Annotated in this window: 48 protein-coding genes (1 of these 48 running past the window's edge); 17 read left to right on the top strand and 31 right to left on the bottom strand. The window is 66.3% G+C overall.

What is annotated here, in order from left to right; all coding sequences use genetic code 11:
• The 3 genes from ACQR0W_RS27345 to ACQR0W_RS27335 form a co-directional block, all read left to right on the top strand.
• Positions 1–11, top strand: the final stretch of a protein-coding gene (locus ACQR0W_RS27345) for an acyl-CoA dehydrogenase family protein (protein ID WP_316171973.1). 1159 nt of this gene lie to the left of the window's left edge; only the last 11 of its 1170 coding nucleotides appear in the window; the start codon falls outside the window, past its left edge; the stop codon is at positions 9–11.
• Entirely contained in the window at positions 11–667 is a 657-nt protein-coding gene (locus ACQR0W_RS27340; protein WP_316171974.1) for a glutathione S-transferase family protein, read from the top strand. The genes ACQR0W_RS27345 and ACQR0W_RS27340 overlap by 1 nt, the downstream gene beginning before the upstream one ends.
• A gap of 177 nt (positions 668–844) precedes the next feature.
• On the top strand, positions 845–1636 hold the full coding sequence (locus ACQR0W_RS27335; RefSeq protein ID WP_316171975.1) for a helix-turn-helix domain-containing protein: 792 nt from the start codon (positions 845–847) through the stop codon (positions 1634–1636).
• On the opposite strand, the gene ACQR0W_RS27330 is transcribed toward ACQR0W_RS27335, so the two are convergent.
• Complete coding sequence (locus tag ACQR0W_RS27330) at positions 1606–4188, bottom strand: cation-translocating P-type ATPase (protein WP_316171976.1); 2583 nt, start codon at positions 4186–4188, stop codon at positions 1606–1608. The two genes, ACQR0W_RS27335 and ACQR0W_RS27330, sit on opposite strands and share 31 nt — an antisense overlap.
• 186 nt (positions 4189–4374) lie before the next feature.
• On the opposite strand from ACQR0W_RS27330, the gene ACQR0W_RS27325 reads away from it, so the two are divergent.
• The 4 genes from ACQR0W_RS27325 (at position 4375) to ACQR0W_RS27310 (ending at position 10686) form a co-directional block, all read left to right on the top strand.
• Positions 4375–5241 carry a 3-keto-5-aminohexanoate cleavage protein gene (locus tag ACQR0W_RS27325; RefSeq protein ID WP_315767746.1) on the top strand — a complete coding sequence of 289 codons (867 nt, stop codon included), beginning with the start codon at positions 4375–4377 and terminating at the stop codon, positions 5239–5241.
• 119 nt (positions 5242–5360) lie between these two features.
• Positions 5361–6956 (top strand): AMP-binding protein, encoded by a 1596-nt coding sequence (locus tag ACQR0W_RS27320; RefSeq protein WP_315827919.1) that lies wholly within the window; start codon positions 5361–5363, stop codon positions 6954–6956.
• A gap of 140 nt (positions 6957–7096) precedes the next feature.
• Positions 7097–8713, top strand: coding sequence for an acyl-CoA carboxylase subunit beta (locus ACQR0W_RS27315; protein WP_316186388.1), 1617 nt, complete (start codon positions 7097–7099; stop codon positions 8711–8713).
• A 17-nt stretch (positions 8714–8730) separates the two neighbouring features.
• On the top strand, positions 8731–10686 hold the full coding sequence (locus tag ACQR0W_RS27310; RefSeq protein ID WP_434840870.1) for an acetyl/propionyl/methylcrotonyl-CoA carboxylase subunit alpha: 1956 nt from the start codon (positions 8731–8733) through the stop codon (positions 10684–10686).
• 193 nt (positions 10687–10879) lie between these two features.
• Here the strand turns inward: ACQR0W_RS27310 and ACQR0W_RS27305 are convergent, their stop codons facing one another.
• The 5 genes from ACQR0W_RS27305 to ACQR0W_RS27285 all read right to left on the bottom strand — a co-directional run bounded on the left by ACQR0W_RS27305 (position 10880) and on the right by ACQR0W_RS27285 (position 15664).
• Positions 10880–11242, bottom strand: coding sequence for a response regulator (locus ACQR0W_RS27305; RefSeq protein WP_315717065.1), 363 nt, complete (start codon positions 11240–11242; stop codon positions 10880–10882).
• Positions 11229–12611: a sensor histidine kinase gene (locus tag ACQR0W_RS27300; RefSeq protein WP_316165647.1), complete on the bottom strand. Its 1383-nt coding sequence runs from the start codon at positions 12609–12611 to the stop codon at positions 11229–11231. Before ACQR0W_RS27300 ends, ACQR0W_RS27305 begins: the two co-directional genes overlap by 14 nt.
• 331 nt (positions 12612–12942) lie before the next feature.
• The gene (locus tag ACQR0W_RS27295; RefSeq protein ID WP_315717067.1) at positions 12943–13248 is read right to left on the bottom strand and encodes a c-type cytochrome; all 306 of its coding nucleotides are present in this window, start codon (positions 13246–13248) and stop codon (positions 12943–12945) included.
• Positions 13249–13260: 12 nt separating this feature from the next.
• Complete coding sequence (locus ACQR0W_RS27290) at positions 13261–14010, bottom strand: CBS domain-containing protein (protein WP_316171997.1); 750 nt, start codon at positions 14008–14010, stop codon at positions 13261–13263.
• A 91-nt stretch (positions 14011–14101) separates the two neighbouring features.
• Positions 14102–15664 carry an AMP-binding protein gene (locus ACQR0W_RS27285; protein ID WP_316186387.1) on the bottom strand — a complete coding sequence of 521 codons (1563 nt, stop codon included), beginning with the start codon at positions 15662–15664 and terminating at the stop codon, positions 14102–14104.
• A 323-nt stretch (positions 15665–15987) separates the two neighbouring features.
• Here ACQR0W_RS27285 and ACQR0W_RS27280 point away from each other — a divergent pair, with 323 nt between their 5' ends.
• The gene (locus ACQR0W_RS27280; protein WP_315717071.1) at positions 15988–17175 is read left to right on the top strand and encodes an ABC transporter substrate-binding protein; all 1188 of its coding nucleotides are present in this window, start codon (positions 15988–15990) and stop codon (positions 17173–17175) included.
• Between the two features lie 59 nt (positions 17176–17234).
• On the opposite strand, the gene ACQR0W_RS27275 is transcribed toward ACQR0W_RS27280, so the two are convergent.
• The 4 genes from ACQR0W_RS27275 to ACQR0W_RS27260 are packed head-to-tail and all read right to left on the bottom strand — an operon-like array spanning position 17235 to position 21845.
• Positions 17235–17627, bottom strand: a complete 393-nt coding sequence (locus ACQR0W_RS27275; RefSeq protein WP_315827924.1) for an MAPEG family protein — start codon at positions 17625–17627, stop codon at positions 17235–17237.
• A 27-nt stretch (positions 17628–17654) separates the two neighbouring features.
• Entirely contained in the window at positions 17655–18737 is a 1083-nt protein-coding gene (locus ACQR0W_RS27270) for a lipocalin-like domain-containing protein (RefSeq protein WP_316186386.1), read from the bottom strand.
• The gene (locus ACQR0W_RS27265; RefSeq protein WP_316186385.1) at positions 18727–21189 is read right to left on the bottom strand and encodes an ABC transporter permease; all 2463 of its coding nucleotides are present in this window, start codon (positions 21187–21189) and stop codon (positions 18727–18729) included. The genes ACQR0W_RS27270 and ACQR0W_RS27265 overlap by 11 nt, the downstream gene beginning before the upstream one ends.
• Positions 21186–21845, bottom strand: coding sequence for an ABC transporter ATP-binding protein (locus tag ACQR0W_RS27260; protein ID WP_316171982.1), 660 nt, complete (start codon positions 21843–21845; stop codon positions 21186–21188). The genes ACQR0W_RS27265 and ACQR0W_RS27260 overlap by 4 nt, the downstream gene beginning before the upstream one ends.
• A gap of 256 nt (positions 21846–22101) precedes the next feature.
• Here ACQR0W_RS27260 and ACQR0W_RS27255 point away from each other — a divergent pair, with 256 nt between their 5' ends.
• Positions 22102–23406 (top strand): MFS transporter, encoded by a 1305-nt coding sequence (locus tag ACQR0W_RS27255; RefSeq protein WP_315717076.1) that lies wholly within the window; start codon positions 22102–22104, stop codon positions 23404–23406.
• Positions 23407–23466: 60 nt separating this feature from the next.
• On the top strand, positions 23467–24342 hold the full coding sequence (locus tag ACQR0W_RS27250; RefSeq protein WP_315827927.1) for a tetratricopeptide repeat protein: 876 nt from the start codon (positions 23467–23469) through the stop codon (positions 24340–24342).
• A gap of 4 nt (positions 24343–24346) precedes the next feature.
• On the opposite strand, the gene ACQR0W_RS27245 is transcribed toward ACQR0W_RS27250, so the two are convergent.
• The 9 genes from ACQR0W_RS27245 to soxX form a co-directional block, all read right to left on the bottom strand.
• Positions 24347–26062 carry an N-acyl-D-amino-acid deacylase family protein gene (locus tag ACQR0W_RS27245; RefSeq protein ID WP_316171983.1) on the bottom strand — a complete coding sequence of 572 codons (1716 nt, stop codon included), beginning with the start codon at positions 26060–26062 and terminating at the stop codon, positions 24347–24349.
• Between the two features lie 176 nt (positions 26063–26238).
• Positions 26239–27456: an MFS transporter gene (locus tag ACQR0W_RS27240; RefSeq protein WP_316171984.1), complete on the bottom strand. Its 1218-nt coding sequence runs from the start codon at positions 27454–27456 to the stop codon at positions 26239–26241.
• A gap of 416 nt (positions 27457–27872) precedes the next feature.
• Positions 27873–28910: an MBL fold metallo-hydrolase gene (locus ACQR0W_RS27235; protein WP_315827930.1), complete on the bottom strand. Its 1038-nt coding sequence runs from the start codon at positions 28908–28910 to the stop codon at positions 27873–27875.
• A 105-nt stretch (positions 28911–29015) separates the two neighbouring features.
• Positions 29016–30764, bottom strand: coding sequence for a thiosulfohydrolase SoxB (gene soxB, locus ACQR0W_RS27230; RefSeq protein ID WP_315827931.1), 1749 nt, complete (start codon positions 30762–30764; stop codon positions 29016–29018).
• A 137-nt stretch (positions 30765–30901) separates the two neighbouring features.
• Positions 30902–31204: a hypothetical protein gene (locus tag ACQR0W_RS27225; protein ID WP_409977916.1), complete on the bottom strand. Its 303-nt coding sequence runs from the start codon at positions 31202–31204 to the stop codon at positions 30902–30904.
• A 23-nt stretch (positions 31205–31227) separates the two neighbouring features.
• Entirely contained in the window at positions 31228–32076 is an 849-nt protein-coding gene (soxA, locus tag ACQR0W_RS27220) for a sulfur oxidation c-type cytochrome SoxA (protein ID WP_316165632.1), read from the bottom strand.
• On the bottom strand, positions 32073–32384 hold the full coding sequence (soxZ, locus tag ACQR0W_RS27215) for a thiosulfate oxidation carrier complex protein SoxZ (protein ID WP_315827933.1): 312 nt from the start codon (positions 32382–32384) through the stop codon (positions 32073–32075). Before soxZ ends, soxA begins: the two co-directional genes overlap by 4 nt.
• Positions 32385–32399: 15 nt before the next feature.
• The gene (gene soxY, locus ACQR0W_RS27210; RefSeq protein ID WP_315717085.1) at positions 32400–32894 is read right to left on the bottom strand and encodes a thiosulfate oxidation carrier protein SoxY; all 495 of its coding nucleotides are present in this window, start codon (positions 32892–32894) and stop codon (positions 32400–32402) included.
• An 18-nt stretch (positions 32895–32912) separates the two neighbouring features.
• Positions 32913–33206: a sulfur oxidation c-type cytochrome SoxX gene (soxX, locus tag ACQR0W_RS27205; protein WP_315717170.1), complete on the bottom strand. Its 294-nt coding sequence runs from the start codon at positions 33204–33206 to the stop codon at positions 32913–32915.
• Positions 33207–33395: 189 nt separating this feature from the next.
• Between soxX and ACQR0W_RS27200 the strand changes: the two genes are divergently transcribed.
• Complete coding sequence (locus ACQR0W_RS27200; RefSeq protein WP_316171986.1) at positions 33396–34073, top strand: DUF938 domain-containing protein; 678 nt, start codon at positions 33396–33398, stop codon at positions 34071–34073.
• A 120-nt stretch (positions 34074–34193) separates the two neighbouring features.
• Here ACQR0W_RS27200 and ACQR0W_RS27195 read toward each other — a convergent pair whose 3' ends face one another.
• Positions 34194–36260 (bottom strand): prolyl oligopeptidase family serine peptidase, encoded by a 2067-nt coding sequence (locus ACQR0W_RS27195; protein WP_316171987.1) that lies wholly within the window; start codon positions 36258–36260, stop codon positions 34194–34196.
• A gap of 210 nt (positions 36261–36470) precedes the next feature.
• Here ACQR0W_RS27195 and ACQR0W_RS27190 point away from each other — a divergent pair, with 210 nt between their 5' ends.
• Positions 36471–37688, top strand: coding sequence for an MFS transporter (locus ACQR0W_RS27190; RefSeq protein WP_315751172.1), 1218 nt, complete (start codon positions 36471–36473; stop codon positions 37686–37688).
• A gap of 303 nt (positions 37689–37991) precedes the next feature.
• On the opposite strand, the gene ACQR0W_RS27185 is transcribed toward ACQR0W_RS27190, so the two are convergent.
• Positions 37992–38537, bottom strand: a complete 546-nt coding sequence (locus ACQR0W_RS27185; RefSeq protein ID WP_316165627.1) for a carboxymuconolactone decarboxylase family protein — start codon at positions 38535–38537, stop codon at positions 37992–37994.
• A 153-nt stretch (positions 38538–38690) separates the two neighbouring features.
• Here ACQR0W_RS27185 and ACQR0W_RS27180 point away from each other — a divergent pair, with 153 nt between their 5' ends.
• Entirely contained in the window at positions 38691–39875 is a 1185-nt protein-coding gene (locus ACQR0W_RS27180) for an acyl-CoA dehydrogenase family protein (protein WP_315717091.1), read from the top strand.
• 152 nt (positions 39876–40027) lie between these two features.
• Positions 40028–41167, top strand: a complete 1140-nt coding sequence (locus ACQR0W_RS27175; protein WP_316165625.1) for an acyl-CoA dehydrogenase family protein — start codon at positions 40028–40030, stop codon at positions 41165–41167.
• Positions 41168–41374: 207 nt separating this feature from the next.
• Here ACQR0W_RS27175 and ACQR0W_RS27170 read toward each other — a convergent pair whose 3' ends face one another.
• From ACQR0W_RS27170 to ACQR0W_RS27125, 10 genes are all read right to left on the bottom strand, one after another.
• Positions 41375–41830, bottom strand: coding sequence for a fasciclin domain-containing protein (locus ACQR0W_RS27170; RefSeq protein ID WP_316165816.1), 456 nt, complete (start codon positions 41828–41830; stop codon positions 41375–41377).
• Positions 41831–42895: 1065 nt separating this feature from the next.
• Entirely contained in the window at positions 42896–43933 is a 1038-nt protein-coding gene (locus tag ACQR0W_RS27165) for an amino acid ABC transporter substrate-binding protein (protein ID WP_316171989.1), read from the bottom strand.
• A 66-nt stretch (positions 43934–43999) separates the two neighbouring features.
• Positions 44000–44593, bottom strand: coding sequence for a L,D-transpeptidase (locus ACQR0W_RS27160; RefSeq protein ID WP_315717095.1), 594 nt, complete (start codon positions 44591–44593; stop codon positions 44000–44002).
• A gap of 111 nt (positions 44594–44704) precedes the next feature.
• Positions 44705–44830, bottom strand: a complete 126-nt coding sequence (locus tag ACQR0W_RS27155) for a DUF2474 family protein (RefSeq protein ID WP_315717096.1) — start codon at positions 44828–44830, stop codon at positions 44705–44707.
• Complete coding sequence (gene cydB / locus ACQR0W_RS27150) at positions 44830–45840, bottom strand: cytochrome d ubiquinol oxidase subunit II (RefSeq protein WP_315751177.1); 1011 nt, start codon at positions 45838–45840, stop codon at positions 44830–44832. Before cydB ends, ACQR0W_RS27155 begins: the two co-directional genes overlap by 1 nt.
• On the bottom strand, positions 45837–47243 hold the full coding sequence (locus ACQR0W_RS27145) for a cytochrome ubiquinol oxidase subunit I (protein WP_316171990.1): 1407 nt from the start codon (positions 47241–47243) through the stop codon (positions 45837–45839). Before ACQR0W_RS27145 ends, cydB begins: the two co-directional genes overlap by 4 nt.
• A gap of 365 nt (positions 47244–47608) precedes the next feature.
• Positions 47609–48220 carry a sigma-70 family RNA polymerase sigma factor gene (locus ACQR0W_RS27140; RefSeq protein ID WP_315801638.1) on the bottom strand — a complete coding sequence of 204 codons (612 nt, stop codon included), beginning with the start codon at positions 48218–48220 and terminating at the stop codon, positions 47609–47611.
• Between the two features lie 231 nt (positions 48221–48451).
• The gene (locus ACQR0W_RS27135; RefSeq protein ID WP_315717100.1) at positions 48452–49195 is read right to left on the bottom strand and encodes a response regulator; all 744 of its coding nucleotides are present in this window, start codon (positions 49193–49195) and stop codon (positions 48452–48454) included.
• Entirely contained in the window at positions 49192–50937 is a 1746-nt protein-coding gene (locus ACQR0W_RS27130; protein WP_315751180.1) for an ATP-binding response regulator, read from the bottom strand. The genes ACQR0W_RS27135 and ACQR0W_RS27130 overlap by 4 nt, the downstream gene beginning before the upstream one ends.
• On the bottom strand, positions 50907–52892 hold the full coding sequence (locus ACQR0W_RS27125) for a sensor histidine kinase (protein WP_409977917.1): 1986 nt from the start codon (positions 52890–52892) through the stop codon (positions 50907–50909). The genes ACQR0W_RS27130 and ACQR0W_RS27125 overlap by 31 nt, the downstream gene beginning before the upstream one ends.
• A 520-nt stretch (positions 52893–53412) precedes the next feature.
• Here ACQR0W_RS27125 and ugpB point away from each other — a divergent pair.
• From ugpB to ACQR0W_RS27110, 3 genes are all read left to right on the top strand, one after another.
• Positions 53413–54738: a sn-glycerol-3-phosphate ABC transporter substrate-binding protein UgpB gene (gene ugpB / locus ACQR0W_RS27120; RefSeq protein WP_315717102.1), complete on the top strand. Its 1326-nt coding sequence runs from the start codon at positions 53413–53415 to the stop codon at positions 54736–54738.
• Positions 54739–54740: 2 nt separating this feature from the next.
• Entirely contained in the window at positions 54741–55691 is a 951-nt protein-coding gene (locus ACQR0W_RS27115) for a phosphotransferase family protein (protein ID WP_316171992.1), read from the top strand.
• A gap of 223 nt (positions 55692–55914) precedes the next feature.
• Positions 55915–57537: an ABC transporter substrate-binding protein gene (locus ACQR0W_RS27110; protein ID WP_316171993.1), complete on the top strand. Its 1623-nt coding sequence runs from the start codon at positions 55915–55917 to the stop codon at positions 57535–57537.
• Positions 57538–57671: the final 134 nt, after the last annotated feature.

Below are 57671 nucleotides of genomic sequence, written 5' to 3'. Positions count from 1 at the left end.
GGAGCGCCTGATGATCACGCTGTATCATTGCGACGGCGCCCGCTCGTTTCGCCCGTTGTGGATGCTGGAAGAACTTCGACTTAACTACGAGTTGAAGATGCTGCCGTTCCCGCCGCGGGTGCTGGCGAAGGAGTATCTGGCGATCAATCCGCTCGGCACGATCCCGTTCATGATCGACGGCGAGACGAAGATGACGGAGTCCTCGGGCATCTGCCATTATCTCGGCATCAAGCACGGCCCGACGCTGCTGATGGTCGGGCCTGAGGAAAAGGACTACGGCGCGTTCCTGAACTGGATGTATTTCTCCGACGCCACGCTGACGTTCCCGCAGACGCTGGTATTGCGATACACTCAGCTCGAGCCGGAGGAGCGTCGCTCGCCGCAGGTCGCCACGGATTATGCCAAGTGGTTCCTGGGACGGCTGCGCGCCGTGGAGGCAGCGACCGCGAATGCCGAGTTCTTGTGCGGGGGTCGTTTCACCGCGGCCGACATCGTGATCGGCTATGCATTGCGTCTCGCAGACACGCTTGGGCTCGCCAAGGATTTTGGGCCGAATGTGGCTGCCTATTGGGTGCGATTGCAGCAGCGCGAGGGCTATCAGCGGGCACGCGCCGCCGAGCAGCGTGCGGGCGTGGAGCAGGGCATCGAGCCGCGGGTAAGGCCGTAGCTTTGGGCACGTCATTCCGGGGCGATGCTCACGCGCGCCTCGGAATGACGATCATCTCGGATCGGTGAGTTAACCGCGACAAAAATCGGCAATCGTCGCCGATGACAGGGGCGCGAATTGCGCTATGGTTCTTCTCCAAAGAAGCGGCCGACAGAGCCGCGCCTCAGGAGGAAGACCATGGATGTGACCCGCCGGGACTCCGGCCATCTCATGCTGATCACGCCCGAGCGCGTCTTCTACGCCGGGCTGCTCGGCCGTCCGCGCCAGCGCTGCTCGGGCGCGTGCCATATCTACGTCGCGCTCACCGGCAGCCTGCGGCTGATTCCCGATGGCGGCGAGGAGCGTTGCGGCGAGCTGCTGGTCGTGCCGCCCAACAGGCCGCACACGATCGAGAGTGATTATCGGACCGTCATCGTCGTAACGATCGAGCCGGAGAGCGTGCCGATCGGCACCTTGGATCGCTTCGCGAGCAAGGTCACCCGCGAGGCGGAGGCCTATGCCGGCCGCATCCGCGCCGCCTATGAGGAGCTGGTGCAGCGGCCGCTGAGCGGCGACGTCACCAGCGCCGTGTTCGACCGGCTGTGCTTCGGCGAGGTGCTGCCGCAGCGGACGCTCGATCCCCGCGTGGTCAAGGCGATCGGCCTGATCAGCCGCTTCTCCGGCGAGCCGGCCACGGCCGAGAGCTGCGCCGCCGCCGTCGGGCTCTCGACGTCGCGCTTCCTGCATCTGTTCAAGGAGGAGACCGACATCTCCTTCCGCTCGTTCCGCGCCTGGAAGCGCGCGCGGCATCTGCTCAACTACGCCAACCAGGACCTCAACCTGGCGCATCTCGCGCAGGACATCGGTTATCCGGATTCCACGCATTTCAGCCACTCGATCCGCCGCTTCTACGGGCTGAAGCCGCGCGCGATCTTCTCCGGCTCGCGCGATCTCGCGATCTACCGCGCCGGCGAGGTCGCCTTGACCTGACCTTTCCTGGCTGCGTGCCGCGCGAGCGCGGCGCGCAGCGGAAACTTCGACAGTTCGAGCAGGATCAGCGTGGTCAGCGCGGCTGTCGCGGTCAGGGCGAGATCGTCGGCGTGCAGCGGTCCGAACCGGAACAGCGCCGCGGCGGCGGGCAGCGTCAGGCTGGTCGCGAGCACGGCGACGACGAAGCCGATCACCAGCAGCAGCATGCGGTTCGGCCGCAGCAGCGCCTCGCGCAGCGAGCTCGAGAACGAGCGGTTGACGAAGATCAGGCTGACGATCACCGACACCAGGGTGAAGAACACCAGCGCGCGGAGCTCGTCGTCCGGCATGCCGTTGCGGTGTGCCAGCAGCAGGACGCCGCCCGTGGTGAGCATCGCCAGGATGCCCTGCAGCGCCCCCCACAGCACCAGCGGCCGCGGCAGCAATGGCTCCTGCGGATCGCGCGGCGGCCGCCGCATGATGTCGCTTTCCTCGGTCTCGGCCTCGAACACCAGCGAACAGACGGGATCGATGATCATTTCGAGAAAGGCGATGTGCACGGGTCCGAGCAGCAGCGGCAGGCCCGTGACGAGCGGCAGCAGCGCCAGCCCGGCGATCGGAAAGTGCACGGCGAGGATGAAGCTCATCGCCTTGCGCAGATTGTCGTAGATGCGCCGGCCGAGCCGGATCGCCTTGACGATCGAGCCGAAATCATCGTCGAGCAGCACGATCGCCGAGGCCTCGCGCGCGACGTCGGTGCCGCGGCCGCCCATCGCGATGCCGATATGCGCGGCCTTGAGCGACGGCGCATCATTGACGCCGTCGCCGGTCATCGCGACGATCTCGCCACAGGCCTTGAGCGCGGTGACGATGCGCAGCTTCTGCTCCGGCATGATGCGCGCGAACGCCGTCGGCGCGCGCGCCGCAAGCGCCAGGGCGTCGTCGTCGAGATCGGCAAGCTCGGGGCCCGCGATGACGCGCTCGGGATCGATCCCGGCCTGCCGCGCAATGGCGGTGGCCGTCGCGGGATAGTCGCCGGTGATCATGATGACGCGGACGCCGGCGGAGCGGCACTCGGCGACGGCATCCTTCACCTCCGGACGCAGCGGGTCGGCGAAGCCGACGAGACCGCGGAACGAGACCGCGAAGTCCTGCTGTGTGTCGGGGAGCGCCTCGCCGCTCCAGCTCGCCTGGGCGACGCCGAGCACGCGCAGGCCCTCGGCGGCGAGCGTCTCGACGCGCGCCTGCAGCGCCGCCAGCTCGCCGCCATCGACGCCGCAGAGCGATGCGATCGCTTCCGGCGCGCCCTTGGCCGCAGCGACGCCGGCGCCGTCGCGCGACCAGACGTTGGTCATCGCCAGCAGGTCGGGGCGCAGACCGTAGCGCCGCTGCAACGTGGCGCCCGCGGTGGTGTCGGCGCCGAGCGCGTGCAGCGCCTGCTCCATCGGATCATGCGACTGCGGGTCGCAGGCGAGCACGGCGGTGGCGACGAGATCGCGGAAGGGCGGTGTGATGGCGTCCGGCGTCGCCGTCGCAGGCTGCAGCGCGCCGCCGTCCGGCAGCACCAGCCGGGCCACCATCATGCGGTTCTGCGTCAGCGTGCCGGTCTTGTCGGTGCACAGCACGGTGGCGGCGCCGAGCGATTCGATCGCCGAAGCGCGCCGCGTCAGCACCCGCGCCTGCGAGATGCGCCAGGCGCCCATCGCCAGAAACACCGTCAGCACCACCGGGAATTCCTCCGGGAGCATCGACATGCCCAGCGCGATGCCGGCGAGGACTCCCTCCAGCCAGCCGCCGCGGTACACCGCATAGAGCACGACCGTGACCGCAACCACGATGGCGCCGGCGATCGCGAACGCCAGCACCAGGCGCCGGGTCTGCTGCCGCAACCGCGGCGTCTCGGTCTCCAGGGCGGTCACCGACTGGCCGATCCTGCCGATCGCCGTGTGCGGCCCGGTCGCCATCACCTCGGCAATGCCGCCGCCGCGCACCACCAGGCTGCCGGAGAACACGAAGGGCTGGTCGTCGCCGCCGGCCACGGTTGCCGCGTCCATCGCTTCGCCGGCGGCCGGCCGCTTGCGCACCGGCACGGATTCGCCTGTCAGCAACGATTCATCTGTCAGCAGATCGTCGCATTGCCGCAGCACCGCATCGGCTGCGACGCGATCACCTTCCGCCAGCACGATGAGATCGCCGCGCACCACCTCGCGGCCGGCGATGCGGATGCGCTCGCCGTCGCGGATCACCAGGGCGCGCGGGCTTGACAGGTCGCGCAGCGATTCCAGCACGCGCTCGGTCCGCGCCTCCTGCACGATGGTGATGAAGACGGAGGCCGAGGCGAACACGCCGAGCAGCATCGCTTCCGCCGCGTCGCCCAGCGCGAGATAGATGCCGGCGCCGCCCAGCAGCAGGAGAAGCATCGGTTCCTTCAGCACGTCGGCGACGAGGCGCAGGATCGAGCGCGAGCCCGGTTGCGGCAGCTCGTTGAAGCCTTCCGTCCGCAGCCGGCGCGCTGCCTCCGCCGCGCTCAAGCCATTGGGAAACATCGGCGCAGGTTGTGGGTCGATCGACATTGCACGCCCGTGAGGAGAAGCAGGAACCGCTTAGCGCCGTTTCCGGCCGCGGACTTGATGCAAAGCAATATCCGTTTGCGCCGCATGTCACCAGCGAGTCAACGCAAGCAGATCCCGGCGTGCGGCCGTCATATACGGACCCTGTCAGCACAGCGCCGCCTGCGCGCAGCCCATCGAACGAGTGCCATGAGCGACAAAGCCGTCATCACCTGCGCGCTGAACGGCGTGCTCACCGATCCCAGGCAGCACCATGTGCCGGTCACGCCCGAGGAGATGGCGCGCGAGGCGCGGCGCGCCTATGACGCGGGTGCTGCGATCATGCACATCCATCTGCGCCAGCAGGCGCCGGGCAAGGGGCATCTGCCGTCCTGGGACGTCGACGTCTCCCGCGAGATCCAGCAGGCGATCCGGGAGGCCTGTCCCGGCGTGATCATCAATCACACCTCGGGCGTGTCCGGACCGAACTATCAAGGCGCGCTCGACTGCATCCGGCAGACCCGGCCGGAGATTGCGGCCTGCAATGCCGGCTCGCTGAACTATCTGAAGGTCAAGGCCGACAACAATTGGGCCTGGCCGCCGATGATGTTCGACAACTCGGTCGAGAAGATCCAGGACTATCTCGCCGCGATGAAGGACGCGCACACGATCCCGGAATTCGAATGCTTCGATGTCGGCATCGTCCGCTGCGTCGGCATGTATCGCCAAGCCGGCATGTATGACGGCCCGCTCGAATACAACTTCGTGATGGGCGTCGCCTCCGGCATGCCGGCCGATCCCGAGCTGCTGCCGATCCTGCTCAAGCTGAAGCTGCCGGAAGCGCACTGGCAAGTCACGGCAATTGGCCGGGCGGAGATCTGGCCGCTGCACCAGCGCTGCGCCGAGCTCGGCGGCCATCTCCGCACCGGGCTGGAGGACACGTTCTATCTCGCCGACGGCACCAAGGTGACCTCGAACGGCCAGCTGATCGAGGCCATCGCGGCGTGCGCGCGGCGCGCCGGCCGCGAGATCGCAAGCCCGGCCGAGGCGCGGCAGATGTTCGGCACGGTGAACTGACGCAGGCAGACGCCGTCATTGCGAGCGCAGCGACGCAATCCAGAGTTCTGCATGACGCCCTGGATTGCTTCGTCGCCTTCTGCTCCTCGCAATGACGTGAATGGGGAGGGAACAGACCAATGACCAATCTCGACGCCACCGGCGGCGTGTCCGGTCCCGGCCGCATCGGCCGGGTTGCGATCGGCGACCTCCTGAAGCGCGCGGCGCGCCGCTTTCCCGAGCGGGTGGCGATCACCGATGGCGCCCGTCAGGTGACGTTCACCGAGCTCGAGCGCGATGCCAACCGGTTTGCGAACCATCTCGTCGCCAAGGGGCTGAAGCCGGGCGAGAAGATCTCGACCGTCTGCAACAACTCGATCGAGTTCGTCAAAGCGCTGTTCGGCATCCATCGCGCCGGTCTCGTCTGGGTGCCGATCAACACGATGCTCGGGCCCGCCGACATGGATTACATCCTCGGCCATGCCGAGGTGCGCTTCGCGCTCGTCGATGACAATCTGTTTGCGCAGCCGGAGCGGCGGGCGGCGCTGGAACAGCGCGGTGTCGAGCTGGTCGCCGTCGATCTCACCGGCACGGCGAGGACCGCGGGGCTTGCCAGCTTCACCGACCTCATCCAGGGGCATTCGGACGTCGAGCCCGAGATCGAGATCAACGATCGCGATCTCGCGATGATCATCTACACGTCGGGCACGACGTCGCGGCCGAAGGGCGCGATGCACTGTCACCTCGCCGTGGTGATGGCCGTCATGAGCAACTGCATCGAGATGCAGCTCTCGCGCGACGACGGGATCACCGGGCAGTTCCCGCTGTTCCACTGTGCCGGTCACGTGCTGCTGCTCAGCTATCTCTCGGTCGGCGGCCGCATGGCGCTGATGCGCGGCTTCGACCCGGTCGCCTGCATGGAGGCGATCGTACGCGATCGGCTGACCGTGTTCGTCGGTCTGCCGCTGATGTACCAAGCCATCCTCGATCATCCGCGGCGGAAGGAGTTCGATCTTTCGCATCTGCGCACCTGCCTCTACACCATGGCGCCGATGGGCCGGCCGCTGCTGGAGCGCGCGATCAAGGAGCTGTGTCCGAACTTCGCGCTGACCAGCGGTCAGACCGAGATGTATCCGGCGACGACGATGTCGCGGCCCGAGGTCCAGCTCGACCGCTTCGGCAACTACTGGGGCGAGTCGCTGTTCGTCAACGAGACCGCCATCATGGACGATGCCGGAAATCTGCTGCCGCCCGGCGAGATCGGCGAGCTGGTGCATCGCGGGCCCAACGTGATGTTGGGCTACTACAAGGATCCGAAATCGACCGAGGACGCCCGCAAGTTCGGCTGGCACCACACGGGCGACCTCGCGGTCATCGACAAGGGCGAGGTGCTGTTCCTCGATCGCAAGAAGGACATGATCAAGTCCGGCGGTGAGAACGTCGCCTCGGTCAAGATCGAGGAGACCCTGCTGGCGCATCCGGCGGTGCAGAATGCCGCCGTCGTCGGCCTGCCGCATCCGCAATGGGGCGAGGCCGTCTCGGCCTTCGTCAAGCTCAAGCCGGGCGCGCAGGCCAGCGAGACCGAGCTGCTCGAGCACTGCCGCAAGTCGCTTGGCGGCTTCCAGGTGCCGAAGCTGGTGCGGGTGCTCGAGGAGATGCCGATGACGGCTACCGGCAAGCTGCGCAAGGTCGAGCTGCGCCAGGCCTATGGCGAGCATTTCGCGAAGAGCGCGTGAGCCGTATCAACGACTCCCGCCGTCATTCCGGGATGGCCCGGAGGGCCAGGCCCGGAATCCATAACCACCATCGGGAGTATGGATTCCGGGCTCGCGCTCCGCGCGCCCCGGAATGACGGCCAAAAGAGAGAACCTCGTTCGTGGCAGTGATCGACAACACCATCTCTCCCGCCGGCGCGGCCTTCCAGGCCAACCGTGACGGCATGCTCGACCTGATCGCGCGGATGCGCGATCTCGAGGTGCGCACGCGCAATGCCTCGGCGGCGGCAAAGGAGCGCTTCCATCAGCGCGGCCAGTTGTTGCCGCGCGAGCGCGTCGCCTTGGTGCTCGATCCCGGCGCGCCGTTCCTGGAGCTATCGACGCTTGCCGGCTACATGTTCGATACGCCGGACCCGGCCAAGAGTGTGCCGGGCGGCGGCGTCGTCGCCGGGATCGGCTTCGTGTCCGGCGTGCGCTGCATGGTCTCGGCGAACGACGCCGGCATCGATGCCGGCGCGCTGCAGCCTTACGGCCTCGACAAGACCCTGCGCGTGCAGGAGCTGGCGCTGGAGAACAAGCTGCCGTACGTGCAACTGGTCGAGAGTGCCGGTGCCAACCTGCTGCGCTACCGCGTCGAGGATTTCGTCCGCGGCGGCAACATCTTTCGCAACTTGGCGCGGCTATCGGCGGCGGGCCTTCCGGTCGTCACCGTGACGCATGGTTCGTCGACCGCGGGCGGCGCCTATCAGACCGGATTGTCCGACTACATCGTGATGGTGCGCGGACGCACCCGTGCCTTCCTCGCCGGGCCGCCGCTGTTGAAGGCCGCGACCGGCGAGATCGCCACCGAGGAGGAGCTCGGCGGCGCCGAGATGCACACCTCGATCTCCGGGCTCGGCGACTATCTCGCCGAGGACGATCGCGACGCGCTGCGCATCGCGCGCGAGATCATGGGCAAGCTCAACTGGGACCGGCCATCGCAGGAGTCGTCGCCGGTACGGCCGCCGCGCTACGATCAGGAGGAGCTGCTCGGCATCATGCCGCTCGACCACAAGCGCCCCGTCGACATGCGCCAGGTCATTGCGCGCATCGTCGACGACAGTGACTTCGTCGAGATGGCGCCGAACTACGGGCCTGCGACGGTGTGCGGCCATGCCCGCATCGAGGGCCAGGCGATCGGCATCGTCACCAACAATGGCCCGCTCGATCCGGCGGGCGCCAACAAGGCGACGCACTTCATCCAGGCCTGCTGCCAGACGCGCACACCGATCCTGTATCTCAACAACACCACCGGCTACATGGTCGGCCGCGCCTATGAGGAGGCCGGCATGATCAAACACGGCTCCAAGATGATCCAGGCGGTGACGTCGGCGACCGTGCCGCAGATCACGATCTATTGCGGGGCCTCGTTCGGGGCGGGCAATTACGGCATGTGCGGCCGTGGATTCCACCCGCGCTTCTGCTTCTCCTGGCCCAACGCCAAGACCGCCGTGATGGGTGGTGAGCAGGCGGCGGAGACGATGGCGATCGTGACCGAAGCGGCCGCGGCGCGCCGCGGCAAGCCGGTGGAACGCGAGAAGCTCGACGCCATGAAGGCGCAGATCATCGGCGTGTTCGACAGCCAGATGGACGTGTTTGCGACTTCGGCGCGCGTGCTCGACGACGGCGTGATCGATCCGCGCGACACCCGCGCGGTGCTGTCGGAGGTGCTGGCGATCTGCCGCGAGGCGGAGGCGCGGCAGCCGCAGCGCATGCAGTTCTCGGTGTCCAGGCCATGAGCGGAGAGATGACGGGAATGCAACGCAGGCCGTTCCACAAGGTGCTGATCGCCAACCGCGGCGAGATTGGCTTGCGGATCATGCGCACCGCGCGCCGGCTCGGCTACGGCGTGGTCGCAGTCTATTCCGATGCAGATTTTGAGGCGCCGCATGTCCGGCTCGCCGATCAGGCGGTCCGCATCGGCGCGCCGCCGCCGGCACAGTCCTATCTCAACATCGCAGCGATCATCGCCGCCGCAAAGGCGACGGGCGCGGATGCCGTGCATCCCGGTTATGGCTTCCTCGCCGAGAACGAGGATTTTGCGCAAGCGTGCAAGGAGGCCGGTCTGGTGTTCATCGGGCCATCGCCCGAGGCGATCAAGGCGATGGGCAACAAGGCCGGCGCCAAGGTGATCATGAGTTGCGCCGGTGTGCCCTGCGTACCCGGCTATCAGGGGGAGGACCAGGGCGACGACGCGATGCTGCGCGAGGCGCGCCGCATTGGTTTCCCGGTAATGATCAAGGCCGTCGCCGGTGGCGGCGGCCGCGGCATGCGGCTCGTGACAGACGCCGGCGCGTTCCCCGATTTGCTGCACAGTGCGCGCTCCGAAGCGGCCGCCGCGTTTGGTGACGGCACCGTCATCCTGGAGAAGGCGATCGCCAATCCGCGCCACATCGAGATCCAGGTGTTCGGCGATCGGCACGGCAATGCCATCCATCTCGGCGAGCGCGACTGTTCGGTGCAGCGCCGGCACCAGAAGCTGATCGAGGAGGCGCCGTCGCCCGCGGTCGGACCGGAGCTGCGCGCGCGCATGGGCGCCGTGGCGGTGCAGGCGGTGAAGGCGCTCGGCTATGAGGGCGCGGGCACCCTGGAATTCCTGCTCGACGGCGACGGGCAATTCTACTTCATGGAGATGAACACGCGGTTGCAGGTCGAGCATCCCGTGACAGAGGCACTGACGGGACTCGATCTCGTCGAATGGCAATTGCGCATCGCCGCGGGCGAGCCCCTGCCGTTGCGCCAGGAGCAGATCAGCTTCTCGGGTCACGCGATCGAGGTGCGACTGTGCTCCGAGGATGCGGGGCACGACTTCATGCCGCAGTCCGGGCGGATGACGCTGTGGCAGATGCCCGGGACGATCCGGGTCGAGCATGCGCTGGAGTCCGGCGCGGACATCCCGCCCCATTACGATTCGATGATCGCCAAGCTGATCAGCCATGCTGCGACTCGTGAGGAGGCGCGTGCAAGACTGATCGCCGGATTGGAGCAGGCCATTGCCTTGGGCGTCCCGACCAACCGGGCCTTCCTCATGTCCTGCCTGCGGCATCCGGCCTTCTCCGCGGGCAAGGCGACCACCGCATTCATCGCGGCGCATCGTGACGAGCTGCGCGCGCCGGCGGTCGAAGCGGCAGACCTCGCGCTGGGTGCGTTGCTGCTCTCCGTCAGCCATCCGCTCGCGCATCCCGTCCGCGGCGGCCGCTCGCTCGCGGCAGCCTTCGCGACGCCGCTCCGGTTCGAGATCGCCGGTGAGGTGGCCGAGTGCGAGCTGCTGCGCGAGCGTGACGGAATCTATCGCGTGACGCGTGGCGATGCAGAGCATCGCTTCGAGATCGTGTCGCTCACGGATGATGCGATCCGCGTTCGTCACGCCGAGATCGTCGAGAGCGCGCGCTTCGTCCGCGACAACGATCGGCTGTTCGTCCAGCATCGCGACCAGACGCTGGCGCTGCGCGACGTGACGTTGGCGAGGCCGCAATCCTCAGCCGCTGGCGGCGGTGATGGCAGGGTTCGCGCGGCGTTGAATGGTCGTGTGGTCGCGGTGCTGGTGAAGCCGGGCGACAGCGTGGCCGTGGGACAGCCGGTGGTGACGCTCGAGGCGATGAAGATGGAGCACGTCCACACCGCCGGCATCGCCGGAACGGTGACCGCGATCGAGGTCGCCGAGGGCGACCAGGTGACGACGGGGCGGATCGTGGCGGAGATCGCGGCCTGACCGTCGGCAGGTGGGCGTGAGTTGCCTGCGTGCGTCCTTTCACGGCGCGACGTCGACGTGGAAACAGACGGTCGGAAGACGGAGACCGCCATAAGCGATTGCGCAGGCAGTTGCGGGGAGAGGTCGGCTTGTCTCGAAGATGCAACCGCTGCAGCCACGTCACGCGGAAGCTCGTCTCCCGCTGCAACAGACTTCACTGATGCAATTGCCGCTTCAGTGCAGCTACCAGCCGCGACGTCTGGAACGGCTTCGACAGCAGCGGTGCCGTGGCGAATTCTTCCGGGCATTGATCGACGGAATAGCCGGTGACTGCGACGAAGGGCACGCCGGCCGCGACCAAAGCGCGCGCGATCGGCGCCGATGTTTCCTGCCCGAGATTGACGTCGAGCACGGCGAGATCGCAGTGATTCCGCTCCAGCAGATGGAGGGCTTTGTGCACGGTCGCCGCCACGCCGACGACCGTGAATCCGGCGGCTTCGAGCTCGACCGCGAGGTCGAAGCCGATCATGGGATCGTCCTCGACGATCAGGAGATGAGTCTTCTCACTGTCGCGCATGATGACGGTCGCGGCAGAGGCGTTGCAGGGGGCACCTCAGGTGCCAGCGTAGTCCGGTCGGCAGGAACTCGACCTCGACCGTTCCATCCAGGCCGGCGCGTACCAGATCGGAAATCACCCGGCTGCCGAAGCCGGTGTGCTCCGGCGGCGCGACCTCAGGTCCGCCGCTTTCGACCCAGGTCATGTCGAAGCTGTCGTCGATGCGCGTCCAGCGGACCGCGATCCGTCCCTCGTCGTTCGACAGTGCACCATATTTGGCGGCGTTGGTGGCGAGCTCGTGGACTGCCATGCCGATCGACTGCGCGGCCTCCGGCGTCAGCTCGATCGGCGGCCCGTCGATCGCGATGCGGTCGCCGATCAAGTCGCTGAACGCCCCGAGCTGCGAGCGGACCAAGCCGCCGAGTGGAATGAAACGCCAATCGTTCTGGATCAGGAGATCCTGATTGCTCGCGATCGCCTGCAGGCGCTCCAGAAAGCGGTTGAGGTCGAGCTGGCGGCCGTGACGGGTCATCTGCCGGGCGATCGCCTGCACCAGCGACAGCAGGTTCTTGCTGCGGTGGTTCACCTCGGCCAGCAAGGTGCGCAACTGCTCCCTTGTCTGGCGCTTGTCGGTGATGTCACGCACGATCTTGGAGGCGCCGATGATGCGGCCGCTGGAGTCCCGGACCGGCGATACCGTCACCGACACGTCGATGAGCGCCCCATCCTTACGCAGGCGGATGGTCTCGAAATTGTCGATGATCGCGCCGGATAGGACGGTGGCGAGGATCCGGTCCTCCTCGGCCTGGCGCTCCTGCGGGATGATCGTGCGGATCGAGCGGTTGATCATCTCGCCTTCCGAGAAGCCGAAGATGCGTTCGGCGCTCTTGTTCCAGCTGGTGATCGTGCCGTCCAGCGTCTTGCTGACGACGCCGTCCGAGGACGAGGCGACGATGGCCGCGAGCATCGCCGCCGCACGCTCGGTCTTCTTCGACAGCGTGACATCGCGGATGACTTTGGAGATGCCGACAATCACGCCGGTGCTGCTGCGGATCGGCGAAAACGTGATGGAGACCTCGATCGGGCGTCCCTGCTTGGTCAGCCGGACGGTCTCGAAGCTCTCGATCGCTTCGCCCGCGTTGACCCTGGCGCGCAAGGCGCTCGCTTCTTCCGCCAGCTCGGGGGGGATGATCTCGGAGACGGATCTGCCGATCATTTCAGCCGCGGTGAACCCCAGCATCCGTTCGCTGGCCGCGTTCCAACTGCGGATGACGCCGTCGGCGGTGGTGCCGACAATGGCGTCGGCCGAGGACTCCACGATCGCCGCCAGATAGGCCGTATCGTCGTCGGTTACGCGTGGGGCGGGGGAGGCGCCGGGCATTCCGTGCACGTCGCAGGCTCCTTGCTAACAGGTCGGCAGAGAAGACGCCGTGCACCGGATTACCAACTTGTTTGTGTACAAATGCAAGGGCTATCTCGATCGCTGCTTGTTGTTGGTTTTTCCGGCAACGAGGACAGGACGATTTGCCGTCAGCAGACCCCCTTGGGGCCGTGCGACGTGCTCCAGCTCACGACGGCGAACACGGAGAACGCAGGCATGGGCGTTTTGTTCCAGGAGATCCTGCTAAATTGCCGCCGAACGTTCGGCGCCAGGGGTCCGCTTGCATCCGGACGCCGCCGACCGGGGGGGCGGCTCAACCCATTGGCGAATGTCGCATCAACTACTTCCTCAGGCTGAGGATGTAGCCTGCCAGGTCGGCCGCATCATTCGCACTGAGCGGATTGTTGGCCATCGTCGCGTGGGGAAGCAGGAGGAACTTGGCCAGCATCTCCTTCGTCACGTCATCCCTGGCCGCGATGGCGACGAACGGCCGGGCGCGCCGGAACTTGGTCGGCTCTGTGGCCACGGCGTGGCAGGCGGCGCACCAGCGCTCGGCGAGCTGGCGGCCGTGATCGAGATCCTCGGCGGCCGCCGGGGCGGACAACAGGACCAGCAGCAGCAGCGATGGTACGGAGGCACGTCGCACGCCCGGCTCTCCTCACAGCGGCTGGTCGTCGTCGGTCGACGGCTGGTCCTGCAGCGAGACGATGTCACCGCCGCCGAACTCGTCCTCTGGCGGCGGATAGACCCACATGTGGTCGCGCACGTTCCTGACGCCCTGGACGCTCTTGGCCGCCACGATCGCCGTGGCCCGCTCCTTCTCGTTGCGCACCGCGCCCGTGAGATGCGCGATGCCGTTGCGGACGACGACGTTGAAGCGGCAATGCTTGCAGGCGGCCTGGTCGAGTGAATCGAGGATGGCGTTGCGGATCCCGTCATCGTCAGGGGTGGGGCCTGGAACGGCAGTGGCGAGGTCGGCCACGGTTTGCAGGAAATCCGTATGGGTCACCACGCCGGCCAGCCGGTCGCCACTCATCACAGGGAGACGCTTGATGTTGCGCTTCTCCATGATCTCGGCGATCTCCGCCAGGCTGGCATCGACGCTGACCGTGACCGGAGGCTGGCTCATGATGTCGCCAACCGTACGGCCGTGGGAATGGACGAAGTCGGCGCCGATGCGGCCGCGGCCGACCAGGAGGTCGAGCCAGCGGCCTTGCCTGCGTTCGGTGCCGAGCTCGGCGCGGCGCAGGAAATCACCGTCCGTGACCATGCCGACGAGCGTGCCGGACGCGTCGACCACAGGCAGCCCGCCGATGTGGTTGCGCAGCATGATCCGCGCTGCCTCGGCCACCGGGGTTCCGGGCGTCACCGCGATCACGGATCTGGTCATGATTTGATGAGCGCGCATGTCGTCGTCTCGTGCTGCGATCGCAATTGACGGAGAATAGCTGCGCGGCACCGCGCGCGCTTGACCAGGATCAATCCGAGGTCGTGCCGCCCTACACGATCCTTGACGTCTTGTTGCCCCAATAGCGGTCGCGCAGCAGGCGCTTGTAGAGCTTGCCGGTCGGCAGCCGCGGCAGCTCCTTCTCGAAATCGATCGAGCGCGGCACCTTCTGCCGCGACAGCGACTGCCGGCAGAACGCGATCAGCTCCTCTTCCAGCTCGGGCCCAGGCATGATGCCCGACATCGGCTGGACCACCGCCTTCACCTCCTCGCCGAGATCGGGGTTGGGCACGCCGAATACGGCGGCATCGGCGACCTTCGGATGCGTGATCAGCAGGTTCTCGCATTCCTGCGGATAGATGTTCACGCCGCCGGAGATGATCATGAAGGTGGCGCGGTCGGTGAGATAGAGATAGCCGTCGGCATCGACATAGCCGACGTCGCCCACGGTGCTCATGCTGCCGTCGGCCGAACGGGCCTCCCTGGTGCGCTCGGGGTCGTTGAAGTACTCGAACGGCGATCCCGTCTTGAACCACACCGTGCCGGCCGTTCCTGTCGGGCACGGCTGCATGGTCTCATCGAGAATGTGCAGGTCGCCGAACAGCACCTTGCCGACGGTGCCGCGATGCGCGAGCCATTCCGCGCTGTCGCAGGCGGTGAAGCCGAGGCCTTCGGTGGCGCCGTAATATTCGTGGATGATCGGCCCCCACCATCTGATCATGTCCTCCTTGACCTGTGCCGGGCAGGGCGCGGCGGCATGGATCGCGACCTCGAGCGAGGAGAGATCGTAGCGCGTGCGGATCTCTTCCGGCAGTTTCAACATGCGCGAGAACATCGTCGGCACCAATTGCGTATGCGTGATGCCCCATTGCTCGACCAGTTGCAGGTAGCGCTCGGGGTCGAACGTCTCCATGATGATGGCGGTGCCGCCGACGCGGATGGTGAGGTTGACCGCGGCCTGCGGCGCGGAGTGATAGAGCGGCGCCGGCGACAGGTAGATCATGCCTTCGCGGTAGCGCCACAGTCTTTCCAGGAAGTCGAAGATCGGAAGCTGCTGAACCGGCGGCTGCTCGGGCAGCGGCCGCAGGATGCCCTTCGGCCGGCCCGTGGTGCCGGAGGAGTACAGCATCGCGGTGCCGACGCATTCGTCGGCGATCGGCGTCGCCGGCAGGCCGGCCGTGGCCTCGGCGAGGCCGACGATCCGCTCGCTCTCGCCAAGTTCGTCCCGTCGGCCATCGGCGACGATGCAGAGCTCGATGTCGGGCGCCTCCTTCAGCGCCTCGCGCGCGACGTCGAGCTTGGCGAGGGAGGTGATCAGAAGCCGCGACCGGCTGTTATTGAGGATGTAGGCCAGCTCGCCGGGCGTGAGGTAGGAGTTCACGCAGGTGAAATACAGCCCGGAGCGCTCGCCGGCGCCGCACGCCTCCAGATAGCGGCTGTTGTTCTCCATGAAGATCGAATAGTGGTCGAGCCGCTTCAGGCCGCGTTGGCGGAACAGATGCGCCAGCCGGTTGCTGCGCGCTTCCAACTCGCGATAGGTCACCGCCTCGCCGGTCGAGGCCATGATGAAGGCAGGCTGCAATGGGCGCAGCCGGGCGTGCTTGCCGGTGTACATGTGTCCTCCTGCCGATGCGCGCAGCTCGCCGCGGCGCGGCGCGCAGGCGGGAGGAAGGCGCCTGCCGCGGCACCTCGGCATGGCGACGCGATGCAGACGGTGCTGCCTCACGCGTCCAGGCGGTTTCCTTCCCTGCGCACCATCCCGGCGGGACGGCTCGTTGTTTGGACGCGAATGTAGCGGAGGAGCCTGCGTCTCTCAACATGGCTGTCAGCCGATTGGCTGAGGCGGGAAGGGATGGGCGTGGCCGGGGTTCTGGCATAACATGAGCGCGCATTCCAACGAATGACATCTCAAGACCAAGAAATGCGGGGAGAGACCATATGAAATCGGGTTTGCTGGCTTTTGCGGCCGTCGGTGCGCTGCTGGCGGCGGCGCCGGCGTCGGCGCAGGTCAAGATCGGCATCCTCAATGACCAGTCCGGCGTCTATGCCGACTACGGGGGCAAATATTCCGTCGAAGCGGCCAAGATGGCGATCGAGGATTTCGGCGGCGAGGTGCTGGGGCAGAAGGTCGAGCTGGTCACCGCCGACCATCAGAACAAGCCCGATCTCGCCTCGTCGATCGCGCGGCGCTGGTACGACACCGAGGGTGTCGACATGATCACCGAGCTGACGACCTCCTCGGTCGCGCTGGCGATCCAGGATCTGTCGAAGGAGAAGAAGAAGATCGACATCGTCGTCGGTGCCGCGACCTCGCGCATATCGGGCGATGCCTGCACGCCCTACGGCTTCCACTGGGCCTATGACACCCGCGCGCTCGCGGTCGGCACCGGCGGCGCGCTGGTCGAATCCGGCGGCGATACCTGGTTCTTCATGACCGCCGACTACGCCTTCGGCTATGCGCTGGAGAAGGACACCAGCGACATCGTGACGTCGAAGGGCGGCAAGGTGCTGGGCTCGGTGCGCATCCCGCTCAACTCGTCGGACTTCTCCTCCTTCCTGCTGCAGGCGCAGAGCTCGAAGGCCAAGATCATCGGGCTTGCCAATGCCGGCCTCGACACCACCAACTCGATCAAGCAGGCGGCCGAGTTCGGCATCGTCAAGGGCGGGCAGAAGCTCGCCGGCCTGCTGATGACCCTGTCCGAGGTGCATGGTCTCGGGCTGGAGGCGGCGCAGGGCCTGATCCTCACCGAAGGCTTCTACTGGGATCGCGACGACAAGTCCCGCGCCTTCAGCGAGCGCTTCATGAAGCGCACCGGCCGGATGCCGAGCATGATCCACGCCGGCACCTATTCCGCGACATTGTCCTATCTGAAGGCGGTGAAGGCCGCCGGAACCAAGGACTCCGACGCGGTGGCGGCCAAGCTGAAGGAGCTGCCGGTCGACGACGCCTTCGCGCAGGGCAAGGTGCTCGCCAACGGTCGCATGGTCCACGACATGTACCTGTTCGAGGTCAAAAAGCCGTCGGAATCGAAGAAGCCGTGGGACTACTACAAGCAGCTCGCCACGGTGCCCGGCGACAAGGCGTTCTTCACCGCCAAGGAGAGCGGCTGTCCGCTGACGAAGTGATCGTCACACCATCGCCGCCGTCGCGGCGAAAGCCGGGGCGACGGCGATGGGTGCAGCAATCAGCCGTGCAGCATCCGCCACAGGATGGCGATCAGCGCGCCGGCGAGGAGTACGGATGCGGCGAGCGCCTGCACGCCGAAACCGGGGCCGCGCTTCTCCGCGGCCTTCGCATAGGACACCATGTACATCGCGCGACCCGCGATCCAGACGAGGCCGATCAGGGCCGCGATCGGGTCGCTGATATAGATCGCGAACAGCCACAGCGCCGGCAGGAAGATCGGCATCCATTCAAGCGTGTTCACTTGCACGCGATAGGTGCGCTCGAAATCGAGATTGCCGGTGACGGCCGGCGCCTTGACGCCGAACCTGGCGCGCGCTTGCGCGACGCGGACCCCCATGTAGAAATACAGCATGAGCGCGAGCACGGTGACGAGTGCGGTGAAGTGATACATGCGCGGTTCCCCCCTGATGACGGCTTTTCAATATCCCGTCAGCTCGAGATAGCCCACCCCGGTGTGGCTGCCCTTGAAGCTGATCGGTCCCTCCCAATAGGGCACGCGGGTGCCCATCCAGGCCTTGGAGTTGAGCGGCGCGGTATCGATGGCGATGCCGAGCGCTGATATCTCGACGCGCCAGCCGACCGGCAGCCTGCGCTCACCGATCGCAACGATATCCTTTGGCGTCATCACGATGCCCCCGGGGCCGAGCGCGCGCGAGACGCCGTCGGCCGTGATCCAGGTGCCGGACGTGTAGTCGCCATTGCCCTGCCGCATCCGGTACAGCATCAGCTTCTCGCCGCCGGAGAAATGCAGCGCGAACCAGTCCCAGCCGCTCTGGTCGGCGGCCAGCGGCTGGCTGCTCCATTCGCGGTCGAGCCAGGCCACGCCTGTCACCTCGACCGGCGTGTCGTCGAAATTGATCTGGCCGCGGGCGCGGTAGAACGGCTGGCTGTAATAGTAAGACGCCTGGCCGCGCTCGGATTTGCGGCTGTAGCCGCCGATGCCCTGCAGCACCACCGGACGGTCGGCCTCCAGATGCAGCGCGTAGGAGAAGTCCGGCCCGGCGGCGGTCATGTCGAGCGGCGCCAGCGATCGATCGTCGGTCGCGGCGGTGCCGCGCAGCTGCCAGTCATCGATCCAGGCCTGGAACGGCTTGGCCTCGACGCCGGCCTGGCCGACGCCGGCGCGCGCGAATTTCTCGGCGGAGCGATGGCTGTCCGCGCGCGTCACCGCGGCATGCGCCATCCAGAGCTGCTGATTGTCGAACCCCTCGGCTTGCGGTCCGGGCCGCGCCGCCGAGCGGAACAGGGTCCATTGCAGGCCATAGGCCTTGCCGCTGCTATCGCTGAGGTTTGCGGTGACGTACCACCACTCGATGCGGAAATCGTCGTGCGGCCCGTGATCCGCAGGGAAGCCGAACGCTCGTCCGGGCGTCACCGGTGCAAAGCCGTCGGCGCTGTCGCTCAGGCCCGCAAAGCCCTGTGCATGTGCGAGGCGCGGCAGTGCCAGCAGGCCGAGCCCGCCGATCAGGCCGCGCCGCGTGATCGTCGTTCTAGCGCTCAATGGTGAAGGTCCTGACCAGATCGGCCGGCTGCATCCGGGCCAGCCGCAGCACCGGCAGCAACGAGGCGATCACCGCCGCGACCAGCGTGACGACCAGCAGCCGGATGAGCTGCAGCGGGAACACGTCGAACGGCAGCCGCCAGCCGAACGCTTTGACATTGACGATCGCGATCAGGCACCACGCCACGACGAGCCCGAGCGGCAGCGCGAGCAGCGCGGTCAGGCCGGCGAGCGACAGCGTCTTCAACAGCTCGACTTCGGCGAGCCGCCGCCGCGTCAGCCCGATGGCCCATAAGGGTGCGAGCTGCGGCAGCCGCGAGTTCGCCAAGGTCAGCAGGCTGGTCAGCAGCGCCATCGCGGCGACGCCGAGCGTGAAGGTGTTGAGCGCGCCGGTGACCGCGAAAGTGCGGTTGAAGATCTGCTTCGACTCCTGCTTCACGGTGGCCTGGTCGATGACGTTGCGGCCGTCCAGGCCGAATTTGTCGGTCAGCGCGCTGATCAGTCCCGGCACGTCGGCCGGCGCTGCGCGCACGGCCATGCGCGTGATGGGCGTCGCCGGGAAGCGGCGCGTCAGCGCGGCGACGTTGACCGTGACCTGGCCCTTGGGATTGCCGTAGTCGGCATAGATCCCGGCGATCGTGACGCGCCAGTCGCCGCCGGATGCGGGGAGGTCGATGCTGTCACCGACAGACAGATGGAGCCGGCGCGCCAACTGCTCGCTGACGAAGCCGGCGTCGCCGCGCACCAGCTGCTTCCAGGCGCTGTCGCCGGCCTGCAGCAGCGGCCAATGGTCGCGATAGGTGTCGTGATCGGGCAGGCCGAGAATGTCGATCGGCGCGCCCGCCAACTGCGTTGCGGCGCGTCCGCCCGGCAGCACGGCCTGGACATCGGGCCGCGCGCGCAGCCAGGTCTGGATGTCGCGCGCCTGCGCTTCATCCGCGGCGCTGATGTAGACGTCGGCGGCGAGCCGGCCATCGAGCCAGACCAGGAAGGTGCGGCTGAAGGTCTCGACCATCGTGGCGACGCCGACATTGACGGCGAGCGCCAGCAGCAGGGCCATCAGCGCCAGCGACAGGCCCGAGATCTGCTGGCGGCTGTCGGCCCAGAACCATTGCGCCAGCGCCGCGCGCGCGCCGCGCTCGCCGAGCCGCAGCACCAGCTCCAGGATCGCGGGCAGCAGCAGCGCCGCGCCGAGCATCATCGCCGCGAGCACGCCGAAGCCAGCCAGCAGCGACTGCCCGAGCCACAGCAGCAGGCCGGCGGCGACGAAGAAGGCGAGCGCGACCGCGCTCTGCAAGCGCAGCCAGCGCCGCTGCGCCTCCTGCCACGCATAGGGCTGCGCGGTGGAGAGGATCGGCAGCCGCATCGATTTGATCAGGCTGGTCGTCGCGGCTGCGAGCGCGCCGGCGATGCTGATGACGAGGCCCGCAAACCACCATTCCGGCTGCAGGCTGAGCTCGCCCGGCACCTGCGCGCCATACAGCCCGCGCAGCGATACCGCCACGTTCGGCAGCAGCGCGGCGGCGATGACGTAGCCGCACACCAGCCCGAAGAGCCCTGCCACCAAGGCAAAGGCGATGAGCTCGCCGATCAGCACGCCGTTGAGCTGGCGCGCCGACACGCCGCAGGCGCGCAAGGTGCGCAGCACCGGCAGGCGCTGCTCGAAGGCGAGGCCGATGGCGGAATTGACGATGAACAGGCCGACGACGAAGGACAGCAGGCCGAAGGCGGTGAGGTTGAGGTGGAAGCTGTCGGTCAGTCGCTCCAGGTCGGTCTCGGCCTCCGGCTGCACGAGCTGTAGCCGGCCGCCCGCGAACGACTGCAACGGCGGTCGTTGGACCGACGACTTGCCGACCAGCAGCCGCGAAATCTGGCCGGGCCTGTCGAGCAGCCGCTGTGCGTCGCTGATATCGACCACGAGCACGCCGGGCGCGAGCTGCTGCTGCGCCATCAAGGGTGGCAGCAGGGCGTCGTTGCTGAGCCGCGGCGCCGTGCCGTCTTTCAGTCCGAGATCGGCCAGCGTCTCCGGCGAGATCAGCGTGCGATGTGGCGGTGTGAGAAAGGCCTCGAGCTCGCTGCGCCCGACCATCGGCGCATTGCCGACCTCCCGGGGGATGCTGAACGGCTCGATGCCGAGCAGCCGCACCGAATGGCCGTCGATCTGCACGCGGCCCTCGAGCACCGGCGACACCGGCCAGCCGGCGCGGCGCAATTCCGCGAACACGCTCTGCGGCAGCATCTTGCCGTCGGTCGCGACCAGCATCGGCGTGCGCGCGCCGCCGAAGATCGCCGCGGCGCGATCATAGGAGCTGCGCGCCTGCTGGTTCAGCGCCTGCACGCCGCTCCACAGCGCGGTCGCCGAGATCAGCCCGATCAGCAAGGTCGCGAGCTGCATCGGATGCCGGCGCCAGTGGCTGAGCAGCACGGCGAGAATCCACAGCGCGCGCCTCATGCGATGCGCCCACCATGCAGGTGGACGCGGCGGTCGAGCATCGCCGCGAGCCGCGCGCTGTGCGTCACCATCAGGAAGCCGCAGCCGGTGCGCGCGACGAGGTCGCGCGTCAGCGCCATCACCTCGTCGGCGGTGTCCTCGTCGAGATTGCCGGTCGGTTCGTCCGCGAGCAGCAGGGCCGGCTTGACCGCCAGCGCGCGGCCGATCGCGACGCGCTGCTGCTGTCCGCCCGACAGTTGCTCCGGATAGCGCTTGAGCAGCGACTTCAGCCCGAGCCGCTCGACGAGCTCGGTGTGCCACGCCGGATCATGCCGACCGGCCAGCCGCGCCTGGAAACTGAGATTGTCCTGAACCGACAGGCTCGGCACCAGATTGAACTGCTGGAACACGAGGCCGAGCCGCTCGCGCCGGACCGCCGCGCGTGCCGAATCGTCGAGCGCCCCGACCGAAACGCCGTCGAGCAGGATGTCGCCGCTGTCGGCGGCATCGAGCCCGGCGATGAGATGCAGCAGCGTGCTCTTGCCGGAGCCGGATTCACCGGTCAGCGCGACGCGCTCGCCGGAGGAGACGTCGAGGTCGACGCCACGCAGGACGTGGATCGGCTCGCCGCCGGATCGATAGGACTTGGTGAGATGACGGACGCTGAGCACGAGCATGATCGGGGTTGTTGCGTCACAACATAACAAGGGCCAACGCGAACATCACGCGCTCGTTCTTCGTGACGCCCCCGATGTGATGCCGGCCGCGCGCAATCAGGTTGCGAGGGTATCGCGATGCAGCCCAAGAGGGCGGATTCCCGCGTTGCAGCAATAACTTAGCGCGCCAGCCGGTTGCCTGCGAAGCCGCTTCGTGGGTAGCATCGTCAAAACGCCCGGACGACAGGGGCGGATCATGACAGAATGGGGAAGGACCATGGCCGCGCCAACGACGCTGAAGGGCACATCCCGCGCAAGCGCGACGCCGAAAGGCGCCTGGAAGATCACCTTCCTGCTGTTCCTGTTCATGCTGGTGAACTTCGCCGACAAGATCGTGGTCGGGCTCGCCGGCGTGCCGATCATGACCGAGCTCAATCTGAATGCCGAGCAGTTCGGCCTGCTTGGATCATCCTTCTTCTTCCTGTTCTCGATCTCGGCGATCGTCGTCGGCTTCGTCGTCAACAAGGTGCCGACGCGCTGGGTGCTGCTGGTGCTGGCGCTGATCTGGGCGCTCGCGCAATTCCCGATGGTGGGCACTGTCGGCTTCACCACGCTGCTGATCTGCCGCATCATTCTCGGCGCCGGCGAAGGCCCCGCGGCGTCCGTCGCCGTTCACGCGGTCTACAAATGGTTCCCCGATGAGAAGCGGGCGATGCCGACCGCGATCCTGTCACAGGGATCCGCCTTCGGCGTCATCCTCGCCGTGCCCGCGCTGAACTGGATCATCGTGAATCACGGCTGGCACTATGCCTTCGGCGCACTCGGCGTGGTCGGGCTGATGTGGAGCGTGGCGTGGCTGTGGCTGGGCAAGGAAGGGCCGCTGGCGGAGGTCGAGCTCGCCGGCTTGCGCGAGCGGCGCGTTCCCTATCTGCAACTGCTGACGTCGCGGACCTTCGTCGGCTGCGTCGCCGCGACCTTCGGCGCCTATTGGGCGCTGTCGCTCGGGCTGACCTGGTTCACGCCGTTCCTGGTGAAAGGCCTCGGCTTCTCGCAGCAGCAGGCCGGCTTCATCTCGATCCTGCCCTGGATCTTCGGCGCGTGCGTGGTGCTGACCACGGGCTTTGTGTCGCAGACGCTGATGGCGCGTGGCGTCTCCACGCGCATGGCCCGTGGCGTGGTCGGCGCGACGCCGCTCGTGATCGGCGGCGGGCTGATGGCGATGATGCCGCATGTCGACGCCGCTTCGGCAAAGATCGCACTGCTCGTGGTCGGATCGGGATTGTGCGGCTCGATCTACGTCGTCTGCCCGCCGATGATCGGCGAGTTCACCCCGGTCACGCAGCGCGGCGCCGCCATGGCGATCTACGGCGCGCTCTATACGCTCGCCGGCATCGTTGCGCCCCTCGTGATGGGCAAGATGATCCAGGCCTCTGGCAGCCTGCTTGAAGGCTACATGTCCGGCTTCACCATCAATGCTGTCATCATGGTGATCTCCGGCCTGCTGGGTCTGGCGCTGCTCTGGCCCAACAGCGAGCGTGCCCGCCTGCAGGCGCAGCAGGGTGTGGCGCCGGAATTTGCGTGATACAACCCCCGCCCGGGGTCATCAGGAGGCGGCCTCGCATTCACCCGCGTGAGGTCCCGCATGATGCGCCTGTTCTCTCATATGCTGCAGTACTGGCGCGGCGTGCGATGCCTGACGATCGAGGACTTCTCGGGCGCCATCTTCCACTTCAGCAAGGTGGTCCAGCTCAACCCGCGCAACCATTACGCTTACCACAATCGCGGCGTGGCGCTCCAGGGCATGGGCAGCTACGCCAGCTCGATCGAGGATTTTGGTCTCGCGCTCAAGCTCAAGCCCAACGCGCAGACCTACGGCGCCCGCGGCGTGTCACGCAAATTCCTCGGCGACTTCGACGGCGCCATTGACGATCAGACGCGTGCTCTCGCGCTCGAGCCCAGGCTCGCGGCGGCTCATGGCGAGCTCGCGTACCTTCATCATGTGAAGGGCGATCTGGATCGCGCGATCGCCCAGAGCACGACAGCAGTCGGCCTCGCGCCCAAAGACCCGGTCATGCATCGGGGACGTGGCTATATTCAGTTCTGCTGCGGCAGGTTCGAAGCCGCGGCAGCTGACATGGAACGATCGCTCGCGCTCCAGTTCGAGCCCTATGCGGCCCTGTTTCGTTACCTGTCGCTGGCTCGGTTGCCGGGGCGCGCCAAGCCAGATCTCGCTTCTTTCGCGGCGTACTGGGCGGCGGGGCAGTGGCCCTGGCCCGTGTTCGATCTTCTCATGGAGCGTTCGACGGCGCAGCAGCTGTTGAACGCGGCGGCAACGGCTCCAGAACAGGCTGAAGCCTATTTCTACATCGGTGAGTGGCATCTCCTGCACGGCCGCAAAGACGAGGCCGGCAGGGCACTCGAGATCGCGCTGCGCTCGTTGCCACCCTGGTTCAACGAGCATCCCGCCGCGCAAGCCGAGCTTGCAAGGCTTGCCGAGACAGTCGCCGCGGCCAGTTGACGTCTCAGCTCAGCTGGCGCGCACCCCTCACCAGCCGCCCGGGCCGTGCGCCGGTGGCTTCGCTATGCCGGCGTGTCACCACGCCCGATACGATCGTCGCCTCATAGCCGTCGACCTCCTGCATCAGGCGGCGGCCGCCGACCGGCAGGTCGTAGTGCACCTTCGGCGGATGCAGATGCAGCCGGTCGTAGTCGATGACGTTCACGTCGGCCTTGTAGCCTGGCGCGAGCAGGCCGCGATCGTCGAGGCCGACGGAGAGCGCGGTCTTGCGCGACTGCGCGGCGACGACGAACGGAATGGAGAGCTTGTCACCGCGCCTGCGGTCGCGGGTCCAGTGCGTCAGCAGATAGGTCGGGAAGCTGGCGTCGCAGATGATGCCGCAATGCGCGCCGCCGTCGCTGAGGCCGGGCACGCTGCGCGGGTCGCGCAGCATCTCGTAGGTGGCATCGAGATTGCCGTCGGAATAGTTGAGGAACGGCACGTAGAGCATGCCGCGCCCGCCATCCGTGAGCATCGCGTCATAGGCCAGTTCCTCGGGACGACAGCCGCGCGCGCGGGCCTGGGCGCCGAGTGACCGCGCCGGCGGCTGCTCATAGTCCGGCGGATCGCCGAGCAGATACATCTTGTCGTAGTTCGGCTTGAAGAACAGCGGGTCGTCGGTCGCGCTGGCCTGCTCGCCTAGGATGGCCGCGCGCAGCGCCGGATCGCGCATCCGCGCGACGCGCTCATCCAGCGGCAGATGCGCGATCGCCTGGTAGCTCGGATGCGTCTGCAGCGGGTTGCGCGACAACTCCAGCCCAAGCAGCAGCCCAACCGGGCGCGCCGCGATCTGCGCCGTCACCGACAGGCCGCGCGCGGCGGCGGCGTTGATTTCGGCCAGCGTCTGCCGCCAGCGTTGCGGCGCGCGGTCGTTCTGCGTCACCGAGAACGAGATCGGGCATTTCGTCGTGTCGGCGATGCGCAGCATCATCGGCAGGTCTTCGTGGATGGTGGAGATGTCGAGCACGAATTGCAGCACGCTGCGGCCGGCGCCGTGCATGGCCTGCGCGATCGTCGTCAACTCGTCCTCGCCCGCCTTGAGCGTCGGCGTGTAGTCACCGGTCGATGTCCGATGGTTGAGCGTGCGCGAGGTCGAGAAGCCGAGCGCGCCGGCCTTGACCGCATCGCGTGCCAGCGCCGCCATGGCGCGGTTGTCGTCGGCGGTGGCCGGATCGCGGCGCGCGCCGCGCTCGCCCATGACAAAGACGCGCAGCGCTGCATGCGGCAGCTGCGCGCCGATGTCGAGATCGAATTCACGCTTGCCGAGCCACTCCATGTAATCCGGAAAGCTCTCCCATTCCCAGGGAATGCCGGCTTCGAGCACCGGTTCGGGGATGTCCTCGACGCCCTCCATCAACTGGATCAGCCGCTGATGATCGGCCGGCCGGCACGGCGCGAAGCCGACGCCGCAATTGCCCATGATCGCGGTGGTGACGCCGTTCTGCGACGACGGCGAGATGTCATGGCTCCAGGTCACCTGGCCGTCGTAATGGGTGTGGACGTCGACGAAGCCTGGTGTCACGAGTTTGCCGCGTGCGTCGATCTCCTCGCGGCCGGATGCGTTGACCTTGCCGACCTCGACGATGCAGCCGTCCGCAATCGCCACATCAGCTTCGTAGAGTTCGCCGCCCGAGCCATCGGCAATGGTTCCGCCGCGGATCACGAGATCTGGCTGCGTCATGGCGTGTCTTCCCCGGGTGTTGTTGTTGGCCGCATCATCGGCCAGGGAACGGTGATGTCAACACGCCGGAAGTGGGGGCAGCGTTGCGAGAGAAGCCACCGCCGCAGTCATGGGGACTGCGCTCATCTCCTGTGTCCGGGCGCTTTGACGATAAGCTTGATAGTTGCGACTAACAGCTACGCCTTGGCCTTCTTCGGCTCGGTGAAGAACGCGAGCACGATCGTCAGCAGCATGAACACGACGGAGGTGCCGAACACCCAGCGCGGCGCGTTCATGTCCATGATCCAGCCGAACAGCAGCGGGCTGACCACGCCGGCGAAGTTGAAGCCGGTCGACACGATGCCGAAGGCGCGGCCGGCGGCACCCGGAGGGGCGGCGTTGCGCACCAGCATGTCGCGCGACGGCGCGATCACGCCGCTCATGAAGCCCGCGACCAGCATGATCGCCGTGAGCAGCACGGTCGGCAGGTTGATGAAAGTGATCATCAGCACCAGCACGGCGTTGATCGCATAGGCGACGGCCGCGACCAGGTTGTGATGGCGGATGCGGTCGGCGAGCTGGCCGCCGGCGAGCACGCCGACGGCGCTGGCGCCGAGGAACGCGGTCAGTGCGATGTTGGCGGTCGAGAACGAGATGCCGTAGCCGTTCATGAGCGCGACAACGCCGAAGCTGGCGATGCCGGCGTTGGACAGGCTGAGCAGCATGAAGAACACGGTCAGCAGCATCAGCATCGGCGTCAGCAGGCTGGGCTGTTTGACCTTGCTGCCGTCGGCGCTGGTGTGATGCGGATGCGGCGGCACCTCGGGCACGTTGCCGACGAGCAGCAGCAGCGCGGCGAGCGGTCCGACCAGGCCGGCTGCGATCAGCGCGCCGGAGCCGCCGACGGTCGTGACCAGCGCCGCCATCACGGCGGGCGCGACGGCGCCGCCGAGATAGCCGGCGAAGGTATGCACACCGAACGCGCGGCCCATGCGCTTCTCTTCCATGTGTGCGGCCAGCAGCGCGTAGTCGGAAGGATGGTAGACCGCGTTGGCGAGGCCGAGCAGCACCGCCGAGACGACAAGGCTGGCATAGCTCAGGTAGACGCCGAGCATCGCCAGCGACAGGCCACCGAGCGTCAGGCCGATCAGCAGGATGCGGCGGGCACCGGCGCGGTCGACCAGATAGCCGACGGGCGCCTGGGTCAGGGCCGAGACGACCGCGAACACGGTGAGCGGAAAGCCGAGCTCGATGTAGCCGACGCCGAGCTTCTCCTTCAGGTAGGGAAACAGCATCGGCAGCACCAGCATGTGCAGATGGCTGACCCAGTGCGCCAGCGAGATCAGCGCCAATGTGCGCAGCGGCGAGGCGGCCCGGACCGGAGCATGTTGCGGTGCGGCGAGAACGTCAGCCATGGTCGATCCGTTGGCCCCCGGCGTCAGCGATGGAAAGGAGGGCGCGTTGCCGGCAAACCGCCGATGCTCCCGAAATCAGGGGCGCGCGCGACACAACGCCACACTATCGTAATGCGGTTCATTGTCCATGAACGCCCGCGCATGGCACCTGCGCGGGATGGCCGGCGGCCGAGGGGCGGCTTCCCTCCGCGGATGACGTTCCAGATGACGTGGGGCGGAGATGTAGGGTGGCAGCTCCAACACCGGTGTCGTCCCTGCGAACGCAGGGACCCATAACCACCGGCGGACGTTTGTTGCGCGACTCGTGCAACGGGCAGCCTGCCTCAAGTGAGATCACGCGGTATGGCCGGGTCGGCGCCCGCTGACGCTTCGCGTCAACGGGCTTGCCCAGGACGACAGCGAGAGAGCGTGACCTCCTACGGCACCACCGGCCCGCCGGCCTTTTTCCACGCGTCCAACCCGCCTTCAATATGCGCCGTATTCGCCAGCCCCGCCGCCTGCGCCGTCTGCACGGCCATTGCCGAGCGCTCGCCATAGGCGCAGAAGAACACAATGCGGCGGCCGGTGGCGGCGGCGACCTCGCGCAACATGCCGCCCGGCTTGAGATTGTCCTCGATCGCAGGATAGGGCGCGTGCAGTGCGCCGGACAGCGTGCCATGCTTGGCGCGCTCCGCGGCCTCGCGCAAATCGACCAGCAGCACGTCGGGGCGTCCCAGGCACTCGATCGCCTCGCGTGCCGACAGCGACAGGCCCCGCTTCGCCAACTCCTCCTGATGCAGCCCGACGCGCATGTTGGCGGGCACCGCGACATCCATCATCTTCGGGTTCGGCAACTTCAGATTTGCCATCAGCGCAACGTAGTCGTCGACCGACTTGACCTGCAGGCGCGGATTGTAGCGGCGCTCCTCGCCGATCGTGGAGACGGTGTCGCCCTTGTAGTCGTGTGCGGGATAGACCAGCGTGTCGTCGGGCAGCCGCAGCAGCTTGTTGAAGATGGAGTCGTACTGCTGTCGCGCATCGCCGTTCTGGAAATCGGTGCGGCCGGTCCCTCGGATCAGCAGCGTGTCGCCGGTGAAGACGCGGTCGCCCAGCGAGAAACTATAGGAATCGTCGGTGTGCCCGGGCGTGTACATCACGTCCAGGCTGATGCCCTCGATGGCAATCCGGTCGCCCTCGCTGACGCGCATCGCCACCACGTCGGCCTTGGTCTGCTCGCCCATGATGGTGACGCAATGGGTGCGGTCGCGCAAAGCGCCGAGGCCGGTGACGTGATCCGCATGCAGGTGGGTGTCGACGGCCTTCACCAGGCGCAAATCGAGCTCGCGCAAAAGCTGGCAGTAGCGCTCGACCTTCTCCAGCACCGGATCGATGATGACGGCCTCGCCGCCGCTGCGGCTGGCGAGGATGTAGCTGTAGGTGCCGGAGACGCTGTCGAACAATTGGCGGAAGATCATCAGCGCCTCCTTCCGATCTGGATCATCGTGGCATTAGCACGACCGGCCCGATGTCACCAATGCGGCGAACGCTCGGCAGGTCGGATTGCATCGCGCAATCCGCGGTCACGATTGCGATGCAAATCCGGGATTGCCGTCGACACCCGAGAGCGTGACCTTGTTCGTTCCGACCAGCACCAGTTGGCCGTTGCGCAGGTGGTTGGCCACCACGTCCCACACCGGCTTGCCGTCCTGCGCGTTCATCGAGGCCCAGCCGGCGACCTTGTAGCTCTTGCGGGCGTCCAGCGGCCGGCCATCGTCGAGCGTGAGATCGGAGATGCGGCGGCCGATCGGCTCGGCGGGCGCGCAGCGGTAGGATAGCCCTCCGGTTCGCACCATGTCGCCGCCCTGCTGCAGATAGGGGTCGGCGTTGAACAGGTTGTCGCAGACGTCCTCGAGCACGTCCTTGATCTCTGCGCCGGACATCCGCTGCACATAGGTCTCGGGATAGGTGATGGCGGTCTGCGCCAGCACGTCCTCGAGCAGGATGGACTGGTTCGCGAGCAAGGTCGGGCCCCAGCGGAATCCGGGCGACAGCGCGATCTCGGCATCGAGCTCGCGGCGCAGCGCCGCGCAGATCAGGTCGTCGGTCGCGCCTTCGAAATTGCCGCGCCGGTAAAGCAGCCGGTCGGACGTCGCGAGCTTCTCGCTCCAGGCCGCGACCTGCGGCTGCTGCGTCTGATCGATCAGCGCCTGCATCGCCGGGTCCGGCTTCAGCAGCTCCGAGTAGACGGGCAGCAGCCGGTAGCGCGCATCGGCGACGCGGCCCTTGCCGACGTCGAGATCGAGCACGGCGAGGAATTTGCCGTTGGAGCCGGCATTGGTGACGAGCGTTGCGCCCTTGGAATTGCTGACCGCGACCGGCTGCGGAACCGCGTCATGGGTATGGCCGCCGAGGATGACGTCGATGCCGGTGACGCGGCTCGCCAGCTTGAGGTCGACATCCATGCCGTTATGCGACAGCAGGATCACGGCATCGACCTTGTCGGCGCCGCGGAGGCCATCGACCAGCTTCTGCAGCTCCTCCTCGCGGATGCCGAACGTCCAGTCCGGCGTGAAGCGGCGCGGATGCGCGATCGGCACGTAGGGAAAGGCCTGGCCGATCACGGCAATGCGGGCGCCGCCGATCTCCTTGATGGTGGCCGGCTTGAACACGCGGCCGGAGCCGGGATCGAACGCCTTGGCGTCGTTGAACGCCGCCTCCTCCGTCAGGAACACGTTCTGCGCCAGGAATTCGCCCTTGAAGCGGGCGAGGTTGGTGCGCAGCGCCTCCTCGCCATAGGTGAACTCCCAATGCCCGGTCATGGCGTCGATGCCGAGCAGGTTGGCGGCGCTCACCATGTCGGCGCCGCGCATCGCATTGGCGAGCCCGGTGCCCTGCCAGAGGTCGCCGCCATCGAGCAGCACCGAGCGATGGTCGCCGGCATCGGCGCGCAGCTTGTCGACCAGGGTCTTCAGATGCGCGAATCCACCCATCCGGCCGAAGCGGACGGCGTACTTCTCGAACTCGAACGAGGTGAACGCATAGGCCTCGGCGCTGTCGGGCCGGATGCCGTAGCGGTCGAGGAAGGCGCGCTCGACCAGATGCGGCGGCCGTCCCCACATTTCGCCGATGCCGAGATTGACGCTGGGCTCGCGGAACAACAGCGGCCGCAACTGCGCGTGCGTGTCCGTGATGTGCAGGATGCGCGCGTTGCCGAACTTCTCGATGTCGTAAAGGCTGACGGTGTCAGCGGCGCGGGCGCTGCGCAGCAACGCCGGCGCGGCGAGCGTGGCGACAACTGATGCCTTCAGAAAGTCCCGGCGCCGAATCATGGCTCGCGTCCTAGATCATGATGCGATTCCACGGAATCGCATCATGATCCATCCCTTTGTTTGAGCATGATCTCCGCACAAACGCCTTCGGCGTTCGTCGCGAGGGAAAACCGGTTGCCACTTCTCCGGATCATGCTCTAGCGGATCTCCATGTCCTTCCAGCGCTGCTTCTCGCTGGTGGCCTGGACGACCGAGGCCTTGGCGAGCGCCTCGGCCTCCTGCGCCGACTTCAGCGCAGAATCGAAATTGCCGGAATCCGCTGCCTTCTTCGCAGCGGTGAGTGCGGCCTGGGTCACGGTCCATTGGTTGCGCAGACGTCCGGCTTCCTTGTTGGCGCTCTCGGCCGCCGCGACAGCCGCGAGATAGTCGGCCTCCGACGCGGCCCGCGCGGAGCCGGCGCCGACCGCTGATACCATCATGGCGAACACGATCTTTTTCATGACGCTTGCTGTCGTGACGTTTTTCATGGCCGCGCTCCAGGTCCTGAAACTGGCAGGCCGTTCGACACGTAGGACAGGTAATATTCGAGGTTGCGGTATTCGTCCGATTGCGGCTCCAGCGGCACGGCGCGTGTCTGGCTGTTGCAGGTGACGAAGCGCCGGCTGATCGTGCCCATGCCGCTCCATTCCGAGCGGTAGATCGGCATCGCGTTGAGGATGCCGAGCGCCGGCGCCAGGATCTCGGCGCGGATCCGCTCCCCCGGGCTCTGCACGTGGCAGCTCGCGCAGGAGAAGTTCAACTGGCCGCGGCGGGTGTAGAAATACTCCTTGCCCTTTTCGAAGGCCTCGAGCGCACGCGGGTCGTCGGGGATCTTGATGTCGAAGCGCTTGCCGCGCGACGTGTACGCCATGTAGGCGGTCAGCGATGCCATCTCGTCCTTGACGTAGGAGTAGGGCTGCTCGCCATTGGCCTCGCGGCAGCGGTTCAGCGCCAGCTCGAGGGTGATGACCTTGCCTTCCTTGTCGTCGAAATAGGGATAGTTCTGGCGGATGCCGATGCCGCCGTTCGGGAAGCAGTCGGCATAGGTCTTGCCGTTCTTGAACGGCTTGGCGAACATCTCCTTGCCGGCATCGAGCGCGAACTCGTAGGGCGGAAACTGCTCCTTCTCCTCCCATTGCTTGCGCATGTCGGCGTTCATCGAATACGGCCCGTTGACGAAATCGTCGAACGCCACCTTCGGAAACTTCTTGACGAAGTAATCCTGGAACGCCTTGGCGTCGGCGGCCGGGTTCGGCTTGTCCGCGGCCGCGACGCCGGAGGCGCCGAGAGCGAGCGCGGCCGCCACGGTCAGCGCGAGGCGCGGCGCCCTCATTGGATCGTCGCCGTCAGGCTGTCGGTCGCGCCCTTGCTGTCGACCCAGCTCACCTTGAGCTCGTCGCCCTTGGCCGCGCCCTTGAAGGCGAACTTGACATAGGGGTCCTTCGACACCGCGGTGCCCCAATCGGCCAGGAACACCGTCTTGTCCTTGTGCACGAAGGTGACCTGCTGGATGTAGTGCGCCGGGATCACTTCGCCCTTGGCGTCCTTGACCAGGCCCGTATCCATCGGGTGCTGAATCAGTGTCTGGACCTCGGCGACGTCGCCATTCAGGACGGCGCGGACGCGGATGCTCGATGCCATGATGATCTCCTGACCTTAGCCGCCGCAGCCGCCGACGGTGACCTTGACCTCCTTGGTCGCGCTGTAGAGCTTGCCGCCGGATTCGACGAGCGCGATCACGTTGGAGGTCTTGGCCATCTTGAGCCGGTTCGCCACCGCGGGCACGGTGCCCTCGGGGATGTGGTACGACGCCGCCAGCGCGAACGGATTCTCGCTGACGATGAAGGCGATCGAGGTCACGTTCGGCAGCGACGTCGTCACCGCGATCGGCACCACGCCGCCGTTCTCGGCGATCTCCGGCGCGTCGAGCTTGATCTTGTCGGACGCCTCGTGGTCGCGGCCGTACAGCGCCTTGACCGCGTCGCCCGCATTCTTCTGCTTGAAGGCGTCTTCCGGATATTTGTTGTCATTGGTCGCGGCAAACACGGGGGTCGCGTGCAGCACGGCGTTGCCGAGGCCGATCAGCGCGACGAGGCCGGCGCCCTTCAGGAACAGGCGGCGGTGGGCCAACGGGCCGAACGAGGCAGTCATGGCGGTCTCCAAACGGAATCAGAGGGTCTGCAGGAAGTCGACGATGGCGCTGATTTCCTGCTCGGTCAGGATGCGGTTGCGGCCGAACGGCGGCATCACCGTCAGCGGATTGCGCCTGGTCTCGTCGTTGAGAATCGCGATCAGCTCGGCGCGGTCGTATCTCGCCTTGAGGTTCTCCAGCTTCGGGCCGATCGAGCCCGGCAGGTCGCCGCCCTTGATCTCGTGGCAGGTCAGGCAGTTGCCCTTGCCGCGGTCGAAGGCGAGCTTCTGGCCGTCGACGGCACCGGACTGGGCGTGAGCGGCCATGGACATGGCGAGCGAGAGCCCCATCGCCAGGGCGGTACGCAGGACAGGTGTGATCAAGGTGGAGTTCCGACGTCTCGGTGATCTCGGCAATATAGGCGCTGCAAAGCATAAAGACCATCGGCTGACAATGCAGCTATGGTGGCCGCCGCAACGCGGTTAACGAGGGCCGTCCATGGGGCGGCCGGGAGAATGGTCATGGCGGAATATGTCGTGGAGTTCGGCCGGGACGGTCGGCCGGTGGAACCGGACGGACGGCTGGACGCGGCCGCGTTCCACCGCAACCACCAGCCGATCTGGGCGGTGCTGGAACGGCTGCTGGCGGGCAAGACCGGCGACGTGCTGGAGGCCGGCAGCGGCACCGGCCAGCACGTCGTGCATTTCGCCTCGCAGCGCCCGGACCTGACGTGGTGGCCGAGCGATCTCAACGCCAACCACCTCGCCAGCATTGCGGCTTGGCGCAGCCATGCCGGGTTGTCCAACATCCGTGATGCCCAGCGCATCGACCTGTCAGATCCCGGCTGGCCGGCGGCGTTCCGCGCCGCGGGCGGGCCGTCGCAGCTCGCCGCGATCTTCTGCGCCAACGTGATTCACATCGCGCCGTGGTCGGTGGCGGAGGGATTGTTCGCCGGCGCCGGGCAGGCGCTGTCGGCGGACGGCGCACTGGTGCTCTACGGCCCGTTCAAGCGCGACGGCAAGCACACGGCGGTCAGCAATGCCGTGTTCGATACGTCGCTGCGCGAGCGCAATCCGGACTGGGGCGTGCGCGACATCACCGACCTCGAGGCGCTCGCCGCGCGCCACGGGCTCGCCTTGCGCGAGACGATGGAAATGCCCGCCAACAACATGATCCTGGTGTTCGGTCGGACTTCGTAGGTTTGCGACGGCGCCTCGCCGATCTTCGTCATTGCGAGCGAAGCGAAGCAATCCAGGGTCGCGTTGGGACTCTGGATTGCTTCGTCGCTTCGCTCCTCGCAATGACGGAAGATGGGCCGCTCACTTCGCCTCCAGCCCGACATGCCGCGCCAGAAACCGCGTGCCCAGCGTGATGAAGCTGGCGCGCTCACGGTTGTCGGTGCCGTAGCCATGGCCGCCGGCGGCGGGTTCGTAGAACCAGGCGTCGTAGCCCATGGCCTGCAGCTTGGCGGTCATCTTGCGCGCGTGGCCGGGATGGACGCGGTCGTCGCGCCGCGTGGTCGCGATCAGGATCGGCGGATAGGGCTGGCCGGGCGTTGCGGTGTGATAGGCCGAGTAGGTCGACAACCAGCTCCAATCCTGGTCGCTGTCGGGATCGCCATATTCGGCGATCCAGCTCGCGCCGGCGAGCAGCTTGGTGTAGCGGCGCATGTCGATCAGCGGGATGGTGCAGAACAAGGCGCCGAAGTGCTCGGGGTAGCGCACCAGCATGTTGGTGATCAGGATGCCGCCATTGGAGCCGCCTTGCGCCGCGATGCGCTTCGGCACCGTCACGCCGCGGCGGACGAGGTCGGCGGCGACCGCGGCGAAATCATCATGCGCGAGCCGCTTGCCCGCATAGCGGCCGGCGTCGTGCCAGGCGGTGCCGAACTCGCCGCCGCCGCGGATGTTGGCCTCCACGAGCGTGCCGCCACGCTCGAGCCACAGCTTGCCCAGCGCCGCATTGTAGGCCGGACGGAGCGTGTGACCGAAGCCGCCATAGGCGCTCATATGCACCGGCGCGTCGCCTGTCAGCTCGGCCGGCCCGGTCTGGGTGTAGGGAATACGCTCGCCGTCCACCGAGATCGCCTCGTGTCGCGTGACGACGTGCCCCTCGGCGCTGAAGGTGCGAGGCGCCTGCTTCAGCACGATCGGCGCGGCCAAGCCCTCGATCAGTAGCAGCGACGGCGGCGTCAGCGGATCCTGGATGTTGGCGAGCAGGTCGCCGTTGCTTTCGGCCTCGTCGGTGTCGAGACGCCAGACGTCCACCGTCGCGATCTCCGGCAGGCCGGGAAGCCGCTCGCAGCTCCACTCCGCCGGTGACGGCGTCCACACCTCGAACCTTGCCCTGAGCTCGTCGAGGATCGACAGCACCAGCCGGTCGCCGGCCCAGGACAGGCCCTGCAGCGCGCGTCGCGGCGCGGGCTCGAACACGCGGGTGAAATCGCGGCGCCCGGCAAGGAATGCCGAGAGCTGGAGACCGAGCACCACATCTGCGGGATGGGTGACCTCGCCGACGGTCCAGGGCTGGCGCAGCTTGATGGCCATCCAGTCGCCATGCGCTGACATCCAGCAGTCGGTCGGCAGGTCGAGCCTGGTCCGCGCCCCGCCGCGGTCACCGAGCCATAGATATTGGTTGAAGAAGTCGATGCCCTCGGCAAACCACACCCGCGCCGGCGCGACGCTGCGATCGACACCGACATGCACCCATGTCGACTGGCTGCCTTCGGCGGCGAAGATCACCTCCGCCTGCTCGACCGGCTGGCCGCGCCGCCAGCGCCGCACCGCCCGCGCGTAGCCCGACGGCGTCGCCATGCCGGCGCCGAACGCGCTCGCCAGCAGCAGGGTGTCGGCATCGAGCCAGGCGGCGCCGCCCTTGGCCTCCGAGAGCGTGAAGCCGCCCGTCACGAAGCGCTTCGTCGCGAGGTCGAACTCGCGCAGCACCACGGCGTCGCTGCCGCCCCGCGACAGGCTCAGGATGGCGCGCTCATGCGCCGGCGGCAGGCTCGAGACCCCGTTCAGCGCCCAGTCCTCGCCTTCGTCGGCCGCGAGTCGGTCGATGTCGAGCAGGTCCTCCCATTGCGGTTGCGCCTTGCGGAACTCCGCGATCGTCGTGCGCCGCCACAAGCCGCGCGGATGCGCCGCGTCCTTCCATTGATTGTACAGCAGCCCGCCGCGGCGGCTGACGAACGGGATGTTGTCCGGCCGATCCAGGATGGCGGCCAGCGTGTCGCGGTCGCGTTCGAAGGCCGCATCGCCGAACGCGGCGAGCGTGCGCTGGTTCTGCGCCGCGACGAAGGCGAGTGCGCGCTCGCCGTCGATCTCCTCGAGCCACAGATACGGATCGTCATCGGGCGCCGCGATGGTCGGACGATCGTCGATTGACATGGCTCAAGCTCCGCGGGCGCCGTTGACGCGAGAATACCGCCAGCTTGATTAGCCGGGCCCATCGGGAGTGTCGAATCACGCTCGGTGGCGCGTTCGCTGCCGCATGGCTTGTCTCCGTTCGCGCCCGTTGCCTCGGGCGCGCGCTTCCCGCAATAGTGCGGCTGAACCAGCAAGGCGGGAGCGTGCGCGCCACGCCTCCGGATACCTGAGATGATCGATCTGACCGTGAGCGAAGACACCTCCGATGATGCCCGCGCTCGCCGTAACGTGGCGCGGCTCGCGGCCGCCCAGGCGCTGACCGGCGCCAACTCGGCCGTGATCTTCGCCACCGGCGCGATCGTCGGTGTCACCATTGCCCCGAACATCGGGCTCGCGACGGTGCCGATCTCGATGTACGTCGTTGGCCTCGCCGCCGGCACCTTGCCGACCGGCGCGATCTCGCGCCGCTATGGCCGCCGGGCGGCCTTCCTGATCGGTACCGGCTGCGGCGCCGTCACCGGCGTGCTCGGCTGCCTCGCGATTCTGCGCGGCTCGTTCGCACTGTTCTGCCTGGCGACGTTCCTCGGCGGCGTCTATGGCGCCGTCGCGCAATCCTATCGCTTCGCGGCGGCCGATGGCGCCAGCGCGACGTTCCGGCCCAAGGCGGTGTCGTGGGTGATGGCGGGCGGCATCTTCGCCGGTCTGCTCGGTCCACAGCTCGTGCAATGGACCATGGACGTCTGGCAACCCTATCTGTTCGCGTTCAGCTATCTGGTCCAGGCGGCGGTCGCGCTGGTCGCGATGGGGATCGTCGCCGGCGTCGATCTGCCGAAGCCTGAAGCTGCCGATCTCCATGGCGGCCGGCCGCTGTCCGAGATCGTGCGCCAGCCGCGCTTCATCGCAGCTGCCCTGTGTGGCACCATCGCCTATCCGGTGATGAACCTGGTGATGACCTCGGCACCTTTGGCGATGCAGATGTGCGGGCTCACCGTGTCGGATTCCAATTTCGGCCTGCAATGGCACATCGTCGCGATGTACGGCCCGAGCTTCTTCACGGGATCGCTGATCGCGCGCTTTGGTGCGCCTGCCATCGTCGCGGTGGGCCTGGGGCTTGAAGCGGTCGCGGCCGTCATCGGCCTGTCGGGCCTGACCGCGATGCACTTCTGGGCCACCCTGGTCATGCTCGGCGTCGGCTGGAATTTCGGCTTCGTCGGCGCCTCCGCGCTGGTGCTGGAGACACATACATCCGCCGAGCGCAACAAGGTGCAGGCGTTCAACGATTTCCTGATCTTCGGCCTGATGGCGCTGGGCTCGTTCTCCTCGGGCCAACTGCTCGCCAATTTCGGCTGGTCGGCGGTGAACCTCGTGGTGTTCCCGCCGGTGCTGCTGGGATTGTGCGTGCTTGCACTGGTGTGGTCGTCGAAGCGGCGCGAGGCAGCGGCGGGCTGACTAAAACGGGCGTAGTAGTAACGAGGTCGTGCCGCACCCACGGTGCGCTCCCCTCCCCCTTGCGGGGAGGGGGCGGGGGTGGGGGTCCACGAACCGTGCTCTCTCAGATTACAAGGATCAAAGTCTCTCGCTCGGCCGAGCGGTGGATGCCCAGCCTTGAGAGCCGATAGCAGTGCAGATTGATAAGGTCGCACCTCACTTCGCGCAGCGCCCGGAGACCCCCACCCCCGACCCCTCCCCGCAAGGGGGAGGGGAGTGCACCGGCATCGTGGCGACAGCGGCGCATCGCAGCTCACGCGCTTCTCACTTCAACTCCGACACCTCGCCCTCCGGCAGGTCGAACTCGAACGCGTTCAGCGTCATCGACACCATCGTGTAGTAGCCGCACAGGCCGATGATCTCGACCAGGCCGCGTTCGCCGAGCAGCGCGATCGCTTCCTTGTAGAGCGCATCCGTCAGTCCATGGCCCTCATGCAGCGACTTGGCGACGTCGTAGATCATCTGTGCCTTGGGATCGGAGAATTCCGGCGTGCGACGGTCGCGGATGTCCTCGATGATCTTGATGTCGAGCCCGCCGGCCAGCGCCAGACGCTTATGCGCGTACCATTCGTAATGCGCGGTCCAATGCCGCGCCGTCACCAGGATCGCGATCTCCGAGAGTGCTGCCGGAAACACCGTGTCGTAGCGCAGGAAGGCGCCGAGCCGCGTCGCGTGCCGCGCCATCTCCGGGCTGTTCAGCCAGGCCATCATCGGCGGCGGCGGCGAGCCGCGCTTGCTGGCGATCGACTCGTCATAGGTCTGGCGCTGGTCGGCGCTCATTTCGCCAGGCGAAAGAAGTTTCAGGCGCATGTTCGTTTCCTCGTATTTCACGCGGTGGCATCATGACCATAGAACGCCTAGCAAGGCGAGGGCGCCCGCGGCGACATCGATGTTGAATTCCCTGACGGGCTGAGGTTAGGTCGTTTCAAAGACAGCAATCATGGAAACGCGTGAGGACTTGGCATGGCCGATCTCGACACATTCCGCCGCGAAACCAGGGCCTGGCTGGAGGCCAATTGCCCGCCGGAAATGCGCCGGCCGATGACCTCCGAGGAGGACACGTTCTGGGGCGGCCGCAATGCAAAATTCTCCTCTGAGCCGCAGCGCGTCTGGTTCGAGCGCATGCGCGACAAGGGCTGGACCGTACCGCACTGGCCCAGGGAATATGGCGGCGGCGGTCTCGACGGCGAGGAGGCCAAGATCGTGCGCCAGGAGATGGCGGCGATCGGGGCGCGCGCGCCGATCACCTCGTTCGGCATCTCAATGCTCGGGCCGGCGCTGCTGAAATACGGCACGGACGACCAGAAGCGCGAGCACCTGCCGAAGATCACCGCCGGTCTAATCCGCTGGTGCCAGGGCTATTCCGAGCCGAACGCCGGCTCCGATCTCGCCTCCTTGCAGACGCGGGCCGAAAGCGACGGCGACGACTACATCATCAACGGCCAGAAGATCTGGACCTCCTATGCCAACTACGCCGACTGGATCTTCTGCCTGGTGCGCACCGATCCGGCGGCGAAGAAGCATGACGGCATCAGCTTCATCCTGTTCGACATGACGTCGAAGGGCGTGTCGACCAAGCCGATCCTCCTGATCTCCGGCCGCTCGCCATTCTGCGAGACCTTCTTCGACAATGTCCGCGTGCCCAAGGCGAACGTGCTGGGTACCGTCAACCGTGGTTGGGACGTTGCGAAGTACCTGCTGCAGCACGAGCGCGCGATGATTTCCGGCATGGGCGAGCGCGGCGGCAGCCGGCCGCTCGGCCAGGTCGCGGCGGATTCCGTCGGCAGCGATGCGCAGGGGCGGCTCGACGACGCGCTCTTACGTGCGGACATCGCGACCTTCGACGTCGACGAGGCCGCGCTTGCCGCCGCCGCCGAGCGCATGGTCGATCTCGCCAAGGCGGGACAGGGGCATCCGGCGTTCTCGTCGGCGATGAAGTACTACGGCACCGAGCTCAACAAGCGTCGCCACGAGCTGCTGATGGCGGCCGGCGGCATCGACGCGCTCGAATGGGAGAGTGAGCGCTCCCACGAAGGCGCGCGTCCCCGCGCCTGGCTGCGCACCAAGGCCAACTCGATCGAAGGCGGCACCTCCGAGGTCATGCTCGGCATCGTCGCCAAGCGCATCCTCGATCTGCCGGGGGCGTAGTTCGCACCCACGCCGTCATTCCGGGGCGCCGCGACGCGGCGAGCCCGGAATCCATAACCACGATCGTGAGTATGGATTCCGGGCCTGGCCCTTCGGGCCATCCCGGAATGACAAGACCAAAATTGATTGCCATCGTTGCAACGGGATCTCCCATGCCTCTCCTCCTCACCGAAGAACAATCCATGCTGCGCGACAGCGCGCGCGGCCTCATCAGCGATCACGCACCGATCGCGCACCTACGCAAGCTGCGCGATGATCGCGACGCGACCGGCTTCTCGCGCCAGCTCTGGGCCACCTTCGCCGAGATGGGCTTTGCCGGACTGCTCGTGCCGGAGGAGCACGGCGGCTCCGGCCTCGGCGCGGTCGAAGCCGGCGTCGTGATGGAGGAAATCGGCCGCACCTTGATGCCGTCGCCGTTTCTGGCGACGTCGGTGCTGTCAGCCTCGGCGCTCGCCCGCGCCGGCTCGGCAGCGCAGAAGTCCGAGTATCTGCCGAAGATCGCCAGCGGCGCGCTGCTCGCCGCGCTGGCGCTCGACGAAGGCGCCAAGCATCGTCCTTTGCACACAGCCCTGCAGGCCGTGCGCTCCGGCAACGGCTTCAAACTGAACGGCGCCAAGGCGATGGTGGTCGACGGCCATGTCGCTGATCTCCTGCTCGTCGTCGCGCGCAGTGCGGGCGCGCCTGGCGATCGCGATGGCCTCACGCTGTTCCTGGTCGATCCCAAGGCCAAGGGCGTGGCGATCGAACGCACCATCATGGTCGACGCGCACAACGCCGCGCGGGTCACGCTCGACAACGTCGAGGTCACCGCGGATCACGTGCTCGGCGAGGTCGATGGTGGCGCTGCCACGCTCAGCGCCGTACTCGATCTCGGCCGGGGCGCGGTTGCCTCAGAGATGGTGGGACTGAGCGAGGAGGTGTTCGGCCGCACCGTTGCCTATCTCAAGGAACGCAAGCAGTTTGGCAAGGCCATCGGCGAATTCCAGGCGCTGCAGCACCGTGCCGCGCAGCTCTATATCGAGATCGAGATCACCCGCGCCGCGGTGCTGAAGGCGCTGCAGACGCTCGACGCCGATTCCGCCGGCGCGACGGCCGCCGTGGCCGTCGCCAAGGCCCGCGCGGGCGCGACCGCGACCCGCGCGGTGCAGGAGGGCGTGCAGATGCATGGCGGCATGGGCATGACCGACCAGTTCGACATCGGCTTCTTCATGAAGCGCGCCCGCGTCTGTGAGGAGCTGCTCGGCGATGCGAACTATCACGCAGCGCAGCTGGCTCAGCTCAGGGGGTACTAAGCAAGGCCGCTTGTCGGCACCCGCCGACTCCACACGCTCAGCAGTCATCGTCCGCGAAGGTGGACGATCCAGTACACCGAGAGAGTTGTGATTGACCGAGAAGCCGCAGTGTACTGGGTACCCCGCCTTCGCGGGGTGACTATCGACGGCAACAGCAGACTTCGCAGAAAAAGAGCGCGCCATCACCGATGGCGCGCTCTCATTCGATCAATGATGCATCGCGGTCTTGGCCGGTGGCAGCAGCACCTTGTCGATGACGTGGATGACGCCGTTCGAGGCCATGACGTCGGCCTGCACCACATGCGCGTCGTTGACCTGCACGCCGAAGAAGGTGCCGTCGACGGCCACCGGCTGGCCTTGCGCCGTCTTCACGCTCAGCTTCTTGCCGGCGACGTCGCCGGCCTTCACCGCGCCGGGGATCACGTGATACTTCAGGATCGCGGCGAGCTTGCCCTTGTTCTTCGGCTTGAGCAGATCCTCGACGGTGCCCGGCGGCAGCGCGGCGAACGCCGCGTCGGTCGGTGCGAATACGGTGAAGGGACCCTTGCTCTTCAGCACCGGCACGACACCTGCGGCCTTGGCGGCGGCGACGAGCGTCTTGAACTGACCGGCGCCGACGGCGGTGTCGACGATATCGGCGGCACGTGCCGCGACTGCTGACATGGAGAGCGCGCCCAGCATCAACGCGCCGGCCACGAACGAACGGAATCCCAGCGTCATTCGAGTTTTTCCCTGTGAACTGAACTGATGAGTTGGCTGATGCGCAAAGGGATTTCGGTCCCCCTTGTTCTCCCTGTTGTGCAGGGGCGCATCACCCGACCGGATTGGTCAGGCTCGTTACGATCGCTGCGATTGGCTGGATTTGAGAATGAATTCACGAACTCGTGAGCGGCTCCCCGAGCCTCCCGGGCAGATCGCGCGAGAGCCATGAAACCGCGGGACTAATTGCTTTGCGGGAGCATCCGCAGTGCCCGTCGGGCCATTTTGTCGCAACCCGACGGGCGTTGTCTCGTCGGGCAAATCAGCCGCACATTCCCCGCCGTCACGGCCCGCAAGAGGGACGCTTCGCGATCGTTACGAAACGTGGGCCAGTGACGCGATGGACGCATCGGATCGCAGCGCGAGTGATCGCGCCGACGAACGATGGCGATGCGGACGTGAAAGCGCGTGGTCCTGGCGCCCCGATGCTGGCGTCAAGTCGACGGGGGATGATCCCGGGCGGCGACGGTGGCTAACAAGCCGGACACCGAGGAGAGCGCGCCATAAGCGTTAACACCATCGCGCAGGGAAGGCCGGGTTGTCCCGGCTGAGCCTGTGGTTCTGCCGCCTGCATTTTTTTAAGCAGGCGGACCGCAGGTGCCAGTCGGCACCTGGCCTTCCCTGCGCCCTCGATTTTCGGAGGGTGGAGAATTTGGCAAAGCTCGGGCGCGGAAGACGTCGCGGGGATGATGATGTTTGTTCTGCTCTAAGCACCGGAAAATCAGCCCTCGCGGTGCATATGAATGCGCCTCTCCCCTTGTGGGAGAGGGCTACACAGAAGCCAACTCCAAGCTTGCTCGGGTAAGGGCCTGGTGCGGCAAATGCAGGTCTGAGTTCGTGGCAACCCCTCACCCGGTTTCGATGCTGCGCATCGAAACCACCCTCTCCCACAAGGAGAGAGGGTGCACCGTTCGTGTCGCGAGAGGTGTGAGACCCGTCGAAGCGAAGCCGACAATTCCGACCGGCGTCCTACCTGATCGGCGGCGCGTACTGGACGCCGCCGGCGTTCCACAGCTGGTTCATGCCGCGCGGGATCTTCAGCTTCGACTCGCTGCCGACGTTGCGCTCATAGACCTCGCCGTAATTGCCGACGTGGCGGATGATTCGCGCCGCCCAGTCCTTCGTCAGCCCGAGATCCTCGCCGTAGCTGCCCTCGTTGCCGACCAGCCGCATCACGTCCGGCTTCTTCGACTTCAGCGCCTCGTCGATGTTCTTGGAGGTGACGCCGAGTTCCTCGGCGTTGATCATCGCGTACAGCGTCCACTTCACGATCATCATCCAGTCGTCGTCGCGCTGGCGCACCACGGGCGCGAGCGGCTCCTTGGAGATCAGGTCGGGCAGGATGTCGTGATCGCCGGGCTTCGACAGCGTCAGGCGCAGCGCGTAGAGCTGCGAGACGTCGGCGGTGAAGGTGTCGCACTTGCCACTGTCATACGCCTTGATGACGTCGTCGAGCTTGGGAAACTTCACCTCCTCGTACTTCATGTTGTTGGTGCGGAAATAGTCGCCGAGGTTGAGCGCGTTGGTGGTGGAATCCTGCACGCAGACCTTGCTGCCGTTGAGGTCGAGCGCGGTCTCCAGCTTGCGCGACCGCGGCACCATGAAGCCCTGGCCGTCGTAATAGGCGACCGCCGGGAAATACAGGTCGTAGTTCTGCTCGCGCGCCATCGACCAGGTGGTGTTGCGCGACAGGATGTCGACCTTGCGGCTCTGCAGCTCCTTGAAGCGCTCGTTGGCGTCGAGCGGCACGAACTTCGCCTTCTTCGGATCGTCGAAGATCGCGGCCGCGACGGCGCGGCAGAAGTCGACGTCGAAACCGCTCCAATTGCCCTTGTCGTCGGGAATCGAGAAGCCGGGCAGCCCGGCATTGACGCCGCACAACACCTCGCCGCGGCGGATGGTCCGCTTCAAGGTGCGGGTGTCGTACATCTCATAGGTGACGGCGAGCGCCGCGACGAGGACGGCGACGGCGAGCCCGATCAGCAGGCCGCCTCGGAAAGTGCGCATGGTGAATCTCTTTCAGAAAATGTCAGGACAAAGCGATGGCTGAATGTCCGGCGGCGGGCGCCGGCGTCACAGTTCCGGCTTCTGCCGCACCACGACCTTGGTGCCGACCGGCACGCGGTCGAACAGGTCGGCGACATCGGCATTCACCAGCCGGAAGCAGCCGGAGGAAATCTTGCTGCCGATCGTCCAGGGCTGGTTGGTGCCGTGGATGCGGTACACGGTGGTGCCCAGATACATCGCGCGCGCGCCCAAGGGATTGCCGGGGCCGCCGGCCATGAAGCGCGGCAGATAGGGCTGGCGCTGGATCATCTCCGGCGGCGGCGTCCAATCCGGCCACTCGGCCTTCTTGGTGATCGACAGCAGCCCCTGCCACTGGAAGCCGTCACGGCCGACGCCGATGCCGTAGCGGATGGCACGTCCGCCTGGCTGCACCAGATAGAGGTGGCGTTCGGCGGTGGACACGATGATGGTGCCCGGCGGCTCGGTGGTGCGGAAATAGACCACCTGCTTGCGCCATTCGGGATCGAGCTCGTAGCCGTCATCGGCGACGAGACCGGGCTGATCGCCGGGGTCCTCGGACTGGGCAAAACTATGCGATGTGGACAGCGCCAGCGCGATGATGGCGCTGGCCGCACAAAGCAGGCGACGGAAACTCGGCATTCAAAGCTCTCCTCAACGGACCCCTGCGAAGCTTGCCCGATCAAATCCACCCGTCAAATTTCAGGAGCATATTCGCAGCAAAGTCAAGGTGAGCGCAGGGCGCACCCGTTGTCATCCGAGCTTCATCCAGAGCCGCAGCAGGAAGGCCACCGCGCCGACGGTCGCCACGCCGGCGAGCCAGAGCGCAACGAACCAGGCGAGGCGCTTCGCGAGGGACGCGGGCTCGGGAGCGCGCATCAGTGATAGCCGCTGTCGTGCCCGACCTTGCCGCGAAACACCCAATAGGCCCAGCCGGTGTAGCCGAGGATCAGCGGCACCAGCACCAGCACGCCGGGCAGCATGATCAGTTGGCTGCGTTCGGGTGCTGCCGCCTGCCAGATCGTGATGCTCTGCGGCACGACGTAGGGATACATGCTGATGCCGAGGCCCGCGTAGGAGAGGAAGAACAGCGCGAGTGCGAGAAAGAACGGCCAGCTATCGTGCCTCTGGGCGAGGTTCTTCATCATCAGCACGGTGACGCCGACGACGGCGAGCGGCACCGGCGCGGTGAGAATGATCGCCGGCCACCTGAACCAGCGGTCCGAATATTGGATCGTGAGCAGCGGCGTCCACAGACTGACGGCGGCAATGGCGAGCAGCATCGCGAACAGCAGGACCCAGCTGATGCGATAGGCCTTGTCGCGCAGGTCCCCCTCTGTCTTCAGGATCAGCCAGGTTGCGCCGAGCAGCGCGTAGCCGACCACGAGCGAGACGCCGGTGAGGAGGCTGAACGGCGTCAGCCAGTCCCACCAGCCGCCAGCATAGTGCCGGCCCTCGACATGCACGCCCTGCAGGATGGCGCCGAGCGCGATGCCCTGCGCGAGCGCCGCGACCCATGACCCGCCGGCAAAGGCGATGTCCCACAGATTGCGTGTGGCGCGGGTGCGCCAGCGGAATTCGAAGGCGACGCCGCGGAAGATCAGGCCGACCAGCATCGCGATCAGCGGCGCATACAGCGCCGGCATCAGGATGGAATAAGCGAGCGGGAACGCGGCCATCAGGCCACCGCCGCCGAGCACCAGCCAGGTCTCGTTGCCGTCCCACACCGGCGCCACGGTGTTGGTGATGACGTCGCGGTCCTGCTTGCCTGGAAACAGCGGGAAGAGGATGCCGAGGCCGAGATCGAAGCCGTCCATCACGACGTAGATGAACACGGCGAGCGCGATGATGAAGGCCCAGAGGGTGGCGAGATCGATGGCGACGCTCATGATCCGACTACTCCCTGCACGACGCCGGCGGCCGGCGTGATGCCGGCGGTGCGGACCGGCTGCTCGCTGCTCGGGCCCGGCTCGCCGGGATGCGGCGGCTCGGCCATCAGACGCAGGATGTACAGCACGCCGGCGGCGAAGATGATGAAATACACGATGATGAAGGCGATCAGCGAGGCACCCACGGCCGGGGCCGCGAGCGGCGAAACGGAATCGGTGGTGCGCAGCAGCCCGTATACGGTGAACGGCTGCCGGCCGGTCTCGGTGGTGATCCAGCCGGCCATGACGGCCATGAATCCCGCAGGTCCCATCGCAATCGCGAAGCGGTGCAGGCCGCGATTGATGTACAGCCGCCCGCGCCAGCGCTCCCACAGGCTGAACAGGCCGAGCGCCAGCATCAGCAGGCCCAGGCCGACCATGATGCGGAACGACCAGAAGGTGATCGGCACCGGCGGCCAGTCCTGCCGCGGCACGGTGTCGAGGCCGGCCATCGGTGCGTCGATCTGGTGCTTGAGGATCAGCGAGCCGAACTTGGGGATCCCGAGTGCCCACTTCAGCTCGCCCTTCTCCTGGTCGGGCCAGCCGAACAGGTACAGCGGCGCGCCGTCCTTGTGGCTCTCGAAATGGCCTTCCATGGCCATGATCTTCACCGGCTGGTGTTCGAGCGTGTTGAGGCCGTGCTGATCGCCGACCAGGATCTGCAGCGGCGCCACCAGCGCCGCCATCCACATCGCCATCGAGAACATCACGCGCGGGCCCGGCAGATGCGGATTGCGCAGCAGATGCCAGGCGCCGACTGCGCCGACCACCAGCGAGGTGGTGAGATACGCTGCCAGCACCATGTGCACGAGGCGGTAGGGGAACGACGGATTGAAGATGACTGCGAGCCAGTCGACCGAGACGAACTGGCCGTCGGCGTTGACGGCATAGCCCGCCGGCGTCTGCATCCAGGAATTGGCCGAGAGAATCCAGAATGCCGAGATCAGCGTGCCCACGGCGACCATCAAGGTGGCCAGGAAATGCAGCTTCGGGCCGACGCGCTTCAGGCCGAACAGCATGACGCCGAGAAAGCCGGCCTCGAGGAAGAACGCCGTCAGCACCTCATAGGCCATCAGTGGTCCGATCACCGGTCCGACCTTGTCGGAATAGACCGACCAGTTGGTGCCGAACTGGTAGGACATCACGATGCCGGAGACGACACCCATGGCAAACGCGATGGCGAAGATCTTGAGCCAGTAATTGAAGACGTTGAGATAGACGTCGCGGCCGGTCCACAGCCACAGCGCCTCGAGCACGGCGAGGTAGGACGCGAGCCCGATCGAGAAGGCGGGGAAGATGATGTGGAAGGTGACCGTGAAGGCGAACTGCGCGCGCGCCAGCTCAACCGCATCCAAACCGAACATCAGCACCGTCCGTCATTGCCGTGGGGCTTGTAGCACCGCCCCATGACGGAAGATTGCACCGGCAACGCGCGATATCAAATGGTCAAATCGCCCTATTGGCGAGGTGAGCGGTCCCAAACGACGAAGACCCGGCGGGGGCATCCGCCGGGTCTTCGGAGCAACCTTGGAAGGTGGAGGTATCCTTGAATTTGCTCGCTCCAAACCGAGATCAGCTGGGGGACTGAGGCTCGGCTGATGGATAACGTTCTAGCGGCCGAAATTTTCCAGGTGATTTCGCCGATTGTTTCAATTGTTTCGTTCGGCGATTTTCGTGCGTCGTCTTTGGAACCCGCCGGGGCGGCAGCCCCGACGAGAATGAAGCTTGGTCAGGCGGCGAGGCTGTGGACGCCGGCACCGCGCAGCAGCTCGGCCAGGTGCTTGCGGGCATAGAACATGCGCGTCTTCACCGTGCTCTGCGGAATGCCGATGATCTGCCCGACCTCCTCCACCGACTTCTCATGGTAGTAGATCAGGGTGATGATCTCGCGATGCGCCGGCGACAGCTTGGCGACGCAGGCGCGCAGGATGGCGCTGGTGGTGGAGCGCTCGAGCGAGGTCTCCGGCGTGTCGGAGTCGTCGGCGATCTCGCGCACCTCGTCCTGGTCGATGTCCTCGAAGCGGCGCTGGCGCAGCGCGGTCAGCGCCTTGAAGCGGGCGATCGACAGCAGCCAGGTCGAGACCTGCGAGCGGCCCTCGAACTGCTTGGCGGTGCGCCAGACGTCCAGGAACACCTGGCTGACGAGGTCCTCGGCGATCGTGGTGTCGCGGACGATGCGCAGGATGAAGCGATAGACCCGCACATTGTGACGCGCATAAAGCGTGTGCATCGCGGTGCGATCGCCATCGGCAATGCTCTCCAGGAGCATGTCGTCCGTGGTCGCCTGGGCGGCGATGATGCCCTGGCTGGCTGCGGAATTGATGGCAACGACGTTCTGCATGGCACTCTCCCGTTCCGCCGCCCCCTTGCGGCGTTTCGACGGGATGGATTGTTAAGGAGTGCCCGTTTCGGGACGTCTGCACGAAAACAGGAAAATGGTTTCGTGCGCCTGCGGAAATGTTTCGTCGCGCCGCACATCGCGAAACAGTCGTGGCGGAATTGTGCCCAATTCCAAAAAGCGGAACGGAATGCGGGTACAGAGGCTGCTTTCGCCGCCGCCGGCCGGCTGTCCTCAGGCCTTCTCGCCGGCCGGGGAGAACAGGTAGCCGCCGCCGCGAATGGTCCGGATCACGGCCGGTTTGGTCGGATCGGGCTCGATTTTGCGACGGATGCGCATGATTCTAAGATCCACGGCGCGATCGAACGCCTCCGCATCGCGGGCATTGGCGAGCTCCAGCAGCCGCTCGCGCGACAGCACCCGCTTCGGGTTGGCGGCGAACACTTTGAGCAGGCCGAACTCGGACGCCGTCAGCGGGTGCTCGTTGCCTTCGTCATCGCGCAGCGCCTGGGCATCGAGATCCAGCCATTTGGTGCCGAACCGCACCAATTGCGGGTCCTTGGCCTGGGCCGGAGCGGTCTCCGTGACGGCCGCCGCAGCCTTGGCCGGTCCGCTGCGGCGCAGCACGGAGCGGATCCGGGCCATCAATTCGCGCAATTCGCACGGCTTGGCGACGTAATCGTCGGCGCCAAGCTCAAGCCCGACCACGCGGTCGATCGGGCTGGCGGTGGCCGTCAGCATGATCACCGGGATGTTGGTGCGGCCCTTGAGATCGCGAATGATCGACAGGCCGTCTTCTTCGGGCATGTTGAGGTCGAGCACGACGAGATCTGCGGGGCCGGTCTCGATGGCGCTGCGCAGGCTCTTGCCGCCGTCGCACAGCGTCACGCTGAAGCCGTGCATCTTGAGGTAATCACCCACCATTTCGCGGGCAGGGGCCTCGTCGTCGACGATGATGATGTGCTGGCTCTGACTCATGACAATTCGGCCGCCGGCAGTGTGATGGTGAAGGTCGATCCGGATCCCGGCCCTTCGCTCCTGGCCGTCACCTCGCCACCATGCATGTCGACGATGCGTTTGACAATCGACAGGCCGAGCCCGGTCGAGCTCTCGCCCGCGGTCGGTTTGGCCGACAGCCGCTGGAACCGCCCGAACAGGCGGCCGAGATCCTCCGGCGAGAGGCCAGCGCCCTGGTCGGTGACGGCGATGATGGTGTTGTCGCCGTCATCGGCGGCGTTCACGGTGATCCTGCCGCCGATCGGGCTGTACTTGATCGCGTTGCTCAAGAGATTGTCGATCGCCTCGCGGATCCGGTCGATGTCGCACATGGTCGACAGCAGCGTCGGCGCCGAGACCTCGATGACCTGCTGCTTGTTGAGGGCGAGCGGCTGGTTGGCCTCGACCACCTCGTGGATCAGGGCCGTGATGTCGACCGGCTCGCGGCGGATGGTGATGTCGAAGGCGTCGGCCATCGCATCCGAGATCAGATGGTCGACCATCGACGTCAGCCGCTTGGCGGCATCGCGGATATGTCCGACCTGGCTGGTGATGCCCTCTGCGGAGGCGCCGGTCGCGATCAATTCGGTCAGCATTTCCGTGCGGCCGAGGATGACGCCCAGCGGATTCTTCAGGTCATGGGCAACGGTGCCGAGAATCTCGTTCTTGAAGCCGTTGGCGCGCTGCAGCCGCAGCCATTGCGCCGACAGCCGCCGGTTGGCCTGCATCAGCGCGCGGGTGCGCTGGGCGACGCGGTCCTCGAGCTGGGTGTTGGCCTCATGCAGCTGCTGATACAGGATCACGTTGTCGAAGGCGATCGACAGCCGGCTGGAGAAGATCTCGACCAGCGAACGGTCGGTCTCGGACAGCGGCCGCTCCGCCTGCAGCAGCACCACGACTTCGCGCCCCGAGCCGGTGCGGACATAGAGCACGGTGCGGTGGTCTGCGAATTCGTTGCTGCGCTGCCTGAAGGCGGCCTCGACCATGTCGCGCAGATCCGGATCGAGCGAGCGCGAGGTGACGGCGCCGGAGAAGCGGCTGTAGCAGCCGGAGCCGGCCAGCACCGAAAAATCGTCGGTCTGGCTGCCGTCGTCGCGCAGCACCAGGATCCCCGCGCAATCCACGTTCAGCAGCGACGCGATCTGGGTCAGCACGCCCTCGGCCAGCCGCTGCATCGACTTGAAATCATACAGCGTCGAGGCGGCGTCGATGATGATCTCGAGGCCGCGCCGGGTCTGCACCATGCGCTCGAGCTGCTGGTAGCTGCGCAGCGCCGCCGTCAGCGAGGTGAACAGCTTGTCGGCGGTGAGCTCGGTCTTGGCCTTGTAATCGTTGATGTCGTACTGGACGATGACGCGCCGCTCCGGCGCCTGGCCCGGCTGCCCGGTCCGCAGGATGATGCGGACGGTCTCGTTCTTGATCTCGTTGCGGATGTATTCGACGAGCTCGAGCCCGGCGACGTCGGTCTCCATGATGACGTCGAGCAGCACGGCCGCGATGTCGGTGTGCTCCCGCATCAGCGCGCGGCCTTCGGCCGCCGAATAGGCGGACAGGATTTCGAGCCCCTGGCCGTTCAGGCTGTAATCCGACAGCGCAAAGCGGGTGCCCTCGTGCACGGCATGGTCGTCGTCGATGACGGCGATCTTCCATTTCCGGGCCGAACCGTCGTCCTCGTCGAAACCGGTATCCTCGATCAGTTGGAGGACATCGTCCTGTTCGGCCATTGCGTCGTTCCGTCACCCATTGCTGTCTCGGCGCCGCCCTTGGCGACCCGCGGCATGATAATCCGAAAGGTGGTGCCTTGTCCCTCGCGGGATTCCAGCATCATGCGGCCACCGAGCTGCTGCGTCACCAGATTGTAGACGATATGCAGCCCGAGCCCCGTTCCCCCTTCGTTGCGGCGTGTCGTGAAGAACGGATCGAAGGCCTGGCGCTGCACGTCGGGGGGCATGCCGGCCCCGTTATCGGCGAAAATGATCTCGATGTCATCCGTGCCGCGCGGCCGCGCCGTGATCGAGATGGTGCCCGCGCGGCCGTCGGCAAAGGCGTGGTTGACGGCGTTGAGGAACAGGTTGGTGAGAATCTGACCGTAGAACCCGGGATAGCCGTCGATGAAAAGCCCCTCGGGGACATCGACCGCCAGCGTGATCGGCGCGCGCTTGAGCACCGGCTTGAGGCTGGTGATGATCTGATCGGTCGCCTCGCTCAGGACAAAGGCCCGTCGCTCCGCATGGGAGCGGTCGACCGCGACCTGCTTGAACGACTGGATCAACTCGCCGGCGCGCTGCAGGTTGGCGACCAGTTGCTCGGACGCATCGCGCGACGAACGCACGAACTCCTCCAGTTGCGACCGGCGCAGGCCGCCTTCGGGCGACCGCAGCGCCGCCTCGAACATCTCGACGCGGCGTGCGAAGCTGGAGGCCACCGTCAGGCTGATGCCGATCGGGTTGTTCACCTCGTGGGCGACGCCGGCGACCAGCCCGCCCAGCGCCGCCAGCCGCTCGGCATCGATGAGATTCCGTTGCGCGGCATTGAGCTCGAGCAGCGCGCTCTCGGCCTTTTCCTTCGCGGTGCGCAACTCGTCCTCGGTCTTGCGCTTGGCGATCGCGTTCTCGCGGAAGGTCTCGACGGCGCGGGCCATCGCGCCGACCTCGTCGCGCGCCTCGGTGCCCTGGACCTCGCGGTCGTAGTCGCCCAGCATGATTGCGCGCATCGAGGCCATGATCTGCTGCAGCGGCAGCCGGATCGACAAGGCGATCAGCACGCCCGCGGACAGGATGACTCCCAGGAAGATCACCGCGATCGAGAGGACGCGGCGGGAGATGTCCTTCAACGTCCGATCGAACGTCGCCTGCGCCTTCTGCTCGTGCTGGCGCATCTTCACCGACAGGCCGTCGATGGCGCCGATGGTTTCGGCCTGGCTGGCATCGATGGTGTTGCGCAGCAGTTCGGTGCGGTTGGTGAGCTGATCGGTGAGCTTGGAGAATCCCGCGCGCAGCGCCGCGGTCCGGGCCGACAGCCGCTGCAGCGCCAGCCGCTGCAGATCATTGTCCGCAAGGCTCGACATCACCGGAATGGTCTTCTCGATCGTCTCCGTGTTGCGGCGCGCGTCCTCGGCGGAGGCGGGCGCGAGCGACAGGTAGTAGGAATTGGCCGCGACCAGCATGGCGGTGAAGGCCTCGCGCGACTTGCCGAGCGAGGGCCAGATCTGCGCGTCGCGATGGCCGGTCGCGCCTTCGATCACCGAATAGAGCCCGGCGATGTCGCGGGCGGGGCCGAGAACCTCTTCCTCATAGGTCTTGGAGATCGTCGCCTGCAGACTTCGCAGCTCGCCGAAGCCGTCCAGGAAACGCACGGTGACGCGCTCCAGCTCCTCGACCGACCCCGACAGCATCGGGTCGGTCGAGGCGCGCGTCGTCAGCGTCCCGAGCACGGCCTCGCGCAGCAGCAGGATCTCGGCGAACAGCTCCGGGCTCGGCTGATTGATGTAGCGATGAATGAGGTTCTGCAGCCGGCTCGTCTCGCTTTCGAGCAGGGCCAGCACCTTGTCGGATTCCCGGACCTGGCGAACGTCGTCCCAGGCCGTGCCCAGCACCGTCGCGCCGTTCCAGATCAGCGCCGCCAGCACGATCACGACAGCCGAGTTGAGCGCGGCGATCGAGAGGATGCGCCAGCGGATCGGAACCGCCCGCAGCGCGCGAACGATCCGTGCCCGCCCCAGGACCGCCAGACCGAGCGGCCGCGCGACGGATTTCCGCTGCTCGGATCGCGCCACGATCGCTACCTCGGGCCGGGCGTGCGGAGCCTGCCTGCGTCCGCTCTGCCGCGCGCAGCCGGGCCTGTATGCTGCGGCGCAGCCAGTCGCGCCGCCGAGCATGATGGGCGTGAAAGGGACGAGCGGTACCGCGCGCCCGCCTCAGCGCGCATCAGCACCGGCGTGACGTCCACTCTCGAGATCGACGAAAGATGGGCGCGGTACACAGGCAACACTTTTCCCCCTGATGATGAGGTCGGCCCGGACATGAAAAGGTTCAATGCACTCCCGAACAGGTGCTATAAGGCCATTCTGACGTCAAAGCGATACACGTCAATGGTTTGCTGATAGTTTGTTGCAGCCTTGGGTTGCTGGACCTGATTTTTCGGTCCGATTGCGATCTCAGCCCGAGCCTATTCATTCATCGAATTGGAGTTGCCTCCTGGTGACGGTCCTTCTGCGTTCTGTTTCGTTTGCAATCCTGCTCTGGACGGTTGTTGGCGCAAGCACGGCCAAGGCCGCGACCGAGATCGTGTGGTGGCATGCGATGTCGGGCGAGCTTGGTAGGCAGGTCGACAGGCTGGCGGCCGACTTCAACGCGTCGCAGTCCGACTACCGCATCGTGCCGAGCTACAAGGGCAGCTATACGGAGACCGTGACGGCGGCCATCTTCGCGTTCCGCTCGCGCAGCCAGCCGGCGATCGTGCAGGTCAATGAGATCGCGACCGCGACGATGACGGCGGCCAAGGGCGCGATCTATCCCGTTTACGAATTGATGCGCGACGAGCAGGAGAGCTTTTCGCCGTCGGCCTATCTGCCCGCGATCGCCGGCACCTATGCCGACGCCGACGGCAACATGCTGTCGTTTCCGTTCAACGCCTCCACGCCCATCCTCTACTACAACAAGGATCAGTTTCGCGCGGCCGGGCTCGATCCGGGCGTGGCGCCGAAGACCTGGTCCGAGCTCGGCAAGGCTGCCCGGCGGCTGCGCGACAACGGTGTCGCCTGCGGCTTCACGACGTCGTGGCCGGCCTGGATCAACGTGGAGAATTTCTCGGCCTTCCACAATCTGCCGATCGCCACGCGGGCCAACGGCTTTGCCGGACTGGACGCCGTGCTGACGTTCAACAATCCGCAGGTCACGCGGCACATCGCCCAGCTCGCGGAATGGCAGAAGAGCAAGGTGTTCGACTATGGCGGCCGCGGTCAGGCTGCCGAGCCGCGTTTCCAGAAGGGCGAGTGCGGCATCTTCATCGGCTCCTCGGCAACGCGCGCCGACATCAAGGCGAATTCGAAGTTCGAGGTCGGCTACGGCATGATGCCGTACTGGCCTGACGTTGCGGCCGCGCCGCAGAATTCGATCATCGGCGGCGCGACGTTGTGGGTGCTCCGCGACCGTCCTGCGGCCGAGTACAAGGGCGTGGCCAAGTTCTTCGCCTATCTGTCGCGGCCCGATGTTCAGGCCGCTTGGCACCAGAATACGGGCTATTTGCCGATCACGCAGGCGGCCTTCGATCTGACGCGCGCGCAGGGCTTCTACGACCGCAATCCAGGAGCCGCGATCTCGATCGAGCAGGTGACGCTCAACCCACCCACGGAGAATTCGCGCGGACTGCGGCTCGGCTCGTTCGTGCTGATCCGTGATGCCATCGAGGACGAGATGGAGCAGGCCTTCAGCGGCCGCAAACCGGCGCAGGCGGCGCTCGATGCCGCCGTCGACCGCGGCAACCGTCTGCTGCGCCAGTTCGAGCGCGCGAGCCCGGATCGCTGAAAATGACGTTGCCACCGGTCGCCGATGGCGCGCAGCTCCGGCGCCTCCGTGCCGACGTGACGCGCTGGCTGCCGGCTGCACGCGATATTGCGCGCGGCCATGGCTACGACGACGCGCGGCTGGTGCCGTTCGCGGCGGGCACCAATCTGGTCCTCGCGCTGAACGACGGACTGATCCTGAAGGTCTTCCCGCCGTTTCATCGCCGCAAGTTTCAGTCCGAGCGGGCGGCCTTGCGCGTGCTCGCCGGTGGCGTCGGCGACGTCCGTACCCCCGACCTGCGACACGAGGGGGAGCGCGACGGCTGGTGCTATCTGATCATGACCAGGCTCGGCGGCATGCCTGCTTCGGATGTGTGGCGGCAACTCCCGGAGTGGGACAAGCAGCTCTTGCTCAGGCAGGTCGGTCGTCTGATCGCCGCCGTGCAGCGGGTCCCGCCTGGCGAGCTGCTGGCGCTCGGTCCGCGCTGGTCGGATTTCTTGCGGATGCAGATGGTCGGATGTCATGCACGCCATCAGCGGCTCGGCTTGCCGCCGACGCTTCTCGCCGGGCTGGACGATCTCCTGCGCGAGGCCTCAGCACTGCTGCCGCAGGATCCGCCGCCGGTCATCCTGACCGGTGAATACATTCCGGAGAACTTACTCGTCACGCGCAGCGGTGATGGCTGGCAGCTGAGCGGGCTGTTCGACTTCGGCGACGTCATGACCGGTTTTGGCGAGTATGATCTGCTCGGGCCGAGCGCCTTCATGGCAGCGGGTCATCCCGGGCGCGTGCGTGCCTTGTTCGACGGCTACGGATTTGCGCTGGAGGACATCGACCGGCAGCTGAAGCGACGGCTGCTGGTCCTGCTGTTGCTGCACCAGTACAGCGATCCGCTCCGCCACATCTGCATTCCGGATTGGCCGGCCAAGGTCCGCGACTTCGACGAGCTGCAGGCGCTGATCTGGCCGGAGTGATCCTAACCGGGGCGGCGGTCCAACAGGCGTTGCGTAAATCTGTCGCAGACTAACTGAGGTGATTATAAACTCAGCAAATATGCAGCTTTGTATGCAATTGGGGGCGCTGAGCTGTGCCGCTCGGTCAAGGCTCCTCGATATTTCAATAGCTTAGCTTTCAGCCGGGCTTGGCACGAAGCTTGCGACCACTGTTCCCGACAGTCGTTATCCTCGGGGGCATTTGATGAAGCGTCGCGATTTTCTGAAATCCGTGTCCGGTCTGGCTGCAGGGGCGGCGCTGCCAATGGCGCCGGCCATCATGTCTTCCGCCATGGCCGACGCGCGGTCCGAGACGCTGCTGATCGTGTCCGAAGGCGGTCCCAACAACCTCGACATCCACGGCGTCGGCACCAACGTGCCGGGCTACGAGGTGTCCTGGAACTGCTATGACCGCCTGATCAGCCACGAGATGAAGAGCGGCCCGGGCGGGGTGCCGTACTACGACCGCGACAAGTTCAAGCCCGAACTCGCCGAGGACATGACCATCGGCGACATGTCCGCCACCTTCAAGCTGCGCAAGAACGCCAAATTCCACGACGGCACGCCGGTCACGGCCAAGGACGTGAAGTGGTCGCTCGATCGCGCCGTCAGCGTCGGTGGCTTCCCGACCTTCCAGATGAGCGCCGGCTCGCTGACCAAGACCGAGCAGTTCGTCATCGTCGATGACCACACCGTGCGCGTCGACTTTCTGAAGAAGGACCGCCTGACGATCCCCGATCTCGCCGTCATTGTCCCCTGCGTGGTCAACTCGGAGCTCGTGAAGAAGAACGCGACCGACAAAGACCCATGGGGGCTCGAATATACCAAGCAGCAGACCGCGGGTTCCGGCGCCTACAAGGTGACGAAGTGGACCGCCGGTACCGAAGTGATCATGGAGCGCAACGACGACTGGGCGTGCGGTCCGCTGCCGAAGATCAAGCGTGTGATCTGGCGCATGGTGCCGCAGGCCGGCAACCGGCGCGCGCTGCTCGAGCGCGGGGATGCCGACATCTCCTATGAGCTGCCGAACAAGGACTTCCAGGAGATGAAGTCGAACGGCAAGCATACCGTGATCTCGCTGCCGATCTCGAACGGCATCCAGTATATCGGCATGAACGTGACCAAGCCGCCGTTCGACAATCCCAAGGTCCGGCAGGCGCTCGCCTATGCAATGCCCTATCAGAAGATCATCGATGCCGTGATGTTCGGCCTTGCCAATCCGATGTTCGGCGCGCCGGCGGATAAGGCGACCGAGGTGGCGTGGCCGCAGCCGACCAAGTACTTCACCGACATGGAGAAGGCAAAAGCGCTGCTGGCGGAAGCCGGCTACCCCAACGGCTTCGAAACCACGATCTCCTTCGACCTCAATTTCGCACAGGTCAACGAGCCCTTGTGCGTGTTGGTGCAGGAGAGCCTCGCCCAGCTCGGCATCAAGACCACCATCAACAAGGTGCCTGGCGCCAACTGGCGCACCGAGCTGAACAAGAAGGAGATGCCGCTCTTCACCAACATCTTCTCGGGCTGGCTCGATTACCCCGAATACTTCTTCTACTGGTGCTATCACGGCAACAATTCCGTGTTCAACACGATGAGCTACAAGTCGCCCGAGATGGACAAGCTCATCAACGGCGCGCGTGACGCCGCCGCGGCCGGGGACAAGGCGACGTACGATGCCGACGTGAAGGGCTTCGTCGATCTCGCCTTCGCCGAGGTGCCACGCATTCCGCTGTATCAGCCGTTCGTCAACGTCGCGATGCAGAAGAACATCTCCGGCTATCAGTACTGGTTCCACCGTAGGCTCGACTATCGGGCTCTGGTGAAGGGGTGAGACAGTGATGGGGGGATGTCATATGGGCCGAGCTCTCTCATTCCCTCCCCCCTTGTGGGGCAGGGGAATCGCATATGATTTTTCGGCCTCTATTGCATTGTTCCGCAAGAGAGATTCTGAAGACGACTCCATTG

The sequence above is a fragment of the Bradyrhizobium sp. HKCCYLRH1034 genome, assembly GCF_051168375.1.
Lineage (GTDB): Bacteria > Pseudomonadota > Alphaproteobacteria > Rhizobiales > Xanthobacteraceae > Bradyrhizobium.
The sequence above is the reverse complement of the archived record's forward strand: the minus strand, read 5'-3'. Positions and strand labels throughout refer to the sequence as shown.

Excerpts from the sequence above, each read along its gene's own strand:
- ACQR0W_RS27285 (WP_316186387.1), bottom strand. The coding sequence starts at position 15,664 with ATGTACACCGGCAAGCACGCCCGGCTGCGCCCATTGCAGCCTGCCTTC.
- ACQR0W_RS27155 (WP_315717096.1), bottom strand. The coding sequence starts at position 44,830 with ATGCGCGCTCCCGAGCCCGCGTCCCTCGCGAAGCGCCTCGCCTGGTTC.
- ACQR0W_RS27330 (WP_316171976.1), bottom strand. The coding sequence starts at position 4,188 with ATGTCGATCGACCCACAACCTGCGCCGATGTTTCCCAATGGCTTGAGC.
- soxX (WP_315717170.1), bottom strand. The coding sequence starts at position 33,206 with ATGTCCATGGCCGCTCACGCCCAGTCCGGTGCCGTCGACGGCCAGAAG.
- ACQR0W_RS27110 (WP_316171993.1), top strand. The coding sequence starts at position 55,915 with ATGAAGCGTCGCGATTTTCTGAAATCCGTGTCCGGTCTGGCTGCAGGG.
- soxA (WP_316165632.1), bottom strand. The coding sequence starts at position 32,076 with ATGAGGGCGCCGCGCCTCGCGCTGACCGTGGCGGCCGCGCTCGCTCTC.
- ACQR0W_RS27145 (WP_316171990.1), bottom strand. The coding sequence starts at position 47,243 with ATGTTCGGTTTGGATGCGGTTGAGCTGGCGCGCGCGCAGTTCGCCTTC.
- ACQR0W_RS27165 (WP_316171989.1), bottom strand. The coding sequence starts at position 43,933 with ATGCGCACTTTCCGAGGCGGCCTGCTGATCGGGCTCGCCGTCGCCGTC.
- ACQR0W_RS27190 (WP_315751172.1), top strand. The coding sequence starts at position 36,471 with ATGATCGATCTGACCGTGAGCGAAGACACCTCCGATGATGCCCGCGCT.
- ACQR0W_RS27130 (WP_315751180.1), bottom strand. The coding sequence starts at position 50,937 with ATGGCCGAACAGGACGATGTCCTCCAACTGATCGAGGATACCGGTTTC.
- soxZ (WP_315827933.1), bottom strand. The coding sequence starts at position 32,384 with ATGGCATCGAGCATCCGCGTCCGCGCCGTCCTGAATGGCGACGTCGCC.
- ACQR0W_RS27135 (WP_315717100.1), bottom strand. The coding sequence starts at position 49,195 with ATGAGTCAGAGCCAGCACATCATCATCGTCGACGACGAGGCCCCTGCC.
- ACQR0W_RS27235 (WP_315827930.1), bottom strand. The coding sequence starts at position 28,910 with ATGATCTTCCGCCAATTGTTCGACAGCGTCTCCGGCACCTACAGCTAC.
- ACQR0W_RS27195 (WP_316171987.1), bottom strand. The coding sequence starts at position 36,260 with ATGTCAATCGACGATCGTCCGACCATCGCGGCGCCCGATGACGATCCG.
- ACQR0W_RS27245 (WP_316171983.1), bottom strand. The coding sequence starts at position 26,062 with ATGACGCAGCCAGATCTCGTGATCCGCGGCGGAACCATTGCCGATGGC.
- ACQR0W_RS27240 (WP_316171984.1), bottom strand. The coding sequence starts at position 27,456 with ATGGCTGACGTTCTCGCCGCACCGCAACATGCTCCGGTCCGGGCCGCC.
- ACQR0W_RS27255 (WP_315717076.1), top strand. The coding sequence starts at position 22,102 with ATGGCCGCGCCAACGACGCTGAAGGGCACATCCCGCGCAAGCGCGACG.
- ACQR0W_RS27250 (WP_315827927.1), top strand. The coding sequence starts at position 23,467 with ATGATGCGCCTGTTCTCTCATATGCTGCAGTACTGGCGCGGCGTGCGA.
- ACQR0W_RS27160 (WP_315717095.1), bottom strand. The coding sequence starts at position 44,593 with ATGCCGAGTTTCCGTCGCCTGCTTTGTGCGGCCAGCGCCATCATCGCG.
- ACQR0W_RS27265 (WP_316186385.1), bottom strand. The coding sequence starts at position 21,189 with ATGAGGCGCGCGCTGTGGATTCTCGCCGTGCTGCTCAGCCACTGGCGC.
- ACQR0W_RS27310 (WP_434840870.1), top strand. The coding sequence starts at position 8,731 with ATGCAACGCAGGCCGTTCCACAAGGTGCTGATCGCCAACCGCGGCGAG.
- ACQR0W_RS27200 (WP_316171986.1), top strand. The coding sequence starts at position 33,396 with ATGGCGGAATATGTCGTGGAGTTCGGCCGGGACGGTCGGCCGGTGGAA.
- ACQR0W_RS27275 (WP_315827924.1), bottom strand. The coding sequence starts at position 17,627 with ATGTATCACTTCACCGCACTCGTCACCGTGCTCGCGCTCATGCTGTAT.
- ACQR0W_RS27340 (WP_316171974.1), top strand. The coding sequence starts at position 11 with ATGATCACGCTGTATCATTGCGACGGCGCCCGCTCGTTTCGCCCGTTG.
- ACQR0W_RS27115 (WP_316171992.1), top strand. The coding sequence starts at position 54,741 with ATGACGTTGCCACCGGTCGCCGATGGCGCGCAGCTCCGGCGCCTCCGT.
- ACQR0W_RS27175 (WP_316165625.1), top strand. The coding sequence starts at position 40,028 with ATGCCTCTCCTCCTCACCGAAGAACAATCCATGCTGCGCGACAGCGCG.
- ACQR0W_RS27225 (WP_409977916.1), bottom strand. The coding sequence starts at position 31,204 with ATGAAAAAGATCGTGTTCGCCATGATGGTATCAGCGGTCGGCGCCGGC.
- ACQR0W_RS27185 (WP_316165627.1), bottom strand. The coding sequence starts at position 38,537 with ATGCGCCTGAAACTTCTTTCGCCTGGCGAAATGAGCGCCGACCAGCGC.
- cydB (WP_315751177.1), bottom strand. The coding sequence starts at position 45,840 with ATGAGCGTCGCCATCGATCTCGCCACCCTCTGGGCCTTCATCATCGCG.
- ACQR0W_RS27290 (WP_316171997.1), bottom strand. The coding sequence starts at position 14,010 with ATGCGCGCTCATCAAATCATGACCAGATCCGTGATCGCGGTGACGCCC.
- ACQR0W_RS27260 (WP_316171982.1), bottom strand. The coding sequence starts at position 21,845 with ATGCTCGTGCTCAGCGTCCGTCATCTCACCAAGTCCTATCGATCCGGC.
- ACQR0W_RS27170 (WP_316165816.1), bottom strand. The coding sequence starts at position 41,830 with ATGTCAGCAGTCGCGGCACGTGCCGCCGATATCGTCGACACCGCCGTC.
- ACQR0W_RS27320 (WP_315827919.1), top strand. The coding sequence starts at position 5,361 with ATGACCAATCTCGACGCCACCGGCGGCGTGTCCGGTCCCGGCCGCATC.
- soxB (WP_315827931.1), bottom strand. The coding sequence starts at position 30,764 with ATGATTCGGCGCCGGGACTTTCTGAAGGCATCAGTTGTCGCCACGCTC.
- ACQR0W_RS27180 (WP_315717091.1), top strand. The coding sequence starts at position 38,691 with ATGGCCGATCTCGACACATTCCGCCGCGAAACCAGGGCCTGGCTGGAG.
- ACQR0W_RS27140 (WP_315801638.1), bottom strand. The coding sequence starts at position 48,220 with ATGCAGAACGTCGTTGCCATCAATTCCGCAGCCAGCCAGGGCATCATC.
- ACQR0W_RS27335 (WP_316171975.1), top strand. The coding sequence starts at position 845 with ATGGATGTGACCCGCCGGGACTCCGGCCATCTCATGCTGATCACGCCC.
- soxY (WP_315717085.1), bottom strand. The coding sequence starts at position 32,894 with ATGACTGCCTCGTTCGGCCCGTTGGCCCACCGCCGCCTGTTCCTGAAG.
- ACQR0W_RS27305 (WP_315717065.1), bottom strand. The coding sequence starts at position 11,242 with ATGCGCGACAGTGAGAAGACTCATCTCCTGATCGTCGAGGACGATCCC.
- ACQR0W_RS27325 (WP_315767746.1), top strand. The coding sequence starts at position 4,375 with ATGAGCGACAAAGCCGTCATCACCTGCGCGCTGAACGGCGTGCTCACC.
- ACQR0W_RS27280 (WP_315717071.1), top strand. The coding sequence starts at position 15,988 with ATGAAATCGGGTTTGCTGGCTTTTGCGGCCGTCGGTGCGCTGCTGGCG.